General features: G+C 72.8%; 56 protein-coding genes and 1 riboswitch (1 of these 57 running past the window's edge). Of the genes, 27 read left to right on the top strand and 29 right to left on the bottom strand.

The window, feature by feature from the left end; genetic code table 11:
• The 4 genes from ACTT8P_RS17315 to ACTT8P_RS17300 form a co-directional block, all read right to left on the bottom strand.
• Positions 1-635, bottom strand: partial view of an acyl-CoA dehydrogenase family protein gene (locus ACTT8P_RS17315; protein WP_442832544.1) — the 5' portion only. 448 nt of this gene lie to the left of the window's left edge; 635 of the gene's 1,083 nt are visible here — the first part of the coding sequence; the start codon lies at positions 633-635; its stop codon lies off the left edge, out of view.
• Entirely contained in the window at positions 632-1,813 is a 1,182-nt protein-coding gene (locus ACTT8P_RS17310; protein ID WP_442832543.1) for an acyl-CoA dehydrogenase family protein, read from the bottom strand. The genes ACTT8P_RS17315 and ACTT8P_RS17310 overlap by 4 nt, the downstream gene beginning before the upstream one ends.
• Complete coding sequence (locus ACTT8P_RS17305; RefSeq protein ID WP_442832542.1) at positions 1,810-2,781, bottom strand: NADPH:quinone oxidoreductase family protein; 972 nt, start codon at positions 2,779-2,781, stop codon at positions 1,810-1,812. The genes ACTT8P_RS17310 and ACTT8P_RS17305 overlap by 4 nt, the downstream gene beginning before the upstream one ends.
• A gap of 84 nt (positions 2,782-2,865) precedes the next feature.
• Entirely contained in the window at positions 2,866-3,441 is a 576-nt protein-coding gene (locus ACTT8P_RS17300) for a helix-turn-helix domain-containing protein (RefSeq protein ID WP_442832541.1), read from the bottom strand.
• Between the two features lie 87 nt (positions 3,442-3,528).
• Here ACTT8P_RS17300 and ACTT8P_RS17295 point away from each other — a divergent pair, with 87 nt between their 5' ends.
• The 5 genes from ACTT8P_RS17295 to ACTT8P_RS17275 all read left to right on the top strand — a co-directional run bounded on the left by ACTT8P_RS17295 (position 3,529) and on the right by ACTT8P_RS17275 (position 8,327).
• Positions 3,529-4,482 (top strand): NAD(P)/FAD-dependent oxidoreductase, encoded by a 954-nt coding sequence (locus tag ACTT8P_RS17295; RefSeq protein WP_442832540.1) that lies wholly within the window; start codon positions 3,529-3,531, stop codon positions 4,480-4,482.
• A 116-nt stretch (positions 4,483-4,598) separates the two neighbouring features.
• Positions 4,599-6,137, top strand: coding sequence for an ATP-dependent DNA ligase (locus tag ACTT8P_RS17290; RefSeq protein WP_442832539.1), 1,539 nt, complete (start codon positions 4,599-4,601; stop codon positions 6,135-6,137).
• Positions 6,134-6,595: an NUDIX domain-containing protein gene (locus tag ACTT8P_RS17285; RefSeq protein ID WP_442832538.1), complete on the top strand. Its 462-nt coding sequence runs from the start codon at positions 6,134-6,136 to the stop codon at positions 6,593-6,595. Before ACTT8P_RS17290 ends, ACTT8P_RS17285 begins: the two co-directional genes overlap by 4 nt.
• Positions 6,596-6,675: 80 nt before the next feature.
• Positions 6,676-8,061, top strand: a complete 1,386-nt coding sequence (locus tag ACTT8P_RS17280; protein WP_442832537.1) for an NADP-dependent succinic semialdehyde dehydrogenase — start codon at positions 6,676-6,678, stop codon at positions 8,059-8,061.
• Between the two features lie 26 nt (positions 8,062-8,087).
• A complete protein-coding gene (locus ACTT8P_RS17275; protein ID WP_215168286.1) occupies positions 8,088-8,327 on the top strand; it encodes a DUF6213 family protein in 240 nt (79 codons plus the stop codon).
• Here the strand turns inward: ACTT8P_RS17275 and ACTT8P_RS17270 are convergent.
• Positions 8,315-9,001 carry a transcriptional regulator gene (locus ACTT8P_RS17270; RefSeq protein WP_442832536.1) on the bottom strand — a complete coding sequence of 229 codons (687 nt, stop codon included), beginning with the start codon at positions 8,999-9,001 and terminating at the stop codon, positions 8,315-8,317. The genes ACTT8P_RS17275 and ACTT8P_RS17270 overlap by 13 nt on opposite strands.
• A 91-nt stretch (positions 9,002-9,092) precedes the next feature.
• On the opposite strand from ACTT8P_RS17270, the gene ACTT8P_RS17265 reads away from it, so the two are divergent.
• The 6 genes from ACTT8P_RS17265 (at position 9,093) to ACTT8P_RS17240 (ending at position 14,569) form a co-directional block, all read left to right on the top strand.
• Positions 9,093-10,280, top strand: a complete 1,188-nt coding sequence (locus ACTT8P_RS17265) for a type III polyketide synthase (RefSeq protein ID WP_442832535.1) — start codon at positions 9,093-9,095, stop codon at positions 10,278-10,280.
• On the top strand, positions 10,277-11,494 hold the full coding sequence (locus ACTT8P_RS17260; RefSeq protein ID WP_442832534.1) for a cytochrome P450: 1,218 nt from the start codon (positions 10,277-10,279) through the stop codon (positions 11,492-11,494). The genes ACTT8P_RS17265 and ACTT8P_RS17260 overlap by 4 nt, the downstream gene beginning before the upstream one ends.
• Positions 11,495-11,501: 7 nt before the next feature.
• Positions 11,502-12,023 carry a cupin domain-containing protein gene (locus ACTT8P_RS17255; protein WP_442832533.1) on the top strand — a complete coding sequence of 174 codons (522 nt, stop codon included), beginning with the start codon at positions 11,502-11,504 and terminating at the stop codon, positions 12,021-12,023.
• Positions 12,024-12,111: 88 nt separating this feature from the next.
• Positions 12,112-12,810 carry a VanZ family protein gene (locus tag ACTT8P_RS17250; protein ID WP_442832532.1) on the top strand — a complete coding sequence of 233 codons (699 nt, stop codon included), beginning with the start codon at positions 12,112-12,114 and terminating at the stop codon, positions 12,808-12,810.
• A 9-nt stretch (positions 12,811-12,819) separates the two neighbouring features.
• On the top strand, positions 12,820-13,494 hold the full coding sequence (locus tag ACTT8P_RS17245; protein ID WP_442832531.1) for a response regulator transcription factor: 675 nt from the start codon (positions 12,820-12,822) through the stop codon (positions 13,492-13,494).
• Positions 13,487-14,569: a sensor histidine kinase gene (locus ACTT8P_RS17240; RefSeq protein ID WP_442832530.1), complete on the top strand. Its 1,083-nt coding sequence runs from the start codon at positions 13,487-13,489 to the stop codon at positions 14,567-14,569. The genes ACTT8P_RS17245 and ACTT8P_RS17240 overlap by 8 nt, the downstream gene beginning before the upstream one ends.
• Before the next feature lie 49 nt (positions 14,570-14,618).
• Here the strand turns inward: ACTT8P_RS17240 and ACTT8P_RS17235 are convergent, their stop codons facing one another.
• Positions 14,619-15,845, bottom strand: coding sequence for an acyl-CoA dehydrogenase family protein (locus ACTT8P_RS17235; protein ID WP_442832529.1), 1,227 nt, complete (start codon positions 15,843-15,845; stop codon positions 14,619-14,621).
• A gap of 168 nt (positions 15,846-16,013) precedes the next feature.
• On the opposite strand from ACTT8P_RS17235, the gene ACTT8P_RS17230 reads away from it, so the two are divergent.
• Positions 16,014-16,655, top strand: coding sequence for a TetR family transcriptional regulator (locus tag ACTT8P_RS17230; RefSeq protein WP_442832528.1), 642 nt, complete (start codon positions 16,014-16,016; stop codon positions 16,653-16,655).
• A 284-nt stretch (positions 16,656-16,939) separates the two neighbouring features.
• On the opposite strand, the gene def is transcribed toward ACTT8P_RS17230, so the two are convergent.
• Positions 16,940-17,479, bottom strand: coding sequence for a peptide deformylase (gene def, locus ACTT8P_RS17225; RefSeq protein WP_442832527.1), 540 nt, complete (start codon positions 17,477-17,479; stop codon positions 16,940-16,942).
• 151 nt (positions 17,480-17,630) lie between these two features.
• Between def and ACTT8P_RS17220 the strand changes: the two genes are divergently transcribed.
• From ACTT8P_RS17220 to ACTT8P_RS17200, 5 genes are all read left to right on the top strand, one after another.
• Positions 17,631-18,869 carry a MurT ligase domain-containing protein gene (locus tag ACTT8P_RS17220; protein ID WP_361170067.1) on the top strand — a complete coding sequence of 413 codons (1,239 nt, stop codon included), beginning with the start codon at positions 17,631-17,633 and terminating at the stop codon, positions 18,867-18,869.
• Positions 18,870-18,895: 26 nt separating this feature from the next.
• Positions 18,896-19,624: a type 1 glutamine amidotransferase gene (locus tag ACTT8P_RS17215; protein WP_442832526.1), complete on the top strand. Its 729-nt coding sequence runs from the start codon at positions 18,896-18,898 to the stop codon at positions 19,622-19,624.
• A gap of 179 nt (positions 19,625-19,803) precedes the next feature.
• The gene (locus ACTT8P_RS17210) at positions 19,804-20,829 is read left to right on the top strand and encodes a 6-phosphofructokinase (RefSeq protein ID WP_442832525.1); all 1,026 of its coding nucleotides are present in this window, start codon (positions 19,804-19,806) and stop codon (positions 20,827-20,829) included.
• A 178-nt stretch (positions 20,830-21,007) separates the two neighbouring features.
• Positions 21,008-21,961, top strand: coding sequence for a cytochrome c oxidase assembly protein (locus ACTT8P_RS17205; RefSeq protein ID WP_442832524.1), 954 nt, complete (start codon positions 21,008-21,010; stop codon positions 21,959-21,961).
• A 101-nt stretch (positions 21,962-22,062) separates the two neighbouring features.
• The gene (locus tag ACTT8P_RS17200) at positions 22,063-22,233 is read left to right on the top strand and encodes a hypothetical protein (RefSeq protein WP_361170079.1); all 171 of its coding nucleotides are present in this window, start codon (positions 22,063-22,065) and stop codon (positions 22,231-22,233) included.
• A gap of 3 nt (positions 22,234-22,236) precedes the next feature.
• Here ACTT8P_RS17200 and ACTT8P_RS17195 read toward each other — a convergent pair whose 3' ends face one another.
• Genes ACTT8P_RS17195 through ACTT8P_RS17180 form a run of 4 tightly spaced genes read right to left on the bottom strand, consistent with a single transcriptional unit; the run spans position 22,237 to position 26,290 of the window.
• Positions 22,237-23,442 carry a sensor histidine kinase gene (locus ACTT8P_RS17195; protein ID WP_361170082.1) on the bottom strand — a complete coding sequence of 402 codons (1,206 nt, stop codon included), beginning with the start codon at positions 23,440-23,442 and terminating at the stop codon, positions 22,237-22,239.
• On the bottom strand, positions 23,439-25,172 hold the full coding sequence (locus ACTT8P_RS17190) for a sodium/solute symporter (RefSeq protein ID WP_442832523.1): 1,734 nt from the start codon (positions 25,170-25,172) through the stop codon (positions 23,439-23,441). The genes ACTT8P_RS17195 and ACTT8P_RS17190 overlap by 4 nt, the downstream gene beginning before the upstream one ends.
• 5 nt (positions 25,173-25,177) lie before the next feature.
• Positions 25,178-25,537, bottom strand: coding sequence for a hypothetical protein (locus tag ACTT8P_RS17185; protein ID WP_442832522.1), 360 nt, complete (start codon positions 25,535-25,537; stop codon positions 25,178-25,180).
• A gap of 3 nt (positions 25,538-25,540) precedes the next feature.
• Entirely contained in the window at positions 25,541-26,290 is a 750-nt protein-coding gene (locus tag ACTT8P_RS17180; protein WP_442832521.1) for a LytR/AlgR family response regulator transcription factor, read from the bottom strand.
• Positions 26,291-26,367: 77 nt separating this feature from the next.
• Here ACTT8P_RS17180 and ACTT8P_RS17175 point away from each other — a divergent pair, with 77 nt between their 5' ends.
• The 3 genes from ACTT8P_RS17175 to rocD all read left to right on the top strand — a co-directional run bounded on the left by ACTT8P_RS17175 (position 26,368) and on the right by rocD (position 29,051).
• A complete protein-coding gene (locus tag ACTT8P_RS17175) occupies positions 26,368-26,895 on the top strand; it encodes an Lrp/AsnC family transcriptional regulator (protein ID WP_442832520.1) in 528 nt (175 codons plus the stop codon).
• A gap of 126 nt (positions 26,896-27,021) precedes the next feature.
• Positions 27,022-27,834, top strand: a complete 813-nt coding sequence (gene ddaH, locus ACTT8P_RS17170; RefSeq protein ID WP_442832519.1) for a dimethylargininase — start codon at positions 27,022-27,024, stop codon at positions 27,832-27,834.
• Entirely contained in the window at positions 27,831-29,051 is a 1,221-nt protein-coding gene (gene rocD, locus ACTT8P_RS17165; protein ID WP_442832518.1) for an ornithine--oxo-acid transaminase, read from the top strand. Before ddaH ends, rocD begins: the two co-directional genes overlap by 4 nt.
• On the opposite strand, the gene ACTT8P_RS17160 is transcribed toward rocD, so the two are convergent.
• Positions 29,048-29,494: an RpiB/LacA/LacB family sugar-phosphate isomerase gene (locus tag ACTT8P_RS17160; RefSeq protein WP_442832517.1), complete on the bottom strand. Its 447-nt coding sequence runs from the start codon at positions 29,492-29,494 to the stop codon at positions 29,048-29,050. The genes rocD and ACTT8P_RS17160 overlap by 4 nt on opposite strands.
• Positions 29,495-29,612: 118 nt before the next feature.
• Here ACTT8P_RS17160 and ACTT8P_RS17155 point away from each other — a divergent pair, with 118 nt between their 5' ends.
• Both ACTT8P_RS17155 and ACTT8P_RS17150 read left to right on the top strand, forming a co-directional pair.
• Positions 29,613-31,133 carry an MFS transporter gene (locus tag ACTT8P_RS17155; protein ID WP_442832516.1) on the top strand — a complete coding sequence of 507 codons (1,521 nt, stop codon included), beginning with the start codon at positions 29,613-29,615 and terminating at the stop codon, positions 31,131-31,133.
• Positions 31,134-31,419: 286 nt separating this feature from the next.
• Positions 31,420-32,706, top strand: coding sequence for a cation:proton antiporter domain-containing protein (locus ACTT8P_RS17150; RefSeq protein WP_442832515.1), 1,287 nt, complete (start codon positions 31,420-31,422; stop codon positions 32,704-32,706).
• Positions 32,707-32,818: 112 nt separating this feature from the next.
• On the opposite strand, the gene ACTT8P_RS17145 is transcribed toward ACTT8P_RS17150, so the two are convergent.
• Positions 32,819-33,475 (bottom strand): TetR family transcriptional regulator, encoded by a 657-nt coding sequence (locus ACTT8P_RS17145; protein ID WP_442832514.1) that lies wholly within the window; start codon positions 33,473-33,475, stop codon positions 32,819-32,821.
• A gap of 59 nt (positions 33,476-33,534) precedes the next feature.
• On the opposite strand from ACTT8P_RS17145, the gene ACTT8P_RS17140 reads away from it, so the two are divergent.
• Both ACTT8P_RS17140 and ACTT8P_RS17135 read left to right on the top strand, forming a co-directional pair.
• On the top strand, positions 33,535-34,443 hold the full coding sequence (locus ACTT8P_RS17140; protein WP_442832513.1) for an SDR family NAD(P)-dependent oxidoreductase: 909 nt from the start codon (positions 33,535-33,537) through the stop codon (positions 34,441-34,443).
• 130 nt (positions 34,444-34,573) lie between these two features.
• Positions 34,574-35,539: a YihY/virulence factor BrkB family protein gene (locus tag ACTT8P_RS17135; protein WP_442832512.1), complete on the top strand. Its 966-nt coding sequence runs from the start codon at positions 34,574-34,576 to the stop codon at positions 35,537-35,539.
• Between the two features lie 67 nt (positions 35,540-35,606).
• On the opposite strand, the gene ACTT8P_RS17130 is transcribed toward ACTT8P_RS17135, so the two are convergent.
• The 9 genes from ACTT8P_RS17130 to ACTT8P_RS17090 form a co-directional block, all read right to left on the bottom strand.
• The gene (locus tag ACTT8P_RS17130) at positions 35,607-37,508 is read right to left on the bottom strand and encodes an ABC transporter ATP-binding protein (protein WP_442832511.1); all 1,902 of its coding nucleotides are present in this window, start codon (positions 37,506-37,508) and stop codon (positions 35,607-35,609) included.
• Positions 37,509-37,607: 99 nt separating this feature from the next.
• Complete coding sequence (locus ACTT8P_RS17125; RefSeq protein ID WP_442832510.1) at positions 37,608-38,873, bottom strand: beta-ketoacyl-[acyl-carrier-protein] synthase family protein; 1,266 nt, start codon at positions 38,871-38,873, stop codon at positions 37,608-37,610.
• Entirely contained in the window at positions 38,870-39,127 is a 258-nt protein-coding gene (locus ACTT8P_RS17120; protein ID WP_442832509.1) for an acyl carrier protein, read from the bottom strand. The genes ACTT8P_RS17125 and ACTT8P_RS17120 overlap by 4 nt, the downstream gene beginning before the upstream one ends.
• Before the next feature lie 151 nt (positions 39,128-39,278).
• Complete coding sequence (locus tag ACTT8P_RS17115) at positions 39,279-40,397, bottom strand: 2-oxo acid dehydrogenase subunit E2 (protein WP_442832508.1); 1,119 nt, start codon at positions 40,395-40,397, stop codon at positions 39,279-39,281.
• Positions 40,394-41,407: an alpha-ketoacid dehydrogenase subunit beta gene (locus ACTT8P_RS17110; RefSeq protein WP_442832507.1), complete on the bottom strand. Its 1,014-nt coding sequence runs from the start codon at positions 41,405-41,407 to the stop codon at positions 40,394-40,396. The genes ACTT8P_RS17115 and ACTT8P_RS17110 overlap by 4 nt, the downstream gene beginning before the upstream one ends.
• Entirely contained in the window at positions 41,404-42,384 is a 981-nt protein-coding gene (locus ACTT8P_RS17105) for a thiamine pyrophosphate-dependent dehydrogenase E1 component subunit alpha (RefSeq protein WP_442832506.1), read from the bottom strand. Before ACTT8P_RS17105 ends, ACTT8P_RS17110 begins: the two co-directional genes overlap by 4 nt.
• Before the next feature lie 10 nt (positions 42,385-42,394).
• Complete coding sequence (locus ACTT8P_RS17100) at positions 42,395-43,366, bottom strand: ketoacyl-ACP synthase III (protein ID WP_442832505.1); 972 nt, start codon at positions 43,364-43,366, stop codon at positions 42,395-42,397.
• Positions 43,366-43,638, bottom strand: a complete 273-nt coding sequence (locus ACTT8P_RS17095; protein ID WP_361170136.1) for an acyl carrier protein — start codon at positions 43,636-43,638, stop codon at positions 43,366-43,368. The genes ACTT8P_RS17100 and ACTT8P_RS17095 overlap by 1 nt, the downstream gene beginning before the upstream one ends.
• A 60-nt stretch (positions 43,639-43,698) precedes the next feature.
• Positions 43,699-44,817, bottom strand: a complete 1,119-nt coding sequence (locus tag ACTT8P_RS17090; RefSeq protein ID WP_442832504.1) for a thioester reductase domain-containing protein — start codon at positions 44,815-44,817, stop codon at positions 43,699-43,701.
• A 276-nt stretch (positions 44,818-45,093) separates the two neighbouring features.
• Here ACTT8P_RS17090 and ACTT8P_RS17085 point away from each other — a divergent pair, with 276 nt between their 5' ends.
• Entirely contained in the window at positions 45,094-45,816 is a 723-nt protein-coding gene (locus ACTT8P_RS17085; protein WP_442832503.1) for a lysophospholipid acyltransferase family protein, read from the top strand.
• A 62-nt stretch (positions 45,817-45,878) separates the two neighbouring features.
• Entirely contained in the window at positions 45,879-46,916 is a 1,038-nt protein-coding gene (locus tag ACTT8P_RS17080; RefSeq protein ID WP_442832502.1) for an NAD-dependent epimerase/dehydratase family protein, read from the top strand.
• Positions 46,917-46,961: 45 nt separating this feature from the next.
• Here the strand turns inward: ACTT8P_RS17080 and ACTT8P_RS17075 are convergent, their stop codons facing one another.
• From ACTT8P_RS17075 to ACTT8P_RS17045, 7 genes are all read right to left on the bottom strand, one after another.
• The gene (locus ACTT8P_RS17075; RefSeq protein WP_442832501.1) at positions 46,962-48,569 is read right to left on the bottom strand and encodes an alpha/beta hydrolase; all 1,608 of its coding nucleotides are present in this window, start codon (positions 48,567-48,569) and stop codon (positions 46,962-46,964) included.
• 135 nt (positions 48,570-48,704) lie between these two features.
• Positions 48,705-49,481 (bottom strand): urease accessory protein UreD, encoded by a 777-nt coding sequence (locus ACTT8P_RS17070; RefSeq protein ID WP_442832500.1) that lies wholly within the window; start codon positions 49,479-49,481, stop codon positions 48,705-48,707.
• Positions 49,469-50,149, bottom strand: a complete 681-nt coding sequence (ureG, locus tag ACTT8P_RS17065) for an urease accessory protein UreG (protein ID WP_442832499.1) — start codon at positions 50,147-50,149, stop codon at positions 49,469-49,471. Before ureG ends, ACTT8P_RS17070 begins: the two co-directional genes overlap by 13 nt.
• 74 nt (positions 50,150-50,223) lie before the next feature.
• Positions 50,224-50,898, bottom strand: coding sequence for an urease accessory protein UreF (locus ACTT8P_RS17060; RefSeq protein ID WP_442832498.1), 675 nt, complete (start codon positions 50,896-50,898; stop codon positions 50,224-50,226).
• Between the two features lie 120 nt (positions 50,899-51,018).
• Entirely contained in the window at positions 51,019-52,740 is a 1,722-nt protein-coding gene (locus ACTT8P_RS17055) for an urease subunit alpha (protein ID WP_442832497.1), read from the bottom strand.
• Positions 52,733-53,044 carry an urease subunit beta gene (locus ACTT8P_RS17050; protein WP_361170162.1) on the bottom strand — a complete coding sequence of 104 codons (312 nt, stop codon included), beginning with the start codon at positions 53,042-53,044 and terminating at the stop codon, positions 52,733-52,735. The genes ACTT8P_RS17055 and ACTT8P_RS17050 overlap by 8 nt, the downstream gene beginning before the upstream one ends.
• A gap of 13 nt (positions 53,045-53,057) precedes the next feature.
• Positions 53,058-53,360: an urease subunit gamma gene (locus tag ACTT8P_RS17045; RefSeq protein WP_442832496.1), complete on the bottom strand. Its 303-nt coding sequence runs from the start codon at positions 53,358-53,360 to the stop codon at positions 53,058-53,060.
• A gap of 634 nt (positions 53,361-53,994) precedes the next feature.
• A riboswitch (cyclic di-AMP (ydaO/yuaA leader) is annotated at positions 53,995-54,131 on the top strand.
• Positions 54,132-54,134: 3 nt separating this feature from the next.
• On the opposite strand from ACTT8P_RS17045, the gene ACTT8P_RS17040 reads away from it, so the two are divergent.
• Positions 54,135-54,608, top strand: a complete 474-nt coding sequence (locus tag ACTT8P_RS17040; RefSeq protein ID WP_442832495.1) for a C40 family peptidase — start codon at positions 54,135-54,137, stop codon at positions 54,606-54,608.
• The last annotated feature ends 267 nt before the right edge of the window (positions 54,609-54,875 follow it).

Below are 54,875 nucleotides of genomic sequence, written 5' to 3'. Positions count from 1 at the left end.
GCGGGTCGCGCGTCGCCCAGCCGCTCGCCCGGCGCTCCGTCGAACGAGACGTCGGCCACCGGCCGGGTCAGGTCCAGGGAGGTGCGCGGGGTGACGGCCGCGTCGGCGGCGCGCACCGCGTACAGGCCGCCGTCGTCGGCGGGGACCAGCAGGACGTCGGCGACGGCGGCGTCCGCGATGCCGGTCAGCGTGCCGTGCAGGGCGCCGTCTTCCAGGCGTACGGCGGGGAAGGCGGCGTCGGGGCCGGTGTGCAGGCCGACCGCGAGGGCGGCGATCCGGCGGCCGGTGGCCAGCTCGGCCAGCCACTCCCCGGCGGCGCAGCCGAGCAGCGCCTCGGTGGCGACGACGGCGCTGGTCAGGTACGGAACGGGGGCGACGGCCCGGCCCAGTTCCTCCAGCACGACGGCCGCCTCGCGGTGGCCGGCGCCCTGGCCGCCGTACTCCTCGGGGATCAGCAGTCCGGCCAGGCCCATGGACTCGGTGAGGGCCTTCCAGGCGGTCAGGTCGTGCGGGGTGTCCGTCTCGGTGCGGGCGATGACGCCGGCCGGGTCGCAGTGGTCGGTGAGCAGGTCCCGGACGGCGGCGCGCAGCGCCTCCTCTTCCTCCGAGTACAGCAGGTCGCGCTGCGCGTTCATCGGGCCAGGTCCTTCCAGGCGACGTCCTTGTCGGTGCGCGGTTCGGCGGGCAGGCCGAGGACGCGTTCGGCGACGATGTTCAGCAGGATCTCGCTGGTGCCGCCCTCGATGCTGTTGCCCTTGGAGCGCAGGTAGCGGTAGCCGGCGTCGCGGCCGGTGAAGTCCACCAGTTCCGGGCGGCGCATGGTCCAGTCGTCGTAGAGCAGGCCCTCTGCGCCGCGCAGTTCCACCTCCAGGCCGCTGATCTCCTGGTTGAGGCGGGCGAAGGCGAGTTTCATGCCGGCGCCCTCGGGGCCGGGGTGGCCGACGGCGAGCTGCTGGCCGAGGCGTTCGCCGGTGAGCCGGGCGACCTCGGCCTCGACCCACAGGGTGAGCAGGCGCTGGTGCAGGTCGTGGGTGCGCAGTTCGGGGCGGTCCCGCCAGGTCCTCGCGACCGGGCCGATCATGCCGCCCTCGCGGGGCAGGCGGCGGCCGCCGATGGCGACGCGTTCGTTGTTGAGGGTGGTCTGCGCGACCCGCCAGCCGTCACCGATCTCACCGAGGCGCCGGGTGTCGGGGATGCGGACGCCGGTGAGGAAGACCTCGTTGAACTCGGCCTCGCCGGTGATCTGCCGCAGTGGCCGGACCTCGACACCCGGGTCGGTCATGTCGCAGACGAAGTAGGTGATGCCCCGGTGTTTGGGGACGTCGGGGTCGGTGCGGGCGATGAGGATGGCCCAGCGGGCGAGGTGCGCGCTGGAGGTCCACACCTTCTGCCCGTCGACCACCCAGCTCTCGCCGTCCCGCACCGCGCGGGTGCCGAGCGCGGCGAGGTCGGAGCCGGCGCCGGGCTCGCTGAACAGCTGGCACCACACCTCCTCGCCGGTCCACAGCGGCCGCAGGAAGCGCTGCTTCTGCTCGTCGGCACCGTACTTGAGGATGGTCGGGGCGGCCATGCCGAGGCCGATGCCGATCCGCCGGGGGTCGTTGTCGGGGGCGTCCGCGGCGGCCAGTTCGGCGTCGACGACGGGCTGCAGGGTGCGGGGCGCGCCGAGGCCGCCGAGACCCTCGGGGAAGTGCACCCAGGCCAGGCCCGCGTCGAAGCGGGCCCGCAGGAAGTCGAGACGGTCGGTGGTGGCGGGCGGGTGCGCGGCCAGCAACTCGGCGGTACGGCGGCGCAGTTCCTCGGCGTCGGTCATGCGGCGGCTTCCTTCTCCAGGACGACGGCCACCCGGCCGGTCGTCACACCGTCGGCGACCCGCTGCACGGCCCCGGCCGCGCCGTCGAGCGGCACCCGGTCGCTGACCAGGGGCTTGACCGCGCCACGGGCGGCCAGCTCGGTGAGCCGCTCGTGGCATTCCAGGACCAGTCGCGGGTTCTTGGTGTTGTACAGGCCCCAGTGCAGGCCGAGGATCGCGTAGTTCTTCACCAGGGCGTGGTTGAGGGCGGCGCTCGGGATGTCCCCGCTGGCGAAGCCGACGATCACGATCCGGCCCTCGAAGGCGACCACCTTGGTGGACTGCTTGAAGGCGGCGCCGCCCACCGGGTCGTAGATCACGTCCGCGCCGCGTCCGCCGGTGGCCTCCTTGACGGCGGCGATCACGTCCTCGCTCTTGCGGTCGATCACCGTGTCGCAGCCCAGCTCCCGGGCGACGGCGGCCTTCTCGGCGCCGCCGACGACACCGATGACCGTGGCCCCGGCGGCCTTGCCGAGCTGTACGGCCGCGCTGCCGACACCGCCCGCGGCGGCGTGCACCAGCAGGGTCTCGCCGGCCTGGAGGGCGGCCCGGCGGTGCAGGCCGAACCAGCCGGTCTGGTAGCCGATGTGCAGGGCGGCGGCCTCGGCGTCGTCCAGGGCGTCCGGCGCGGGCAGCAGGGCTGCGGCGTCCGCGACGGTGTACTCGGCGAACCCGCCGTGCGGCAGCGCGGGATTGGCCAGCACCCGGCGGCCGTCCTCGGTCTCGGCGCACACCTCCACACCCGGCGTGAACGGCAGCGGCGGCCTGATCTGGTACTGGCCCCGGCACAGCAGCGCGTCCGGGAAGTTGACGTTCGCCGCGCGGACCCGCAGCAGCACCTGGCCGTCGCCCGGCGTCGGCGGCGGGACCTCCGCCAGGCGCATCACCTCGCCCGGCTCGCCGTTCTCGTGCACCTGCCATGCCTGCATGCGGGCCTCCACCGACTGCGTCGTCCGTCCGGGGTCCACCGCATACTAAGCGGTCGCTTGCCGATCAGGGAACCGTCCCGGGCGTCACGATCGGGTGGAGGACCTCGCCCGTACGTGCACCCGCTCGCCCTGCGGCCCGAAGAGGCTGAGGAACTCCACCGGCTCCTCCCCCGCCGCCCCGAACCAGTGCGGCACTCTCGTGTCGAACTCGACGGCCTCGCCCGCACCGACCACCAGATCGTGCTCCCCCAGCAGCACCCGCAACCGTCCGGACAGCACGTAGAGCCACTCGTACCCCTCGTGGGTGCGCCGGTCGGGTTCCTCCTGCCGGGGCGGCACCAGCACCTTGAACGCCTGGAGGCCGCCGGGCTGGCGGGTGAGCGGCCAGTAGGTGCGGCCATGCCGCTGGATCGGCTTGGCCCGTACCCGCGGGTCGCCGACCGGCGGCGCGCCGACCAGTTCGTCCAGCGGCACCTGGTGGGCCTGGGCGATCGGCAGCAGCAGTTCGAGGCTGGGCTTGCGCAGCCCGGACTCCAGGCGGGAGAGGGTGCTCAGCGAGATGCCGGTCGCCTCGGCGAGCGCGGCGAGGGTGACCTCTCGGTCCTTGCGGAGCTGCCGCAGCCGGGGGCCGACACCGGCGAGTACGTCGTCCTTCGTCATGGCTTTATTGCAGAACCGGCAAATGTGTTTGTCAATCCCGCACCGTTTGGGCGACGGTCGGCCGTGGAGGTGGTCACGGTGACCGAAATGAGTGACGAGATGAGCGAGCAGTACGACGTGGTCGTGATCGGCGGCGGCTCCGCCGGGCTGTCGGCCGGGCTGGTGCTGGGCCGGGCCCGGCGGCGGGCCCTGGTCGTGGACGCCGGACAGCCGCGCAACGCGCCGGCCGCGCACATGCAGGGCTATCTGTCCCGGGACGGCATGCCGCCCGCCGAGTTCCTGGCGATCGGCCGCGAGGAGGTCGCGTCCTACGGTGTCGAGCTGGTCCGGGACCGGGCGGTCCGCGTCGCCCGGGGCGAGGACTTCGCCGTGGAGCTGGCCGGCGGGCGGACCGTGCGGGCCAGGCGGCTGGTCGTCACCACCGGGCTGAAGGACGAGCTGCCCGAGATCCCCGGGGTCGCGGAGCGGTTCGGCCGGGACGTGCTGCACTGTCCGTTCTGCCACGGCTGGGAGGTGCGGGACGAGCGGTTCGGGGTGCTGGCGAGCAGCGCGATGAGCGTGCACCAGGCGCTCATGGTCAGCGGCTGGTCCGACGACGTGACGCTGTTCCTGCACACCGTCGACGAGTCCGAACTGTCCGACCAGGACCTGCGCCGGCTGGCCGCGGCCGGGGTGAAGGTGGTGCCCGGGGAGGTCGCCGGGCTGGTGGTCGAGGACGACCGGGTCAGCGGCGTACGCCTGGTGGACGGGGCGGTGCACGAGCGGTCGGTGGTGTTCGTCGCCCCGCGTGCCGTGCCGCGGACCGGTCTGCTGGAGCAGCTCGGCGCCGAGCTGACCGAGACCCCGTTCGGCGCGTATCCCGTGGTGGACCCGACCGGTCTGACCAGCGTGCCGGGGGTGTACGCCGCGGGCAACACGATGGGTTTCGGCGAGCAGGTGGTGCACGCGGTGAGCGGCGGCTACCGGGCGGCGGCCGCGATCGTCGGCGACCTGATCATGTCGGATCTGGACGCCTCGCTGGACACCTCGCCGCTGGGCTGAGCCCGCGGGAGAGGACCGTGCCGGGTGCGTCTTGTCGGACCTGGACGCCTCACTCAACGCCTCCCCGCCGAACCGAGCACGTGTGAGAGCGCCGTTCCCGGTGCACCATGAAGGGCATGCTGCTTGCCCGGCTGGCCCGTGTGTCCCAGGAGGTCGCCGCCACCTCGGCGCGGTCCCGCAAGACGGCCCTGCTCGCCGAGTTGTTCCGGGAGACGGAGGCGGCCGACGTACCGGTCGTCATCCCCTATCTCGCGGGACGGCTGCCGCAGGGCCGGATCGGCGTCGGCTGGAAGGTGCTGGGCCGGCCGGTCGAGCCGGCCGCCGGACCGACGCTCACCGTGCGCGAGGTGGACGCCCGGCTGACCCGGCTCGCCGCCGTGTCCGGCGCCGGGTCGGGGGCCGAGCGGACCCGGCTGGTCGGGGAGCTGATGGGCGCGGCCACCGCGGACGAACAGCGCTTCCTGCTCGGGCTGCTCACCGGCGAGGTCCGGCAGGGCGCGCTGGACGCGGTCGCCGTGGAGGGGCTGGCGCAGGCCACCGGGGCGGCACCGGCGGACGTGCGGCGGGCGGTGATGCTGGCGGGGTCGCTCCAGACGGTGGCCGAGGCGCTGCTCGCCGACGGGCCGGGAGCGCTCGGCCGGTTCCGGCTCACCGTGGGCCGTCCGGTGCTGCCGATGCTGGCGCACAGCGCCTCCTCGGTGGCCGAGGCGACCGGGAAGCTCGGCGCCTGCGCGGTGGAGGAGAAACTCGACGGCATCCGGGTCCAGGTGCACCGCGACGGCGACGACGTACGGGTGTACACCCGCACCCTGGACGACATCACCGGCCGGCTGCCCGAGGTGACGGCGGCCGCGCTGGAGCTGCCCGGCGAGCGGTTCGTGCTGGACGGCGAGGTCATCTCCCTCGGTCCCGACGGGCGCCCCCGGTCCTTCCAGGAGACCGCCGGGCGGGTCGGCTCGCGCACGGACGTCGCCACGGCGGCGCGGGCGGTGCCCGTCTCGCCGGTCTTCTTCGACGCCCTGCTGGTCGACGGCCGCGACCTGCTCGACCTGCCGCTGACCGAGCGGCACGCGGAGCTGGCCCGGCTGGTGCCGGAGCCGATGCGGGTACGGCGGACGCTGATGGCTGAGGGAGAGGACGCGCGGGCGGCGGAGGACTTCCTCGCCGAGACCCTGGCGCGCGGTCACGAGGGGGTCGTGGTCAAGGGCCTGGCCGCCGGGTACAGCGCCGGGCGGCGCGGCGCCTCCTGGCTGAAGGTGAAGCCCGTACACACCCTGGACCTGGTGGTGCTGGCCGCCGAGTGGGGCCACGGCCGGCGCACCGGGAAGCTCTCCAACCTGCATCTGGGCGCCCGCGCGGAGGACGGTTCGTTCGTCATGCTCGGCAAGACCTTCAAGGGCATGACGGACGCGATGCTCACCTGGCAGACCGGGCACCTCACCGCACTCGCCGTCGAGGAGCACCGCTGGGGTGTGACGGTCCGCCCCGACCTGGTCGTCGAGATCGCCTACGACGGTCTCCAGCGCTCCACCCGCTATCCGGCCGGTGTCACCCTCCGCTTCGCCCGCGTGGTCCGCTACCGCGAGGACAAGCGCCCCGCGGACGCCGACACCCTCGAAACCCTGTTCGCCGCGCATCCCGAGGTGGCGCGGTGAAGCGCAGTGCCGGTCTGCTGCTGTACCGAGTGAGCGCCGAGGGCTTGGAGGTTCTCCTCGGCCACATGGGCGGCCCGTTCTTCGCCCGGCGCGACCAGGGCGCCTGGACGGTCCCCAAGGGTGAGTACGAGGAGGGGGAGGCCGCCTGGGACGCGGCCCGCCGCGAGTTCCAGGAGGAGCTGGGGCTGCCGCCGCCGGAGGGGGCCGGCGCCGTACCGCTCGGCGAGGTCCGGCAGTCCGGCGGCAAGCTGGTCACCGTGTGGGCGGTGGCGGCCGACCTCGATCCGGCGACGGTCGTGCCCGGCACGTTCCGGATGGAGTGGCCGCCGCGGTCGGGACGGGAACAGGAGTTCCCGGAGCTGGACCGGGTGGCCTGGTTCCCGCTGGACCGGGCGCGCGAGGTGATCGTCACGGCCCAGGCCGCGTTTCTCGACCGCCTGGCGGAGCACTCGGCCTGACGAGAGGCCCTTCGCGTCGCGGCGCCCGGTGCGCCGCGCGAAGGTCGAGAAGCGCAACCCCGCTGCCAGGGAGGTCGGCCATGCCCATCGCGACGGTGAACCCCGCGACCGGCGAGACGCTCAGGACGTACGAGGCGATGGGCGAGGAGGAGATCGAGCGCCGGCTCCAGCTCGCCGAGGCCACCTTCCGGACGTACCGGACCACGACGTTCGAGGAACGGGCCCGGCTGCTGCGGCGGGCCGCCGAGCTGCTGGAGGCCGACCAGGACGAGATCGGCCGGGTGATCACCACCGAGATGGGCAAGCCGGTCGGGCAGGCCCGCGCGGAGGCGGCGAAGTGCGCCAAGGCGATGCGCTGGTACGCCGACCGCGCGGCCGCGCTGCTGGCCGACGAGGAGCCCGCCGAGACGGACGTGAAGGACTCCGGGGCGTCCCGGGCGCTGGTGCGCTACCGGCCGCTCGGCCCGGTGCTGGCGGTGATGCCGTGGAACTTCCCGCTGTGGCAGGTGATCCGGTTCGCCGCGCCCGCGCTGATGGCGGGCAACGTCGGCCTGCTCAAACACGCCTCGAACGTGCCGCAGACGGCGCTCTACCTCGAAGACCTGTTCCACCGCGCGGGCTTCACCGAGGGCTGTTTCCAGACCCTGCTGATCGGCTCGGCGGCCGTCGACGACATCCTGCGCGACGAGCGGGTCAAGGCCGCCACCCTGACCGGCAGCGAGCCGGCCGGCCGCGCGGTCGCCGCCACCGCCGGGGAGATGATCAAGAAGACGGTGCTGGAGCTGGGCGGCAGCGACCCGTTCATCGTGATGCCGTCCGCCGACGTCGACCGGGCCGCCGAGGTCGCGGTGACCGCGCGGGCGCAGAACGCCGGGCAGTCCTGCATCGCCGCCAAGCGGTTCATCGTGCACGCCGAGGTGTACGACGCCTTCGCGGAGCGGTTCGTGGCGGGCATGAAGGCGCTCAGGGTGGGCGACCCGATGGCCGAGGACACCGACGTCGGCCCGCTCTCCAGCGAACAGGGCGTCACCGACCTGGCCGAGCTGGTCGAGGACGCGGTACGCGGCGGCGCGCGGGTGCTGTGCGGCGGCGAGCGCCCCGCCGGGCCCGGCTGGTACTACCCGCCGACCGTGCTGGCCGGCGTCGACCGGGAGATGCGGGTCCACCGCGAGGAGACCTTCGGCCCGGTCGCCACGCTGTACCGCGCGGCCGACCTGGACGAGGCGGTACTGATCGCCAACGACACCGACTTCGGTCTCAGTTCGAACGTGTGGACCCGCGACGGCGCCGAGGTCGACCGGTTCGTCCGGGACCTGGAGGCGGGTGGCGTCTACGTCAACGGGATGACGGCCTCGCATCCGGCGTTCCCGTTCGGCGGGGTCAAGCGGTCGGGCTACGGGCGTGAGCTGTCCGGGCACGGAATCCGGGAGTTCTGCAACATCACCACCGTATGGCACGGAGCGTGAGCCATCCGCGACTACGATCCTTCTCTGTGACCCGCGAAGTGACTCTGCCCCTGATCGTCGACGACCGCGGCACCCTTCAGGTGGCCGCGGCCGACGTGAGCAAGCTGCTGCGCACGATGGGCGGACGGTGGCTGCGTCTGGTGGAGACCGGGGAGAGCGGCCGCCTCGACGAGGACACGGTGGCGGCGCTCACCATCGAGCTGGCCAAGCTGGCCGACCGGATCGACGTGGCCTGCATCGCGCACAGCAGCGGTCAGTCCTCCTGATCGCCCCGGGGGTGCTCCAGCTCCCACAGGCTGTGCCAGAACCGCGCCTCGTACGCCTGCAGCAGCCGCCCGTAGCGGTGCACGAGGTCCTCGCTCAGGTGGCCGCCGTCCAGTCCGGCCCGGACCGCCGCCGTCGCCTTCTGCTCCAGGGCCGGATCGGGCGCGGCGAAGAAGTCGAAGAAGGCGCACGCCTCGTCGCCGAAGCCGTAGTGCCGGCGCAGCGCGTCGGCGACGGTCGCGCAGTAGCCGCCCCAGGCGGAGAAGTTGGCGTGCACGGCGAGCACCGTCTCGGCGGGTGAGCCGTTCAGCGCGAGCCAGGCCACGTACGCGGGGTAGGACTGGCAGCCGGGCAGCGGTTCGTGGGACACCGACCGGCTCTCCCCCACACCGCAGGCCGCGGCGAACGCCTCCAGCTTCCGCGCGGCGAGCGCCTCGCCCTCCGCGAGCGCCGTGAAGTAGGCCGCCACGTCCGGGGTGTCGTCCGCGCGGTGCGCGAGGTACTCGAAGGCCCGCCGGTCGGCGGCGATCACCCAGCGCTGTTCCAGCGCCAGCGCGGCGAGCGTGTCCCGGCTCACCGCGCCCCGCGCCAGCAGCGGCACGAACCGGTTGGCCGCCGGGTCGGGGGCCAGCTTTCCGGTGGTCGTCTCCAGCAGGTGCCGTGCCGTCCGGGCCATCGGTTCCTCCCTCTCCTGATGCCGCGCCGCTCTCCCAGGGTCCCCGAGACGGAGTAACCCCGCGAGAGATCGGCGTCCCGCCGGGTGATCGTTGGATGAACACCCCTGGAGGTCTACCCCGAGAGGTAACGCCCCTGGAGGTGGACCAGTTTCTGACCGGGGGGCGCAAGGGCCTTCCGGGAGGCGAAAGCAGGCACGGTTCATGGCGACTTTGTGCAGACCCTCGGTGTCCGTCCCAGAGCACGTGATCACGATGGAGGAGACGCTTGAGCTGGCGCGGGAGCGCCACGCCGACCACCCCCAACTGCCGCTGGCCCTCCGGCTGATCGAGAACACCGGCGTGCGCACCCGGCACATCGTGCAACCCATCGAGGAGACCCTGAAGCACCCCGGTTTCGAGGACCGCAACAAGCTCTACGAGGCCGAGGCCAAGGCGCGGGTCCCGGCGGTGATCCAGCGGGCCCTGGACGACGCGGAGGTGCTGCCCACCGACATCGACGTGATCATCTACGTCTCGTGCACGGGCTTCATGATGCCCTCGCTGACCGCGTGGCTGATCAACGAGATGGGCTTCGACAGCACCACCCGGCAGATACCCATCGCCCAGCTGGGCTGTGCGGCCGGCGGCGCGGCGATCAACCGGGCGCACGACTTCTGCACGGCCTACCCGCAGGCCAACGCGCTCATCGTGGCCTGCGAGTTCTGCTCGCTGTGCTACCAGCCCACCGACATCGGCATCGGCTCGCTGCTCTCCAACGGCCTGTTCGGCGACGGCATCGCCGCCGCGGTGGTCCGCGGCCAGGGCGGCACCGGCGTGGCGCTGGAGCGCAACGGCTCGTACCTGATCCCGAAGACCGAAGAGTGGATCATGTACGACGTGAAGGCCACCGGCTTCCACTTCCTGCTGGACAAGCGGGTGCCGGCCACCATGGAACCGCTGGCGCCGGCGCTGGTGCAACTGGCCCGCACCCACGGCTGGGACGCCACCGACCTGGACTTCTACATCGTGCACGCGGGCGGTCCGCGCATCCTGGACGACCTGAGCAAGTTCCTCCAGGTCGAGCCGCACGCGTTCCGCTTCAGCCGGGCCACGCTGACCGAGTACGGCAACATCGCCAGCGCCGTCGTCCTGGACGCACTGCGCCGGCTCTTCGACGAGGGCGGTGCCACCGACCGGGCCCGCGGACTGCTGGCGGGCTTCGGGCCCGGCATCACCGCGGAGATGTCGCTGGGCCGCTGGCAGACCGCGGACGAGACCCAGGGCGTGAGACGAACGTGAGCGAAGAGACGATCCCCCGGACCGCCCCGCCGGTGCGGAACTGGCCGGTCGTGGACCTGCCCGGCACCGACTTCGACCCGGTGCTGCGGGAGCTGATGGCCGAGGGGCCCCTGACCCGGATCTCGCTGCCCAACGGCGAGGGCTGGGCCTGGCTGGTGACCCGCTACGACGACGTGCGGATGGTCACCAACGATCCCCGGTTCGGCCGCGCGGCGGTGATGGACCGGCAGCAGGTCACCCGGCTCGCCCCGCACTTCATCCCGGCCCGCGGCGCGGTCGGTTTCCTCGACCCGCCGGACCACACCCGGCTGCGCCGCTCGGTGGCGGCGGCGTTCACCGCGCGGGGCGTGGAGCGGGTGCGCGAGCGGTCCCGCGCGATGCTGGACGAGCTGATCGACGCGATGCTGGCGCAGGGGCCGCCCGCCGATCTCACCGAGGCGGTGCTCAGCCCCTTCCCGATCGCGGTGATCTGCGAGCTGATGGGCGTGCCGGCGGCCGACCGGCACGGCATGCACACCTGGACCCAGCTGATCCTGTCCTCCTCGCACGGCGCCGACGTCAGTGAGCGGGCCAAGCAGGAGATGGGCGCCTACTTCGCCGACCTGATCGCACTGCGGGAGAACAGCGCCGGCGAGGACGTGGCGTCGCTGCTGGGCGCGGCCGTCGGCCGGGAGGAGATCACCCTCCAGGAGGCGGTGGGTCTCGCGGTGCTGCTCCAGATCGGCGGCGAGGCGGTCACCAACAACAGCGGGCAGCTGTTCTTCACCCTGCTCACCCGGCCCGAGCTGGCCGAGCGGCTGCGCGCGGAGCCGGACCTCCGGCCCCGGGGCATCGACGAGCTGCTGCGCTGGATTCCCCATCGCAACGCGGTCGGGCTGTCCCGGATCGCCCTGGAGGACGTGGAGATCCGGGGGGTGCGGATCCGGGCGGGCGACGCGATCTACGTCTCCTATCTGGCCGCCAACCGCGACCCGGAGGTCTTCCCCGACCCGGACGCCGTCGACCTGGCCCGCAATCCGAACCCGCATGTCTCCTTCGGCTTCGGCCCGCACTACTGCCCCGGCGGCATGCTGGCCCGGCTGGAGTCGGAACTGCTGGTCGACGCCCTGCTGGACCGGGTGCCTGGGCTGCGCCTGGCGGTGCGGCCCGAGGAGGTGCCGTTCAAGAAGGGCGCGCTGATCCGCGGGCCCGAGGCCCTGCCGGTCACCTGGTGAGCGGCCGATGACGGCGACCGAGGGGCTGCTGGTGCCGCCGGGGCACGGCCGGGTGGTCGAGGCCCCGGCCCAGCACGTGACGTTCAAGGTGACGGGTTCGCATTCGCGGATGGCCTCCACCTTCGAGGTGATCGTGCCGCCGGGCTTCGACGTCGGCGCCCATGTGCACACCCGCAGCGAGGAACTGTTCTACGTCCTCGAAGGGGAGCTGGACGTGCTCGCCTTCGAGCCGCGCGTCCGCACGCCCGACAACTGGCGGCGCTGGGAGTCGAGCCGGGGCAGCCGGGTGGTCCGCGCCACCCCGGGCACGGTCATCGTGGTGCCGCCCGGCTGTCCGCACGCGTTCGCCAATCCGACGGACACCCCGGCGAAGATGTTCTTCCAGGCCAGCCCGCCGCCGGATCACGAGCGGTACTTCGAGGAGCTGCTGGAGATCCTCCAGGACGGCGGCCCGCCGGACCACGCCGCCATCGAGGCGCTGCGGGCCAAGTACGACATCGAGCAGCTGACGCCGCTGCGGCACCGCTGACGGGGTGAGCCCGCCCGCCCGGCGGTTGTCGCGGGCGTATGGAGAACCGGATACGCCGTGGCAACGGCCGTCCGGCTGCCATGAGGGCATGGACAACGACACGTTTCCGCCGGCCCCGCCGCGCCGCCTGCGCGCGGCCGTGCCGCTCTGCCTGGCGGTCCTCGCCGCGGCGGGCGCCGCGTACGTGGTGCGGCGGCCGCTCAGGATGGCCGCTCCGACCTGCGCGGCCGGGCGGTGGCACGGCTGCTTCGACACGTTCAACGGCGTGGTGCTCATGACGTTGGCCGCGCTGCCGCTCTCCGTGCTGGTGGTGTGGGCGCTGGCCGGTCGCCGCCGGGTCCGGGGCGTCCCCGCGGCCTGGCGGACGTCGCTGGCGGAGGTCGGCATGGTGCACGGCACGCTGCCGTTCCTGTGGATGACGATGATGCCGGGCGGCGCGGCCGGCACGGCCCCGGCCCGGGTGAGCCTGGTGCCGTTGCGGGACCTGGTCACGATGGGTCCGTACGGCATCGCCGGCAACCTGCTGGTCTTCGCGGCACTGGGGTGCTTCGCGCCGCTGCGGTGGCCGGCGCTCGCGTCCGTGCCGCGGGTGCTGGCCCTCGGGGCGGGCTGCTCGGTACTGGTCGAGACCGCGCAGTACGTACTGCGCCTGGACCGGGTGTCCTCCGTGGACGACGTGCTGGTCAACGCGGCCGGCGCGGTGCTGGCGGGGCTGGTGTCGCGGCGCTGGTGGCGCACCGGGTCGCCGGCGGCTTCGCATACGCCGGCGATACGCGCGTCCGCCTAGGCTCCTGACATGCGTGTGCTGATCGTGGAGGACGAGCCCTATCTGGCCGAGGCCGTCCGGGACGGTCTGCGCCTGGCGGCGATCGCCGCCGACATCGCCGGCGACGGGGACACCGCTCTGGAACTGCTCGGTGTCCACTCCTACGACCTGGCGGTCCTCGACCGCGACATCCCCGGCCCGTCCGGTGACGAGGTCGCCCGGCGCATCGTCGCCTCCGGCAGCGGCATCCCGATCCTCATGCTCACCGCCGCCGACCGGATCGACGACAAGGCGTCCGGGTTCGGGCTCGGCGCCGACGACTACCTCACCAAGCCGTTCGAGCTGCGGGAGCTGGTGCTGCGGCTGCGGGCGCTGGACCGCAGACGCGCGCACGCCCGGCCGCCGGTCCGGGAGCTGGCGGGGCTCAGGGTCGACCCGTTCCGCCGGGAGGTCTTCCGCGACGGCCGCTATGTGGCGCTGACCCGCAAGCAGTTCGCCGTGCTGGAGGTGCTCGTCGCCGCCGAGGGCGGGGTGGTGAGCGCGGAGGAGCTGCTGGAGCGGGCCTGGGACGAGAACGCCGACCCGCTCACCAACGCCGTCCGCATCACCGTGTCCGCGCTGCGCAAACGGCTCGGCGAGCCGTGGGTGATCGCCACCGTGCCGGGGGTCGGCTACCGGATCGACACCGGCGGCGGGCATGGGTAGCCGCCGCGGGCTCCGTGCCCGGCTGAAGCTGACCCTCAGTTATGCCGGGTTCCTGCTGGTGGCCGGTGCGCTGCTGCTGGCCGTGGTGTGGCTGTACCTGCTGCGCTATGTGCCGGACAACTCGCGGGGCCTGCTGGGGGTCTCACCCAACCGCTATCTGCTCGTCCACACCTTCGCGCCCGCCGCGGCCGTGGCGATGGCCGGTCTGCTGGTGTTCGGCCTGGTCGGGGGCTGGCTGCTGGCCGGCCGGATGCTCTCACCGCTCACCCGGATCACGGCGGCGGCACGGCTGGCCGGGAACGGGACGCTGTCCCACCGGATCCGCATGACGGGCCGCCGGGACGAGTTCCGGGAACTCTCCGACGCCTTCGACTCGATGCTCGAACAGCTGGAGTCGCACGTCGCCGAGCAGCGCAGGTTCGCCGCCAACGCCTCGCACGAACTGCGCACCCCGCTGGCGATCTCACGGACGCTGCTGGACGTCGCCCGCAAGGACCCGACCCGGGACCGGCACGACCTCATCGAACGCCTGCACGCCGTCAACACCCGGGCCATCGGCCTCACCGAGGCCCTGCTGCTGCTCAGCCGCGGCGACGGCGGGGCCTTCCCCCGGGAGCGCGTCGACCTCTCCCTGCTGGCCGAGGAGGCCGCCGAGACGCTGCTGCCGCTCGCCGAACAGCGCCGGATCACGCTCGACGTCACCGGCACGGCGGCCCGGACCGACGGCTCGGCGGAGCTGTTGCTGCGGATGGTGACCAACCTCGTCCAGAACGCCGTCGTGCACAACCTGCCCGAAGGCGGCGGCACGGTCGCGGTCCGCACCGGGGCGGACGGCGGCACCAGCGTGCTGCGGGTCGAGAACACCGGCCCCCGGCTGGCGCCGGAGCTGATCCCGACCCTCACCGAACCCTTCCGGCGCGGCACGGACCGGGTACGCACCGACGAACACGCCGGCGTGGGCCTCGGTCTCGCCATCGCGCACAGCGTGGTCCGCGCCCACACCGGCACCGTCGACCTGACCGCCCGCCCGTCCGGCGGACTCGTCGTCACGGTGCGGCTGCCCGGTGCGGCGTAGGCGGCGCCCGGCGCCCCGGCCGGGCGAAGGAGGCGTCGCCCGCCGGCCGCTACCGGATCGGCATCCCTGACAGTGTCCGTGCGATCACCAGTCGCTGGATCTCGCTGGTGCCCTCGAAGATCGTGTAGATCGCGGAGTCGCGGTGCATGCGCTCCACCGGGTACTCGCGGGTGTACCCGTTGCCGCCCAGGATCTGCACCGCCTGGGCAGTCACCTTCTTGGCGGTCTCGCTCGCGAACAGCTTGGACATGGAGCCCTCGGCGGCCGTGAACGGCTTGCCGTTGATGGCCATCCAGGACGCCCGCCACACCAGCAGCCGGGCCGCGTCGATGGAGGTGCGCATGTCGGCGAGCTGGAAGGCGACGCCCTGGTTGTCGATGATCGGGCGGCCGAACTGCTCGCGGGTCTTCGCGTACTCCAGCGCCTCCTCGTAGGCGGCGCGGGCGGTGCCGACCGCCATCGCGCCGACGGCCGGGCGGGACGCCTCGAAGGTGGCCATCGCCGCGTTCTTCACGCGCTCGCCGCCCTTCTTGGCCTTCTCCCGGGCGCGGGCCAGGCGGGCGTCCAGCTTCTCCTTGCCGCCGAGCAGGCAGGAGCCGGGGACGCGGACATTGTCCAGGACGACCTCGGCGGTGTGCGAGGCGCGGATGCCGTGCTTCTTGAACTTCTGCCCCTGGGACAGACCGGGCGTGCCCGGCGGGACGATGAAGGAGGCGTGGCCCTTGGAGCCGAGGTCGGGGTCGACGACCGCGACCACCACGTGGACGTTGGCGATGCCGCCGTTGGTCGCCCAGGTCTTGGCGCCGTTGAGCACCCACTCGTCCTTGGCCTGGTCGTAGACCGCGCGGGTGCGCATCGAGGACACGTCGGAGCCGGCGTCCGGTTCGGAGGAGCAGAAGGCGGCGACCTTCACATCGTTGACGTCGCCGTACATCTGCGGGATCCAGGTGCCGATCTGCTCCTCGGTGCCGTTGGCGAGGACGCCGACGGCGGCCAGGCCGGTGCCGACGATCGACAGGGCGATGCCCGCGTCGCCCCAGAACAGCTCCTCCATCGTCATCGGGATGCCGAGGCCGGTGGCGTCGAAGTACTGCTGGGCGTAGAAGTCGAGGGAGTAGATGCCGACCTTGGCGGCCTCCTGGATGACCGGCCAGGGAGTCTCCTCACGCTCGTCCCATTCGGCGGCGGCGGGACGGATCACGTCGGCGGCGAAGCCGTGCAGCCAGTCCCGCACCTCCTTCTGTTCGTCGTTGAGCTCCATGGTGAACTCGGCCATGACCCCTCCAGTGACGCACCCAGGTGTTACTAACGGTAACGCCAGTGTGTTACTCATGGGTAGGAAAAGTCAACTCCCCGCCCCCGTCGGCAGCCCGTTCGATCATCGAAGGGCGGTGAGTGCTACTTTGCGCAGGCGTCACCGAATCGGCACAGGTGGGGAGAGCACATGGAGACCAGGCAGCGGACCGATCAGCAGCGGTCCGCCGACCGGCGACGGCGCGAACTGCTGGAGGCCGCCGACCGGGTGGTGCTGCGCGACGGGCCGCATGCCTCGATGAACGCCATCGCCGCCGAGGCGGGCATCACCAAGCCGATCCTCTACCGGCACTTCGGCGACAAGGGCGGCCTCTACGCCGCCCTCGCCCAGCGCCACACCGACGCGCTGCTCGCCTCGCTGCGGGCCGCCCTGGACGCCCCGGCGGAGCGGCGGGCCCGCGTCGCGGCCACCCTGGACACCTACCTGGCGGCCATCGAGGCCCGTCCGCAGGTCTACCGCTTCCTGATGCACCCGGCGGACAGCCCGCAGGGCGAGGGCGGCTTCGACGTCGGCAAGCACTCGGCGCCGCTGCTGCGCCGCATGGGCGAGGAACTGGCCCAGGTGATCGAGGAACGCCTCGACCTGGGACCGGGCAGCCAGCAGCTGGCCCGGGTGTGGGGGCACGGGATCGTCGGGATGATGCACGCCGCCGGCGACTGGTGGCTCGGCGAACGCCCCTGCTCCCGCCAGGAGTTGGTGAGCAGTCTGGCCGACCTGCTGTGGGGCCGGCTGGCGGCGGCGGACGACCGGACCGGCGGCCCCGGCTTCTGACCGCCCGGGTCACCGGCCGCTCCGGTTTCCGACCGTCCCGGCTTCTGACCGCCCCGGTCGCCGACTGTCCCGGTCGCCGGCCGCTCCGGTTTCCGACCATCCCGGTTGCCGACCGTCCCGGTCGTCGGCCGTCCCGACCACCAGCCGCTCCGGTTTCCGACCATCCCGGTTGCCGACCGTCCCGGTCGCCGACCGTCCCGACCACCAGCCGCTCCGGTTTCCGACCATCCCGGTTGCCGACCGTCCCGGTCGTCGGCCGTCCCGGTCGTCGGCCGCTCCGTCTTCTAACTGCTCCAGGCGGCCCTGGCGGCCTGCCGGTCCAGCCGGCGGCGCCGCCATCCCGTGAGGTGGTCGACGTACAGACCGCCCCGCAGGTGGTCGCACTCGTGCTGGAGGCAGCGGGCGAAGAACCCGGTGCCGTGCACGGTGACCGGCTCCCCGGCCGCGGTGAAACCCTCGACGACGGCGTGGTCGTGGCGCTCGGTCCCGGCCTCCAGGCCCGGCAGCGACAGACAGCCCTCGGGTCCGCGCAGCACCACCCCGTCGGCCGCCACCAGCCGGGGGTTGACCACATGGCCCAGGTGCCGGACGTCCTCGTCGTCCGGGCAGTCGTACACGAAGACGCTGAGCGGCTCGCCGATCTGGTTGGCGGCCAGGCCCACGCCGCGGGCGGCGTACATGGTGGCGAACAAATCCTCGACGAGTCCCGCCAGTTCGGGGCCGAAGTCGGTGACCTCGCGGCACGGCTCGCGCAGTACCGTGTCTCCGAGCAGGGTCAGGGGCCGGACGCGCCCGCGGGCGCCCGGGATCGGGCCGTGTCGCATGGCCGCAAGGGTACGGGCCCCGAACACCCCCTCCGCGCGGGCCGCGGTTCGGGAGTGCGAACGGATCTCGATAGGCTGAGGTCCACACCACGTGGCCGTCAGGCTTCCCAGGCTTCAGGCGCGGCGCGTACGCAAGGAGGATCGAGAACTGATGGCAGGCAACTCGGACCCGCTCACGCCGCGGGCCAAGCTGGCCGTGACCGCGGGCAAGGCGGTAGCGGCGGCTTCCCGCGCCGCGGGTCGCGGCAGCGGTTCGGTGATCGGCGGCAAGGTCGCGCTCCGGCTCGACCCCGACCTCCTCGCCCGGCTCGCCCAGCACCTGGACGTGACCCTGGTCTCGGCGACCAACGGCAAGACCACCACCACCCGGCTGATCGCCGAGGCGCTCAAGGCGGCCGGCCCGGTCGTCTCCAACGCGCTCGGCGCCAACATGCCGGCCGGCATCACCTCCGCGCTGGCGGGCGGCTCCGACGCCCGGTACGGCGTCATCGAGGTCGACGAGAAGTACCTCGCGGGCGTCGCCCGGGACACCGACCCCAAGTGCATCGCCCTGCTCAACCTCTCCCGCGACCAGCTCGACCGCGCCGCCGAGACCCGGATGCTCGCCGAGGCGTGGCGGGAGGGCCTGGCCGGCTCCAAGTCGGTCGTGGTCGCCAACTGCGACGACCCGCTGGTGGTCTGGGCCGCCTCCTCCTCGCCCAACGTGGTCTGGGTGGCCGCCGGGCAGATGTGGAAGGACGACGCCTGGTCCTGCCCGTCCTGCGGCGGGGTGATGCAGCGCCCCGGCGACGACTGGTTCTGCGGCGAGTGCGGCTTCCGCCGGCCCACCCCGAGCTGGGCGCTCTCCGGCGACCACGTCATCGACCCGCACGGCTCGGCCTGGCCGATCCACCTCCAGCTGCCCGGCCGCGCCAACAAGGCCAACGCCGCCTCCTCCGCCGCCGTCGCCGCCGTCTTCGGGGTGCCGCCGCAGGTCGCCCTGGAGCGGATGTACCAGGTGCAGGCGGTGGCCGGCCGCTACGACGTGGTCCAGTTCCAGGGCCGCGACCTGCGCCTGCTGCTGGCCAAGAACCCGGCCGGCTGGCTGGAGACCTTCTCCCTGATCGACCCGCCGCCGACCCCGGTGATCCTCTCGGTCAACGCGCGCGGCGCCGACGGCACCGACACCTCCTGGCTGTGGGACGTGGACTACACCCGGCTGACCGGCCACCCGATCTGTGTGATCGGCGACCGCAAGCTGGACCTCGCGGTCCGCCTGGAGGTGGCCAACCAGCAGTTCCAGGTGTGCGAGAACCTCGACCAGGCGGTGCAGCAGTGCCCGCCCGGCCGGATCGAGGTCATCGCCAACTACACCGCGTTCCAGGACCTGCGCCGCCGCGTCGGCAACTGACCACGACACCTGTAGGGGACTTGAGAGTGAGCGACAACCAGCTGCGGGTCGTGTGGATCTACCCCGACCTGCTCAGCACCTACGGCGACCAGGGCAACGTGCTCGTCGTGGAGCGCCGGGCGCGGCAGCGCGGCCTGGACGTGGCCCGGGTCGACGTGCGCAGCGACCAGCCGATCCCGACCTCCGGCGACATCTACCTGATCGGCGGCGGCGAGGACCGGCCGCAGCGGCTCGCGGCCGAGCGGCTGCGCCGGGACGGCGGGCTGCACCGGGCGGTGGAGAACGGCGCGATCGTCTTCTCGGTCTGCGCCGGCTACCAGATCCTCGGCCACGAGTTCGTCAACGACCTGGGCCAGCGCGAGCCCGGCCTCGGCCTGCTCGACGTGGTCTCGGTGCGCGGCGAGGGCGCCCGGTGCGTCGGCGACGTGCTCGGCGACATCGACCCGCGCCTCGGCCTGCCCCCGCTGACCGGTTTCGAGAACCACCAGGGCGTCACCCACCTGGGCCCCACCGCCCGCCCGCTCGCCCAGGTCCGCTTCGGCAACGGCAACGGCACCGGGGACGGCACCGAGGGCGCGTACAACGACACGGTCTTCGGTACGTACATGCACGGCCCGGTGCTGGCCCGCAACCCGCTCATCGCGGACCTGCTGCTGAAGCTGGCGCTGGACGTTAACGCGCTGCCGCCGACCGACGACCGCTGGTACGAGGCGCTGCGCGACGAGCGCATCGCGGCCGCCCAGCAGCCCGCCTGACGGCCTCTGAAAACGGGCCCCGCGAGGCCCGTCTGATGGACCATACGCACAGGTGAGCGGGCTCGTCCAGCAGGCGGACGCCTGGTGCGGGCCCGCCCCCCGATGCCGCTAGGGTGGCGGGGATCGAGCCGGACAGGGCGGTCCGGTCCCGTGCCCCCATCGAGAAGGTAATTCGGGCTATGCGCATTGGTGTCCTCACCTCCGGCGGCGACTGCCCCGGCCTGAACGCCGTCATCCGGTCCGTCGTGCACCGTGCCGTCGCCGACCACGGCGACGAGGTCATCGGTTTCCGGGACGGCTGGAAGGGCCTCCTGGAGTGCGACTACCTCAAGCTCGACCTCGACGCCGTGGGCGGCATCCTGGCCCGCGGCGGCACCATCCTCGGCTCCTCCCGGGTCCGCCCCGAGCAACTGCGGGACGGTGTGGAGCGGGCCCGGGGCCATGTCCAGGAACTGGGTCTGGACGCGATCATCCCGATCGGCGGCGAGGGCACCCTGAAGGCGGCCCGGCTGCTGTCCGACAACGGCCTGCCGATAGTCGGCGTCCCCAAGACCATCGACAACGACATCGCTGTCACCGACGTGACGTTCGGCTTCGACACCGCCGTGACGGTCGCGACGGAGGCCCTCGACCGGCTGAAGACCACCGCCGAGTCGCACCAGCGGGTGCTGATCGTCGAGGTCATGGGCCGGCACACCGGCTGGATCGCGCTGCACTCCGGGATGGCGGCCGGCGCGCACGCCGTCGTCGTCCCCGAACGGCCCTTCGACATCGAGGAGCTGGCCGCGAAGGTCGGCGAGCGGTTCTCGGCGGGCAAGCGGTTCGCGATCGTGGTCGCGGCGGAGGGGGCGAAGCCGACGCCGGGGACGATGTCCTTCGACGAGGGCGGCAAGGACGTCTACGGGCACGAGCGGTTCGCGGGCATCGCCCGGCAGCTCTCGATCGAGCTGGAGGAACGGCTCGGCAAGGAGGCGCGGCCGGTGATCCTCGGGCATGTGCAGCGGGGCGGGACGCCCACGGCGTACGACCGGGTGCTGGCCACGCGGTTCGGGTGGCATGCGGTGGAGGCGGCGCATCGCGGGGAGTTCGGGATGATGACGGCGCTGCGGGGGACGGAGATCGAGATGGTCTCCCTGGCGGAGGCCGTGGAGACGTTGAAGACGGTGCCCGGAGATCGGTACGCGGAAGCGGAGTGTGTCCTGTAGTACGCCGGGTGCGGGTTGGGTGGGGCTGGTCGCGCCCACGCGGCGGAGCCGCATATCGATACAGCCCCGCGCCCCTGAAGGTCGGCTGTCGTGCCCCCGGTCGCAGGAGTGGCCGGGGGCGGTTCTAGTCTTGGGGGCGGACAGACAGCGTTCAACCAGTACGAAATGGGAGCCGGCGATGGATCACAGCGGGCACGGCATGACCATGGATCTGCCGCCGTTCACGCTGGGGCGGGGGTTCGGGTGGTCCCTGGATCCCTTCTTCCTCGCCGCCTGTCTGCTGGCGCTCGCGCTGTACGGGTGGGGGCTGGTGCGGCTGACCCGGCGGGGGGACGCCTGGTCCGTGGGACGGACCGTCGCTTTCGTCGCCGGTGTGCTGAGCATCGCGCTGATGATGTGCACCAGGCTGAACGACTACGGCATGGTCATGTTCAGCGTGCACATGGTGCAGCACATGGTCATCAGCATGGTGTCGCCGATCCTGATCCTGCTCGGCGCCCCGGTCACGCTCGCGCTGCGGGCGCTGCCGCCGGCCGCCGTGCGGGGCAGCAAGGGGCCCCGGGAACTGCTCCTGATGCTGCTGCACAGCCGCTACATGAGGGTGGTCACCCACCCCCTGTTCACCATCCCGCTGTTCATCGCCAGCCTGTACGCGCTGTACTTCACCCCGCTGTTCGACCTCCTGATGGGCTCCAAGGTCGGGCACATCGCGATGATGGTGCACTTCCTCGCCGTCGGCGTGGTCTTCTTCTGGCCGATCATGGGCGTGGACCCGGGTCCGCACCGGCCGGGGTACCTGATGCGGATGCTGGAGCTGTTCGCGGGCATGCCGTTCCACGCGTTCTTCGGCATCGCGCTGATGATGGCGTCCTCGCCGATGGTCTCGACGTTCGAGAACCCGCCCGCCTCGCTCGGCATCGACGCGCTCTCCGACCAGAACGCGGCGGGCGGGATCGCCTGGGCGTTCAGCGAGGTGCCGTCCGTGCTGGTGCTGATCGCGCTGCTGTTCCAGTGGTACGCCTCCGACCAGCGGCAGGCCAAGCGCTCCGACCGGGCCGCCGACCGGGACGGCGACAAGGAGCTCGAGGCGTACAACGCCTATCTGGCCTCACTGAACGCACAGGGCAACTGAGCGGTCACGCCGCCGTTCCGTAACAGGGACGGTCGTCCGCGTCGCGCGGCGGCGGAATGGGGGCACCATGGAGGGGAACGAACCATGAGGAGGGTGCCGCGATGCCCGGTTCCACGGACGGTTCCACGAAGACGATGGGGGCGCTGACCATCGGCGGCCTGGTGGCGGTGACGGCCTACACGGTGGCGCTCGGCAGCAACGGCTGGCTGTGGTTCGGCTGGGTGGTGCTGGGGCTGCTCACCCTGGGGATGGTGGCCACCCGCAGTACCTAGCGGTCAGGTGCGGCGCGGCCGGGCGGCCGAGTGGACGCCCGGCTGGTACTTCGGCAGCCGGACGGTGATCTTCATGCCCGCGCCGACGGCCGTCTCGATGACGAGTGCGTGCTCCTCCCCGTACACCTGGCGGAGCCGGTCGTCGACGTTGGACAGGCCGATGCCGCCGGACGGGCTGACCTCGCGGGCGAGGATGGCGCGGAGCAGGGCGGGGTCCATGCCGGCGCCGTCGTCCTCGATGACGACGAGCGCCTCGGCGCCCGCGTCCTGCGCGGTGATCTGGATCCGGCAGGTGCCGGACTTGCCCTCCAGGCCGTGTTTGACGGCGTTCTCCACCAGCGGCTGGAGGCAGAGGAAGGGCAGCGCGACCGGCAGTACCTCGGGGGCGATCTGGAGGGTGACGGCGAGCCGGTCGCCGAAGCGGGCCCGGACCAGCGCCAGGTAGTGGTCGATGGCGTGCAGTTCGTCGGCGAGGGTGGTGAAGTCGCCGTGCCGGCGGAACGAGTAGCGGGTGAAGTCGGCGAACTCCAGCAGCAGTTCGCGGGCGCGTTCGGGGTCGGTGCGGACGAAGGACGCGATCACCGCGAGCGAGTTGAAGATGAAGTGCGGGGAGATCTGCGCCCGTAGCGCCTTGATCTCGGCCTCGATGAGCCGGGTGCGGGAGCGGTCGAGGTCGGCGAGTTCCAGTTGTACGGAGATCCAGCGGGCGACCTCGCCGGCCGCCCGGACCAGGACGGCGGACTCGCGGGGCGCGCAGGCCACCAGCGTGCCGTGCACCCGGTCGTCGACGGTGAGCGGGGTGACCACGGCCCAGCGCACCGCGCAGTCGGGGGTGGCGCAGCTGAGCGGGAACGCCTCGCCGCGGCCGGTCTGGAGCGGGCCGGCCAGCAGTTCCATGATCTCGGTGCGGTGGTGGGCGCCGGCGCCGTCCCAGACCAGGACCTGTTCGGTGTCGGTCAGGCAGAGCGCGTCGGTGCCGAGCAGGGTGCGCAGCTTGCGGGCGGATTTGCGGGCGGTCTCCTCGGTCAGTCCGGCCCGCAGCGGGGGCGCGGCCAGGGAGGCGGTGTGCAGGGTCTGGAAGGTGGCGTGCTCGACGGGGGTGCCCAGGTCGCCGAGGCTCTCGGGGCGGGCGGTGCGCCGGCCCAGCCAGAAGCCGGCCGCGAGCAGCGGCAGCACGGCGACGCAGAGGCCGGCCAGGAATCCGCTCATGACGCCGCCGCCTCCCGGCTCAGGTCCTGGGTGTGCAGTTCCTCCGGCAGGTGGAAGCGGGCCAGGACCGCCGCCGTGCCGGCCGGCACCCGGCCGGGGGTGGCCAGCGAGACCAGGACCATGGTGAGGAAGCCGAGCGGCACCGACCAGAGCGCGGGCCAGGCCAGCAGCGCGTGCAGCGCGCCGGGGCCGGGGAAGCCGGCCATCGTCGCGGCCACGGCGAGCAGCGCGGAGCCGCCGCCGACCAGCATTCCGGCCGCCGCGCCGGGCGGGGTCAGCCGCCGCCACCAGATGCCGAGGACGAGGAGCGGGCAGAAGGACGAGGCGGAGACGGCGAAGGCGAGGCCCACCGCGTCGGCCACCGGCAGTCCGCCCACCAGGACGCTGGCCGCGAGCGGCACGGCCATGGCGAGGAGGGTGCCGAGCCGGAAGTGGCGTACGCCGCGGGTGGGCAGTACGTCCTGGGTGAGGACGCCGGCGACGGCCATGGTCAGGCCGGACGCGGTGGACAGGAACGCGGCGAAGGCGCCGCCCGCCACCAGCGCGCCGAGCAGGTCGCCGCCCACTGACCCGATCATGCGGTCGGGCAGCAGGAGTACGGCGGCGTCGGCGTCGCCGGTGAGGGTGAGTTCGGGGGCGTAGAGGCGGCCGAGGGCGCCGTAGACGGGCGGCAGCAGGTAGAAGGCGCCGATCAGGCCGAGGACGGCGACGGTGGTGCGGCGGGCGGCGACACCGTGCGGGCTGGTGTAGAAGCGGACCACGACGTGCGGCAGGCCCATGGTGCCGAGGAAGGTGGCGAGGATCAGGCCGTAGGTGGCGTACAGCGGGCGTTCGGTGCGGCTCTCGGCGCGGGACGGGGACAGCGCGTCGTCGGCGCCGCGGGCGGTGGCGGCGGGGACCGGGGTGTGCGGGGCGAAGGTGAGGCGGGTGCCGGCGTCGACGCGGTGGGTGCCGGCCGGCAGGGTCAGCGGGGTGCCGGCGTGGCGGCGGCCGTCCACGGTGCCGTCGGCGGTGACGGTGAGCGGGGCGTCGAGCTTCAGGATGAGGGTGTCCTGGACCCGGACGGTGCGCTGTTCGCGGAACGCGGCGGGTTCGTCGAAGGCGCGGCTGGGGGCGCCGTCGGCCTGCCAGGCCAGCAGCAGGAAGAGGGCGGGGACCAGCAGGGCGGTCAGTTTGAGCCAGTACTGGAACGCCTGGACGAAGGTGATGCTGCGCATGCCGCCGGCCGCGACGGTGGCGGTGACGACGACGGCGACGATGACTCCGCCGAGCCAGTCGGGGGCGTCGGTCAGCACGGTCAGGGTCAGTCCGGCGCCCTGGAGCTGGGGCAGCAGGTAGAGCCAGCCGACGCCGACCACGAAGGCGCCCGCGAGCCGCCGGACCGCCTGGGAGGCGAGCCGGGCCTCGGCGAAGTCGGGGAGGGTGTAGGCGCCGGAGCGGCGCAGCGGGGCGGCGACGAAGAGGAGCAGGACGAGGTAGCCGGCGGTGTAGCCGACCGGGTACCAGAGCATGTCGGGGCCCTGCACCAGGACCAGCCCGGCGATGCCGAGGAAGGACGCGGCGGAGAGGTACTCGCCGCTGATGGCGGCGGCGTTGAGGCGGGGGCCCACGGTGCGGGAGGCGACGTAGAAGTCGGAGGTGGTGCGGGAGATGCGCAGGCCGAAGGCGCCGACCAGGACGGTGGCGACGACGACGAGGGCGACGGCGGGGACGGCGTAACTCGACTGCACGGCGTCTAGCGGTCCTCGACCAGGCGGACGAAGTCGCGTTCGTTGCGTTCGGCGCGGCGCACGTACCAGCGGGCCAGCAGGACCAGCGGGGCGTACAGGGCGAAGCCGAGGACCGCCCACTCCAGCCGGCGGGCGTCCGGCAGCGCGGCGAACAGCAGCGGGAGCGGGCCGACGAGCAGCACCAGGACGGCGAAGACGGTGAGGGCGGCGCGCAGTTGGGTGCGCATCAGGGAGCGGACGTAGGTGTGGCCGAGGGTGGTCTGCTCGTCGATCTCGGTGCGCGGGCGGTAGTAGCCCGGGGTCCGCCGGGTGCGGCGGGGCGGGCCGGTGACGGTGACGCGGCGCTCGGCCGGGTCCTGGGGCACGGTTCAGGTCCTCCTCATCAGCAGGTCGCGCAGTTCCCGGGCGTGGCGGCGGCTGACCTGGAGCTCCTCGCCGCCGACCAGGACACTGACCGTGCCGGCGTCCAGCCGGAGTTCGCCGATGTGGCGCAGCGCGACGAGGTGGCGACGGTGGATGCGGACGAAGCCGCGGGAGCGCCAGCGGTCCTCCAGGGTGGACAGCGGGATGCGCACCAGGTGGCTGCCCTGTCCGGTGTGCAGACGGGCGTAGTCGCCGCGGGCCTCGACGTGGGTGATGTCGTCGACGGCGACGAAGCGGGTGACGCCGCCGAGTTCGACGGTGATGTGGCCGGAGTCGGGTTCGTGGACCGGGATGCGCGGCAGGGTGCCGGACAGGTCGGCGGCGCGGCGAACGGCCTCGGCGAGGCGTTCGCGGCGGACGGGTTTGAGGACGTAGTCGACGGCCTTGAGGTCGAACGCCTGCACGGCGAAGTCCTCGTGTGCGGTGACGAACACGACCAGCGGGGGCCGGGCGAAGCCGGTGAGCAGCCGGGCCAGGTCCAGGCCGTCCAGGCCGGGCATCTGGATGTCGAGGAAGACGACGTCCAGGGCGTCCGGCCCGTCGGGGCCCGACTCCAGGGCGCGGTTGACGCGGCGCAGCGCCTCGGTGGCGTCGCCGGCGCCCTGGACGGTCGCGATCCGCGGGTCGGCGCCCAGCAGGTACACCAGCTCTTCCAGCGAGGGCCGTTCGTCGTCGACGGCGAGGGCGCGCAGCATGGACGTGGAGTCTAGGGGCGATCCGTACCGGTGAACACGGGCCCGACGTGGACGTATGCGATGGATACAGTGCCCGCATGAACAGCAGGCCGACCTCCTTCGACGAGCTGGACCGGAAGATCGTGACCGCGCTGATGGCCAACGCCCGGTCGTCCTTCGCCGAGATCGGCGCGGAGATCGGGCTGTCCGCGACGGCGGTCAAGCGCCGGGTGGACCGGCTGCGCGAGACCGGTGTGATCACCGGGTTCACGGCCACCGTGCGGCCGTCCGCGCTGGGCTGGCGGACGGAGGCGTACGTGGAGGTGTACTGCGAGGGGGCGGCGCCGCCGCGGCGGCTGGCGGAGGTGGTGCGCAACCATCCGGAGATCACCGCGGCGATGACGGTGACCGGGGGCGCGGACGCGTTGCTGCATGTGCGGGCGCGGGACGTGGAGCACTTCGAGGAGGTGCTGGAGCGGATCAGGGTGGAACCGTTCATCCGGAAGACGATCAGTGTGCTGGTGCTGTCGCACCTGATCCCGGAGAGTCCGGAGGCCGGGGCCAGCCATCCGGTGCCGGAGCCGGTCGTGGAGCCGGTCGCGGGGCGCGCAGCGGAACTGCGCTGAACGGCTGGACGACGCATGATTGCTGCGCGAACACGCAGCTTTCGTTGCTTGTCGGGCGTCTCGGTCTTTTCTTACCGTGGTGACACATCCCGTCACACCCGGTGAGCGAAGCGGAGGAGCACCGCCGTGCCCGAATCCCGTGTGCCGCGCAGGCGGCGTTTCCTGGTCTGCGAGCCCCGGCACTTCGCGGTGCGGTACGCGATCAATCCGTGGATGCGCACCGACCGGCCGGTGGACGTGCTGCGCGCCCTGGACCAGTGGCAGGCGCTGGTCGACGCGTACCGCCGCCGCGGCCACACCGTCGACCTGATCGCGCCGGTGCCCGGCCTGCCCGACATGGTGTTCGCGGCGAACGCGGCGGTGGTGGTCGGCGGCCGGGTGCTCGGCTCCCGCTTCCTGGCGCCCGAGCGGCGCGCCGAGTCGCTGCCGTACGAGGCGTGGTTCAAGGCGCAGGGTTACGACGTGCGGCATCCGGAGTCGGTGTGCGAGGGCGAGGGCGATCTGACGCCGGCCGGGCGGTGGATCCTGGCCGGCACGGGGTTCCGTACGGCGCCCGAGGCGCACCGGGAGGCGCAGGAGTTCTTCGGGGTGCCGGTGATCTCGCTGACGCTGGTGGACCCGTACTTCTACCACCTGGACACGGCGCTGTTCGTCCTCGACGAGGAGAACGTGGCGTACTACCCGGGGGCGTTCAGTCCGGGCAGCCGGGAGGTGCTCGCCCGGCTCTACCCGGACGCGGTGCTCGCGACCCGCGAGGACGCGCTGGCGTTCGGCCTCAACTCCGTGTCCGACGGACGGCATGTGTTCCTCTCGCCGGGGGCGACCGCCCTCGCCGGCCGGCTCGCCGAGCGCGGCCATGTCCCTGTCCCCGTCGACCTGTCCGAGTTCCACAAGGCGGGCGGCGGCATCAAGTGCGTCACTCAGGAGATCCGCTCATGACCACGACCGCGCACCCCCGTACGTCCGCCGAGCTGATCCGCGCGGAACAGCCGGTGCTCGCGCACAACTACCATCCGCTGCCGGTGGTCGTCGCCCGCGCCGAGGGCGTCTGGATGGAGGACGTCGAGGGCCGCCGCTACCTTGACCTGCTGGCCGGCTACTCGGCGCTGAACTTCGGCCACCGCCACCCGGCGCTGGTCGCGGCCGCGCACCGCCAGCTGGACCGGCTCACCCTCACCTCGCGCGCCTTCCACAACGACCGGCTCGCCCTGTTCGCCGAGCGGCTGGCCGCGCTGACCGGCATGGACATGGTGCTGCCGATGAACACCGGCGCGGAGGCGGTGGAGAGCGGCATCAAGGTGGCCCGCAAGTGGGCCTACGAGGTGAAGGGCGTGCCGGCCGACAAGGCGACCATCGTGGTCGCGGCGGACAACTTCCACGGCCGTACGACGACGATCGTCAGCTTCTCCACGGACGAGACGGCGCGGGCCGGGTTCGGGCCGTTCACGCCCGGGTTCCGGATCGTGCCGTACAACGACCTGGCGGCGCTTCGGGCGGCGGTCGACGAGACGACGGCGGCGGTGCTGATCGAGCCGGTCCAGGGCGAGGCGGGGGTGCTGATCCCGGACGACGGCTATCTGGCCGGGGTGCGGGAGGTGACCCGGCGGGCGGGTTGCCTCTTCGTCGCCGACGAGATCCAGTCGGGGCTGGGCCGCACCGGGCACACGCTGGCCGTGCGGCACGAGGCGGTGGTCCCGGACCTGGTGCTGCTCGGCAAGGCGCTGGGCGGCGGGATCGTGCCGGTGTCGGCGGTGGCGGGGCGGCGGGAGGTGCTCGGGGTGCTGCGTCCCGGCGAGCACGGTTCGACCTTCGGCGGCAATCCGCTGGCCGCGGCGGTCGGCACGGCGGTGGTGGAACTGCTGGAGACGGGCGAGTACCAGCGCCGGGCGGCCGAGCTGGGCGCAGTGCTGCGGGACGGGCTGGCGGCGCTGGTCGGGCGGGGCGTGGTGGACTTCCGCGCGCGGGGGCTGTGGGCGGGCGTCGACGTGGATCCGGCACTGGGCACCGGCCGCGAGATCAGCGAGCGGCTGATGCGGGAGGGGGTCCTGGTCAAGGACACCCACGGCTCGACGATCCGGCTGGCACCGCCGCTGACGATCACGGAGGAAGAACTCCGGCAGGCGCTGGGGGCGCTGGAGAAGGTGCTGACAGCCTAGGGCCGGACGTCCATGTTCTCGACGTGTGCGATGCCCGCCCGGTCCTCGGCGTCCTCGCTGGGCTCGGCCGCGAACCAGGCGTCGAGGATCTCCGTCAGCAGCGGGCCCGAGGTCAGCCGCAGGCTGAGGGCCAGGACGTTGGCGTCGTTCCAGCGGCGGGCGCCGTCCGCCGTGTACGCGTCCGCGCACAGGGCCGCGCGCACCCCCGGCACCTTGTTCGCGGCGATCGACGCGCCGGTGCCGGTCCAGCAGCACACCACCGCCTGGTCGGCGCTGCCCGCGGCGACCTCGCGCGCCGCCCGCTCCGAGCACGCCGCCCACTGCGGGTCGGCCCCGGGGCGCAGCGCGCCGTGCGGCAGCACCTCGTGGCCCCGGCCGCGCAACTCCTCCACCAGGAGCCGGGCGACGGGTTCGTCCATGTCCGAGGAAACAGCGATCCGCATGTCCCGCAGCCTACTCGGTGACCCATCCGACACCGACCCGTACGAGTGAGCCCGGCATTTTGTGGCAGGTGCTGTTGGAAAGCATGTGTACAAGCATAAGTTCCGTGTTTGGAGCGGTATGCCCCTGGAAAGGAACGCAGCCACGTCTTCCACCGACAACGGGCCCGTGCCCGATTCAGCGGCGGTCAAGCGTCACCCGGCCCTCTTCCGTGCCATCAGACGCAGGCAGCACCCCCGGCTGCGCCGGTCGGACATCACGGTGACGGACGAGCGGGCGGTCAAGCGGGCGGTGAAGGCCGCCGCGCTCGGCAACGCCATGGAGTGGTTCGACTTCGGCATCTACGCGTATCTGGCCGGCACCATCGGCCGGGTCTTCTTCCCGTCCGGCAGCGACACCGCGCAGTTGCTGTCCTCCTTCGCCACGTTCGCCGTCGCCTTCCTGGTGCGGCCGGTCGGCGGCATGGTGTTCGGGCCGATGGGCGACAAGATCGGCCGCAAGAAGGTCCTCGCGCTGACGATGATCCTGATGGCGATCGGCACCTGCGCGATCGGGCTGCTGCCGACGTACGCCGCGGTCGGTTTCTGGTCGCCGCTGCTGCTGATCCTGTTCCGGCTGCTCCAGGGCTTCTCCACCGGCGGCGAGTACGGCGGCGCGTCCACGTTCATCGCGGAGTACGCCCCCGACAAGCGGCGCGGCTTCTTCGGCAGCTTCCTGGAGCTGGGCACGCTGGCCGGGTACACCGGCGCGGCGTCCTTGGTGACCGCGCTCACCGCGGGGCTCGGCACGGACACGATGGACGCCTGGGGCTGGCGCATCCCGTTCCTGGTCGCCGGACCGCTCGGGGTCGTCGGCCTCTATCTGCGGATGCGGCTGGACGACACCCCCGCCTTCCTGAAGCTGGAGCAGGGGAACGTGCACGTCTCGGACGCGGCGAACGCGGTGGAGACCACCGCCCGGGGCGACCTCGCGAAGATCTTCCGGCAGCACTGGCGGATGCTGGTGCTGTGCGTCGCCCTGGTCGGCGCCTACAACGTCACCGACTACATGCTGCTGTCGTACATGCCGACGTATCTCTCGGACGAGCTGCACTACAGCGAGACGCACGGGCTGCTGATCCTCGTCGTCACCATGGTCGTGCTGATGCTGATCATCAACCAGGTGGGGCGGATCTCCGACCGGTACGGCCGCAAGCCGGTGCTGATGACCGGCATGGTGGGCTTCTTCGTGCTGTCCGCCCCGGCGTTCCTGCTGGTGCGGCAGGGCGGTCTGGTCGCCGTCTCGGCCGGGATGCTGATGCTCGGCCTGTCGCTGGTCTGTCTGCTGGGCACGATGTCGGCGGCGCTGCCGGCGATGTTCCCCACCTCGGTGCGCTACGGCTCCCTGTCGGTCGGCTACAACCTGTCGACGTCGCTGTTCGGCGGCACCACGCCGCTGGTCATCACCGCGCTGATCGGCGCGACCGGCTCGGAGATGATGCCGGCGTACTACGCGATGGCGGCGGCCCTGGTCGGGGTGGTGGCGGTGGCCTGCATGAAGGAGACCGCGCGACAGCCGCTGGAGGGCTCGCCGCCGTCGGTGCAGAGCGAGGCGGAGGCGGCGGCCATCGTGGAGGAGCGGGCTCCCGCGCCGCGATTCTGACGGAGGCCGGCGGATTCGCCGGGTGCGGTGCGGGGCGACGCGCCGACCGGGCCGGGGGATCTTCTCGGCCGACAGCCGGCGGGGACCGGAACCCCGGGAGGGGGCGGCGAGGACCAGGCCGAGGGTCGCGCTATCCGAACGTCCGCATAGCCGTCAACAGCGTCGCCCGGACGTATGCGCGGCCTTTTCCGGCCAATCGCGATGATCTGGGCGCGGCGGCGGAATCCCCTTTCCTGGGACCCCCTGCGCCCTCGCGGACCGCGCCGGACGGACGGAGACGGACCGTATGACAACCGAACAGACCACCTCGCTGCTCGTCGGCCTCGCCCTCATGGTGCTGCTGGCCCGGCTGCTCGGCGCGCTGGCCCGGCGCCTGGGCCAGCCCCCGGTGATCGGCGAGGTCCTGGCCGGCATCCTGCTCGGCCCGACCCTCTTCCACGGGACGCTCTCGGACGCGCTCTTCCCCGACTCCACCCGCCCGCTGCTCAGCGCGCTGGCCGCGGTCGGGGTCGCCGTCTTCATGTTCGTCGTCGGCCTGGACTGGGACGCGGCGCTGATCCGGGGCAGCGGCGCCGTCGCCCCCGCCGTCTCCGTCAGTTCGATCGTGCTGCCCTTCGGCCTGGGCGCGGCCCTCGGCCTCTATCTGCTGGACGACCACGGCACGGGTGACCGGACCGCGTTCATGCTCTTCATGGGCATCTCGATGTCCATCACCGCGTTCCCGGTGCTGGCCCGGATCCTCACCGACCGGGGCATGGTCCGTACGCCGCTGGGCGTGGTGGCGCTGGCCTGCGCCTCGATCGACGACGTCCTCGCCTGGTCGCTGCTGGCCGCCGTCGTCGCGGTCAGCGGCGCCGCGGGCCCCGACCAGTGGCGGATCCTGCTCGCCGTCCCCTACCTGCTCGCCATGCTGTTCGTCCTGCGGCCCGTGCTGCGCCGGCTGGCCGCCCGCGGTACCGGACTCGGCCTCACCCCGACCGTGTTCGCCGGTGTCCTCGTCGGCCTGCTGCTGTCCGCCGCCGCCACCGAGTGGCTGGGCCTGCACTACATCTTCGGCGCGTTCCTGTTCGGTGTGGTCCTGCCGCGCGCCGGCACCCAGCAGCTGAGGCACGAGGTGCACGACCGGCTCGGGCAGATGAGCGGCACCCTGCTGCTGCCGGTGTTCTTCCTGGTCGCCGGCCTTCAGGTGGACCTGTCCGGGGTCGGCGTGGGCGGGCTGGGCGACCTGGCGCTGATCCTGCTGGTGGCCGTGGGCGGGAAGTTCGCCGGCGCGTACGCCGCGGCCCGGCTGAGCCGGATGCCGGTACGGCAGTCCGCCGCGCTGGCCACGCTGATGAACACCCGCGGCCTCACCGAGCTCATCGTCCTGAACGTGGGGCTCCAACTGGGCTTCATCGGGCAGGACCTGTACTCGCTGATGGTGGTCATGGCCGTGGTGACGACCGCGATGGCGGGCCCGTTGCTGACCTGGCTGCTCGGCAGGCGGACCGGTCAGGAGCCGGCCGGCCCGGCCGCCGGCGCCCCCGCGGAACCGGCCGGCAAGGCGCTCGAGGCCGACGGCACCGGCGGGTGAGCGCCCGCCACCACGTTCTTGGTCAGGACCGCGCCCGGCTGTCACGCCGCTTCCCGGCCCTGGTGTCACTCGCCGCCTCTCAAAGGGGCCCCCGGCGGACCGCCGCCGGCCTTCACCGGTCGGTGAAACCCCGCAGGAGGGCGGTGAGCACGCGGCACAGCCGCGGTCCGACCTGCACGACGGCGTGCGCGAGGCGCGGATCGCTCCGGTAGAGCTCCTGGATGTGCGGGCCCGGGGTCGCCATCTGCCACAGGGCGCCCGCCATGCCGGTGGCCGTGGCGATGGTGTCGACGGCCTGCTCCTCGGTCAGCCCGAGCAGCCTGTCCAGGTGCGCGCCGATGCGCTCGACCTCCTCCAGGGTGACGAGCTTGAAGGCGCGCACCGACTCCACCGACACGTTCCGTTCGAGGTTGAGGGGCGCCTGGGCCAGCAGGTCGCAGAAGAGCGGCCGCGCCGTCAGCGTGGTGGCGAACGCCTCGGCGACGGCCTCGGGCGCCCGGTCCGCCGGTGTCGTCCGCAGGCGCTCGCACAGGTCGGCGGACCAGTCCCGCCAGCCCTCGGCGGTGAGCCCGAGGAAGATCTGCTCGCGGGTCTCGAAGTAGCGCAGCAGCGCCGACTTGTGCATGCCGACGGCGGCGGCGATGTCGGTGAGCGTGATCTCGCGGATGCCCCGCTGCGCACCGAGCGCGCGGGCCGCTTCGAGGATCGCGGCCTCGCGCTGCCGCTTGGCCCGCGGGCTGCGGGCGCGCTGGAATCCGGACGCGGTCATGCGGCCATCGTAAGGCAATGGCGTTGCGCTAATAACGCAACGATGTTTTACTAACTGCCATGGAACAACGTCAGCAGTACGAAGGCAGGCCGCCCCAGGGGCAGGTCTGGTTCGTCACCGGGTCCTCGCGCGGCCTCGGCCGGGCCCTGGTCACCGCCGCGCTCGACGCGGGGCACCTGGTCGTGGCCACGGCGCGGCGCCCGGAGCAGCTCGGCGACCTGGTGCGGCGGTACGGCGAGCGGGTCCTGCCGGTCGCCCTGGACGTCACCGACGCCGCGGGCGCGCGGGCCGCCGTGGCGGCGGCGGCCGACCGGTTCGGACGGATCGACGTCCTGGTCAACAACGCCGGGTACGCGAACGTGTCACCGGTGGAGACCACGGACGACGACGACTTCCGTACCCAGTTCGAGACGAACTTCTGGGGCGTCTACCACGTCACCAGGGCGGCCCTCCCGGTGCTGCGCGCCCAGCGCGGCGGGACGGTCGTGCAGGTCTCCTCGGTCGGCGGCCGGGTGGGCGGGTCGCCCGGCATCGCCTCGTACCAGGCGGCCAAGTTCGCCGTCGACGGCTTCAGCCGGGTGCTGGCGGTGGAGACCGCGCCGTTCGGGGTACGGGTCATGGTCGTCGAGCCCAGCGGTTTCGCCACCGACTGGGCCGGGGCGTCTATGACGGTGCGGCCGGTGCCCGCCGCGTACGAGGAGACGGTCGGCCTGATGAACCGCCGGATGCGGCAGAGCGACGCCGGGGCCGCCGGTGATCCGCGACGGGCCGCGGAGATCGTGGTCGAGGCGGCCGGGCGAAAGGTGCCGCCGTCCCATCTGCTGCTGGGCGTCAACGCGGTGGACATGGCGACGGCGTACTCCCGGCGGCAGCTCGCGCAGGCCGCCGCCTGGGCGAACGTCAGCCGCTCGGCCGACTTCGCCGAGCCCTACCCGGCGCCGTTCCCGCCCGACGAGGCAGCGGCGTAGGCCGGTCCGGCCCGGGCCCCGGCCCGCGGTCCGGGGCCCGGGATGACCGGGCCGAACGCGGGCAGTCGGGACGGACCGGAACACGTCACGCGGCCGCCCGCAGGGTCCGCCGCGAGAAGGGGTGGGCGCCGTGGGCACGGCCGTACACGTCCCGCAGACCAGGGACATGCGGGGGGAGGAATTGTCGGGCGACGAAGCGTTCACCGCGCTGCGGCACTACGGCGGCCTGCGGCTGCTGACCGATTCCTTCGCGCGCTTCCGCTACGCGGACGGCTTCACCAACGCGCGGGCGCTCGCCTTCCAGGTGGTGCTCGGACTGGTGCCGTTCACGGTCGCCCTGGTGGGCCTCGCGACCGGCGCGCACACCGAGACGGTGGGCCGCGTCGTCGAACTGACCCTGGGCCGGATCGTGCCGGGCGCCAGCGGCGACGTCGTCGCGGACGCCTTCGAGCGGACCCGGCTCAGCGCCCACGGCGGCGCGTGGAGCACGCTCGCCCTCTGGCTGGGGCTGGGCTTCGCGCTGCTGAACCTCGCCTCGGCCATGGGCCAGATCGAACGCGGCGCCAACCGCATCTACGGCATCGAACGCGACCGGCCGCTCCCCCGCAAGTACGCCCGCGCGCTCGCCCTCGCGGTCACCGCCGGGATGCCGATGGTGCTCGGGTTCGTCGTCCTGGTGGCGGGCGAGGCGGTGGGGGACGCGGTGGTGCGGGCCACCGGCCGGACGGGCGGCGTGCCGGGCTGGTGGAGCGTGCTGGAGGTGCCGGCCGGACTGGCGCTGGCCTGGATCGCCTCCGCGGTGATCTTCCGCTGGTCGCCCCGCCGGGTGCAGCCCGGCTACACCTGGCTGGCCCTTGGCTCCGCCCTCCAGATCCTCCTGTGGGTGACGGCGACCTGGCTGCTGGCGCTGTACGTCGAGGAGAGCGGTTCCTTCGGCGCCCTGTACGGGCCGCTGACCGCGTTCGTCGCCCTGCTGCTGTGGGCCAACCTCACCGCGGTGGCCCTGTTCTTCGGCATCGCGTTCGCCGCCCAGTTGGAGGCGGCCCGCGCGGGCCTCGCCGCCCCGGTCCACCCGGACCCGGGGCCGGGCGACTGACCGGCGTCCGCCGCCGGTCCCGGACCGGACGGTCCGGGGCCGGCGGCGGCAGGCTACGCACTCGTGGCTACGGCCTCGTGGCGGCGGACCGGTCCGGCGCGGGCGCGGGCGGGCCGGCCGGGCCCGGCAGTCCGGGGAGGCCGTCCGCCGGGGAGGCCGGCCCCGGGGCCGGCTCGTCGCTCTCCGCGAGGAAACCGCCGGACTGGTGCTGCCACAGCTTGGCGTAGGCGCCGTCCGCGGCGAGCAGTTCCTGGTGGCTGCCCTGCTCGATCACCCGGCCGCGGTCCAGGACGACGAGCCGGTCCATGCCCGCGACCGTGCTCAGCCGGTGGGCGACGACAAGGGCCGTACGTCCCTCCATCAGCCGCCACAGGGCGTCCTGGACCAGGATCTCGCTCTCCGAGTCCAGCGCGCTGGTCGCCTCGTCGAGCAGCAGGACCGGGGCGTCGCGCAGGATGGCGCGGGCGAGGGCGACCCGCTGGCGCTGGCCGCCGGAGAGTTTCACGCCCCGCTCCCCCACCAGGGTGGCGAAGCCGTCGGGGAGCTGGTCGGCGAACTCCGTGACGTGCGCGGCCTGTGCCGCCGCCCGGATCTCCGCGTCGGTGGCGCCGGGCCGGGCGAAGGCGATGTTGTCGCGCAGGCTGCGGTGGAACATGGCGGGTTCCTGGGGCACGTAGGCGATCAGTGAGCGCAGGTCGGTCTGGCGCAGCGCGCTGATGTCCTGGCCGCCGATCAGGATGCGTCCGCCGTCGAGGTCGGACATCCGCAGCAGCAGCCGGGTGAGGGTGGTCTTGCCGCCGCCGGATCTGCCGACCAGGCCGATCCGCGCCCCGCCGGGCACGTCCAGGTCCAGGCCCTCGAAGATCGGCTTCGCACCGGCGTGCGCGAAGGTCACCGCCTCGAAGCGGATGCCGGTGCCGCGCGGCGCGAGCGGTTCGGGGGCCGCCGCGTCGAGCACCGTGGGCGGGTCCAGGAGCAGTTCGGTGAACTGCGCGGCCTCGGTCATGGAGTTCTCCAGCCGCCGGTAGATCTGGTTGAACTCGAACATGATCTGGGTGGCGTTGGAGTAGTAGGTGAAGGCGACCACGATCCCCTCCACCCCGAGGTCCGGGCCGCCGAGGGCGATGGCGACGAACAGGCCCAGCACGTTGGTCAGCACGGACATCGGGGCGACCAGGACGTCGACGCGCAGATTGCCGTAGTCCCACGACTTGAGGGTCAGGCGCCGGGAGTCCGCGACCCGGCGGCGGTGTTCGTCGGCCTCCCGGCGCTCCGCCGCGAAGGCCCGGATGGTCTCCATGTTGGTCAGGCTGTCGGCGACGTGCCCGGAGACCCGGGCGATCGCCGCCTCCCGGTCGTTGACGAGCGCCTGCCGGCGCCGGATCAGCGGCGTCGCGGCCACCACGGTCAGCCCGATCATCACCAGCAGGCCGACGACGAGCATGGGTTCGTAGCGCCAGAGCACCACGGCGCCGAACAGCAGGGGGACGAGGCTGCCCACGATCCGGTACGTCAGCGTGTCGACGAAGTCCTCGAAGCGCTTGCCGAAGCTGAGCACCCGTTTGGTCAGGGACCCGGCGAAGTTGTCGTGGAAGAACGCCGCGTCCTTGGCGAGGAGTTCATCCATACCGGTGACGTACAGGTGTTCCATGCCGAGGGCGTCCACCCGGTTGAGACAGTGCTGCCCGATCCGCCACACGGCCTCGGCGAGCAGCAGTGTCACGCCGAAACCCAGCACGTACGGCAGTGCCGACGCGAGGGTGAGACCGTGGTCGCCGGCCGCCTGCCCGGCCAGTTTGGCGATGAGCAGGGGCGCGACGTAGCGGATGCCGATGTTGCCGACGGCGGGCAGCAGCAGGGCGGGCAGGGTCAGCCGGCGCAGTCGCAGCAGTTCCCTGCCGTAGTGGCGCAGTGCCAGCAGCACCGCGCTCCTGCCCGGCGTCGGTGCGCGCGTATCTGTTGTTCCCATCACACTCCCGAGAGTCGGAACTCGGAAGTTTCCCGGTGGGAGCGGCCGCCAGTCCAGGCATTTACGGCGGACCAGCCAGAACCGGACAGCGCGTTGACGCTAGGTCCGGCCGGTGTGCTCCCGGGCCGGTTCGGTGGGACAGCTTCGGAAGGCGAGTACGGCGTTGTGGCCGCCGAATCCAAAGGAATGGCTCAGCGCCAGGTCGATGGTCTGGGACCGGCTGGTGCCGGCGACGGCGTTGATCTCGGCGTCTCCTTCCTGGTGTTCGAGGTTGGCCACCGGAGGCACCCGGCCGTGGGCCACGGACAGCGCGGTGATCGCCGCCTCGACCGCTCCGGCGGCGCCCAGCAGATGACCGAGGGTGCCCTTGACGGAGGTCACGGAGGGCCGCTGGGGGAAGAGGCGGCGGATCAGGCGGGCTTCGGCGGCGTCGTTCAGCGGGGTGCTGGTGCCGTGCGCGTTGACGTGCTGGACGTCCGCGGGGCGGGCGCCGGCGTCGTCGAGGGCGCGCTGTACGGCGAGGGCTGCGCCCTTGCCCTCGGGGTCCGGCGCCACGGCGTGGTGCGCGTCGGACGAGGCGCCGTAGCCGGCCAGCAGGGCGTAGCCGGGGCGGCCGCGGGCCTTGGCGGCGGCCGCCGATTCCAGGACCAGCGCCGCCGCGCCCTCCGCCATGACGAAGCCGTCCCGAGCGGTGTCGAAGGGCCGGGAGGCGGCCCCCGGGGCGTCGCCGCGCCGGGACAGGGCGCCCATCCGGTCGAACCCGGTGACCCACAGCGGCTGTACGACCGCGTCGGAGGCCCCGGCGACGGCGATGTCGCAGGCTCCGGAGCGCAGCAGTTGCAGGGCGGTTCCGATGGCGGTGGCGCCGGACGCGCAGGCGGTGACCGTGCACAGCGCCGGGCCCCGGGCGCGGAGGTGGATGGTGAGTTGTCCGGTGGCCATGTTGGGCAGGAACATCGGCAGCAGCAGCGGGGAGACCCGGGCCGTACCGCTGTCGAGCAGTTTGCGGTGCTGTTCCAGCATGGTGCCGGTGCCGCCCGCCGAGCTGCCGAAGACCACCGCGACGCGGTCGCCGTCCCAGTCGGCCGGGTCCAGTCCGGCGTCCGCGACCGCTTCCAGGGCGGCGCAGAGGGCGAACTGGGTGAACCGGTCGTACTGCCAGGGGCGCGAGCCGGGAACGTGACCGCGCGGGGAGAAGTCGGGTACGAGACAGCCGAAGTCGACCGGGAGTCCTTTGAGTTCGGGGATGTGCCGGGCGGTGGGGCGGCCCGCGCACACCCCCTCCCAGCTGGCCTCGCGGCCGGTGCCCGCGGGGGTGACCAGGCCGATTCCGGTGACGGCGACATCGGGCCGGGCGCCGCTCATTCCTTGACGGCCTGGGCGATGAGGTCGGCCACGCCGGCCAGCGTGAGGTCCGGATCCGCTTCGCCGTCCTCCAGCTCGATGCCGAGTTCCTCGGTGAGGACGACGAAGAGCTCCACCACGGCGAGCGAGTCGAGGTCCAGTTGCTCGAAGGTCGCGGTGGGGACGATGGCCTCGCGCGGCACTTCGAACTTGTCGTCGAGGACCGAGGCGAGCAGATCGTAGGCGCGGCTGTGGGGGGTCGTGTCGGTGGTCATGCCAGTGGTGTCCTTTCCGGCGGGCGATACCCCGTGGTGGGTCGATACCTGTGGTGGGTCAATACCCGTGGTGGGTCGATACCCCGTGGTGGGTCGCCGCGGTGGTGGGTCGGGCCGGGTGAGGGGGGCGGCTGTCCGGGTGGGTCCGGCGTCAGCCGAGCTTGGCCGGTGCCTCCAGTTCCTCCTTCAGGTCCCTGAGGAAGGCCATCGCGTCCCCGCCGTTGACCACCCGGTGGTCGTAGACCAGACCGAGGTGGACGAACCGGCGGGCGCGCGGCGTGCCCGCCGCGTCCAGTACCACCTGGTCGTCGACGGCGCCGACGGAGACCACGCAGGTCTGGCCGGGGAAGACGATGGGGGTGGCCAGGATCAGGCCCTCGGTGGTGTGGGGGGCGACCATGATGTTGGCGCCGGTCAGTTCGGCGGCCTGGAACGTGCCGCGGAACGCCTTGCTCCGGAAGCCGGTCAGGAGGTCGGCGATCCGGTCGCTGTCCAGTTGGGCGGCGTCGTGCACCACCGGGGTGTACAGGCCCCGGCCCGCGTCCATGGTGACGCCCACGTGGGCCCGTTCGGCCTCGCGCACCGCGCCCTCGTCGGTGAGCGCGGCGAACATGAGGGGGTGTGCGGCGAGCCGGCGTGCCACCGCCTTGACCAGCAGCACGGGCAGGGAGACGAAACTTCCCGTCCGCTCGGACAGCCGCCGGGCCACTTCCTCCGCAGGGCCGGCGTCGACCTTGGCGTAGGCGGCGGCGGCCGGGACGGTACGCATCGACTCGGTCACCACCGCCCCCACCGCCCGCTGCCGCTTGGACAGTTGGCGCTCCGGGGCGGCGGGCGCCGGAGCGGCTCGCCGCACCAGGCCCTCGACGTCGGCCGTACGGATCACCGTGCGGCCGAGAGCGCGCAGCTCGGCGTCGGACAGACCGTGCCGGTCGGCGAGCGCACGGGCCGCCTTGGTGATGTTCAACTCCGCCTCGGACGACGGTGGCTGCGCCGCCGGGGTGACCGATGTGGTGCGATACGAGTCGCGCTCCTCGGCCGACTCGAAGAGGTAGGCGATCACCTGTCCCGGTGTGCAGTCCTGGCCGCTGTCGACCAGCACGTGCAGGATTCCGGGGCCGGTGCTCTCGATCTCCTCACTGGCCTTGGACGTCTCCACGACCGCCAGCGGCTGCTCGCCCTTGATGCGGCTGCCGTCGGAGACGAGCCACTCGACCAGGGTGTAGCTGGAGTCGTTGGTGTTGAGCGTGGGCAGTTCGATGCCGATCACTTCGTTGCCTCCATGACCGCGCGGTGGATGGTGGACGACTGGGGCAGCACCTCGTGCTCCAGGTGCGTCGCGGTCGGTACGATGCTCGGCTCGGCGCTCAGCAGCAGCACCGGGCGCGCCAGCCGGCCCCACAACTGCTCGTGGAGTCGCTGCGCGACCAGCTCGCCCCAGGTCCCGTCGGCCGTGCCGTCCTCCACGACACAGATCCGCTCGGCCCGGGACAGCACCGGGAGCAGCGCCTTGCTGTCGAAGGGGTAGAGCTGGGAGGGCACCAGCAGTTCGCAGGTGATCTCCTCTTCGAGGAGCAGCGTGCGCAGGGCGGTGACGGCCCGCTCGGTGAGCCCGCCCGGGGCCAGGACGATCCAGTCCGGGGCGCCGCAGTCCGGCGCGAACACCCGGGCGGTCTCGCCGGGGTCGGCGAGCGTCTCGTAGCGGAAGAGGTCGTCCACGACCCCGCCCTCGTACATCGGGCGGGTGTAGAGCACCTTGTCCTCGAAGAGCACCCCGGGCTCCGCACGGTCGAGCATCGCGGTCAGCACGCGGTGGCTGTCGTGGAACGGGGAGACTTCCCGGACCTGGAGGTCGGGGATGCCGAGGAAGTGCTTCTGGAGGCTCTGGCTGTGGGTCGGGCCGTACCCCCGGTTGCCGCCGGTGGGGCAGCGCACGACCATGCTCATCGGCACCCGGCGGCCGTACATCGACACCGATTTTGCGGCGAAGTTCAGCAGCGGGTCGAAGGCCAGCGCGGCGAAGTCGGAGAACATCATCTCGACCACGGACCGGTTGCCGGCCAGCGCCAGGCCCGCGCCCACGCCCGCGATGCCGCCCTCGCTGAGCGGCGAGGAGAGCACCTGCCGCGGGTAGCGGTCGGAGAGCCCTCGGGTCACCTTGAACGCGCCGCCGTAGGGGTCGGCGACGTCCTCGCCGATCACATAGGTGTTCGGATCGTTGCCGAGGAGGGCGTGCAGGGCCCGGTTGAGGTTCTCGGCCACTCGCTCACGGCGGGTCATCGCGCCTCCCAGCGGGACGCCGGCCGCGCCCCGACCTCGCGCACCACGGCGGCGACGGCCTGGGCCTGCGCGTGGTCGGCGGCGGCGAACTGTTCGGGGTGGTGCTGTCGGTAGCGGCGGTACCAGTCGTGTGCCGCCGCCCGGTCCCGGATCTCGGCCGGGCGGGTGTCGTCCCCCTTGCTGTGCGGGCCCACCCGGTGGGTGACGCACTCCACCACGCAGGGCTGGTGCCGGTCGCGGACCCGGTCGACCACGGGCGCGAGGGCGGCGCGCACTTCCCGGACGTCCACGGAGTCGACGCGCAGGTGGCCGATGCCGAAGGCGGCGGCCCGGGCCGCGATGGTGCCGGACAGCTGCCGCTCGGTCGGGGTCGACTGCGCGATGCCGTTGTGCTCCACCACGACGAGTACGGGGACCTGCCACAGCTGGGCCATGTTGAGCGCCTCGTACACCGCGCCCTCGCCCCAGGTGCCGTCGCCGATGTGGACCACCGCGATCCGGCCCGGCTCGGCCCGCTTGAGGTGCAGGCCGACGCCCACGGCCACAGGCAGGCTCTGGCCCTGTACGCCGGTGGACAGATAGCGGTCGCGGTAGATGTGCTGGCTGCCGCCGACTCCGTGGCAGACGGCGCCCGCCCGCCCCATGATCTCGGCCAGCAGGCCGTGCGGGTCGCGGAAGCGGGCCAGGTAGTGGCCGTGCCCGCGATGGTTGCTGAAGACGTAGTCGCCGTCGTCCAGCAGGGGGTAGAGCGCGACGGGCACGTACTCCTGGCCGAGACAGGTGTGCGTGGTGCCGTGCAGCCGGCCCTGGGAGAACAGGTCGAGCAGGGCCAGCTCGAAGTGGCGGATCAGCAGGAGGGTGTCGAGGTCGGGGTCGGACAGCCGGGACAACGGACGGTCCACGACACCGGCTTGGGGTCCGGGATCGAGTCCGGTGCCGGGTGCCAGGCCGACCGCGGACCGGGACGGGGCGTTCATGAGTTGCTCCTCAAGGAAGTTCGACCACCTGGGCGCACCAGGTCAGTCCGGCGCCGAAGCCCAGCAGCAGCGCCTTGTCGCCGGGCTGCGCCGTGCCCGTGGCGAGCAGTCGCTCCAGGGCCAGCGGAATCGACGCCGAACTGGTGTTGCCGTCGCTGACGATGCTGCGGGCGACCGCCACCCGCGGGGGCAGCCGCAGCCTGCGGACCATCAGGTCGATCAGCCGCCCGTTGCACTGGTGCGGCACGAAGGCGGCGACGTCGTCCCAGGTGAGCTCGGCCGCGTCGAGCGCGGCCCGGGCCACTTGCGGCATCCGTGAACCGAACCAGCGCACCACCCGGGTGCCGTCCATGTGCAGGTACGGGGGGTGCTGGGCGCCGGGTTCGGGCGGGGTGCCGGTCATCCAGGGTGCGCCGGGGCCGTGGGTTCCCCAGACGGCCGGGCTGATCCCGCCGCGCTCCGCGGCGCTGACCACCGCGGCCCCAGCGGCGTCGCCGAAGATCATGACGGTCTCGCAGTCGGTGGGATCGGTGATGTCGCTCAGCCGCTCGGCGGCGACGACCAGCACCTGCCGCGCCTGTCCGGCCGCGATCAGTCCCGAGGCCAGCGCCAGCCCGTAACTGAAGCCGGCGCAGCCGCCGTCGAGGTCGAACCCGCCGGCCCGGGTGGCACCGATGCGGTGGGCGAGACTCGCGGCCCGGCAGGCTTCCTGGCCGAGACTGCTGGCGGAGGAGAACAGGACGCAGTCCACGGCGTCCGGAGCCAGGCCCGCGTGGGCCAGGGCCTTGTCCGCCGCCTGCGCGGCCATCTCGACGAAGGTGTCGTCGGGGCCGGCTTTCAGCCGGGTGCGGATTCCGGTGATCTGCTCGATCCAGCCCGCTTCGCGGCCGAACCTGGTGTCGAGTTCGGCGCTGCTGAGCAGCCCGGCGGGGCGATGGACACCGATGCCCGTCAGTCGCCCCGCGCTCCGGGTCGGTTCCATCAGCGGGCTCCGTCCGCCGTGGCGACGGCCGCCTGCTGGTTGACGTAGTCGAGAGTCCGCCGGACGGTGCGCAGGTCGTGCACCGCCTCGTCCGGGATGGGAACGCCGTAGCGCTCCTGGATCTGCTCGGCCAGCTCGATGACGGCCATCGAGTCGAATCCCAAGGAGGTGAACGGTGCGTCGGCGGGCTGCTCCGCGACCGCCTTGGCCGCGTCGGCGCCGGCGATCTCGGCCACCATCGCCACCAAGTCTTCCAGGGTGAAAAGGGACATGCGGAACTCCAGCGTGAGAGGTGGAGGGAGGTGCGCGAACGAAAAGGGACTACGGGCAGGTCACCGGGCGGGCAGCGCGCCCACCGCGTCGCGGCTCAGGAAGTCGAGCAGCCTGCGGAAGTAGGCGGAGTCCAGCACCGGCGGGGTGCGGGGCGCGGGCACCGCGACGAGGGGGTCGCCGGCGTCCTGCTGCTGGGCCGGCATCATCTGCCGGAGCGTCTCGCCGGCCAGCCGCAGGGTGCTGCGCGGGACCTCGTCCCCCAGGTCGCGAAGCCGCTCCAGCCAGGTGTCGAACGCGACGATCGGAAGGTCGGCACCCGCGTCCGCGAAGCCCTGGAAGTACGCCGTGAAGGGCAGCGGGCGCGGATCGACCACATGGAACACCTGTCCTTCGGCCCGGCGGCTCAGGGACAGGTCGACGATGGCGCGGCTGGTGAAGTCGACGGTGCCGACCGGCAGCAGGCCGGGGTGGTCGGGGGCGCAGCCGGCCCGCAGGCTCGCCCTCGTCAGGTGGACGAACCAGTCCGACCTGCCCACCAGGCCGGTCCGCGAGTCCGCCAGGATCACCCCGGGCCGGTGCACCATCGTCGGCAGGCCGCGGTCCGCGGCCTGCGCGACCAGCCGCTCCGCGACCCGCTTGGTGGCGCAGTAGCCGGAGACCTCGCCGGTGCCGGCGCCCTCGGCCGCCGTGAGCACGCCCATCGTCGAGACGTGATGCACGGGAATGCGGCGGGACCGGGTGGCCAGGCGCAGGATTTCCTGGGTCCCGGTCACATTGCAGCCGCGCAGAATCTGGTAACCCGCCAGGAGATTGACCCACGCGCCGCAGTGGTAAATGACGTCGACGTCCCGCGCCAGAGCCGAGAACTCCTCCTCGGTCAGCCCGAATCGGGGCTTCGCCAGGCTGCCGAGCACGACCTCGACCCGGGACATGTGGTGGGCCGGCACGCCCCGGTCGCGTAACTGGGCGGCGAGCCGCTCCTCGGCCTGGCCGGCCGACTCCGCCCGCACCAGGCAGTGGATCCGGGCCTCGGTCGCGTCCAGCAGGTCGGTGAGCAGGAAACCACCCAGAAAACCCGTGGCTCCGGTCAGCAGAATTCTTCTGGGCGGCCCTTCGGGGACATCGGCCAAGGACGACGCGTCGATCTCCGCCGGAAGTCGCACGTCGGAATCCTGCATGGAACAACTGGCCATTCCTACACCGCATTTCGCCACAGAGAAGATCCGGTCCTGCTCTGAATCCTCCCCACACCTCACGCGCTTTACTAGGGGCATCACTCCCCAGTGGGACTGAGGGGTCGCATCGGCGACGCCAGAAACACGGCGCACACGGCGCACCCCAGACTCCTCTTCAGAAGATCCCACAATTACGCCGTCCGCCGGCGGACGGCGGGTCGCCACCGGTGCGGGGTACCTGACAGACTGTCAGTCGTCGCGCAGAGTAGGAGCTGAGCCGTGTTCTACCACCTGCTCAAATACGTACTGCTGGGACCACTGCTGAGACTCGTCTTCCGGCCCCGGATCGAGGGCCTGGACCAGGTGCCGGCGTCGGGGGCGGCCATCGTGGCCGGCAACCACCTGTCGTTCTCGGACCACTTCCTGATGCCCGCCGTGCTCAGGCGCCGGATCACCTTCCTCGCCAAGGCCGAGTACTTCGCCGGCCCCGGTCTGAAGGGCCGGCTGACCGCGGCCTTCTTCCGCAGCGCCGGGCAGATCCCGGTGGACCGATCCGGAAAGGAGGCGGGCCGGGCCGCGGTCCGCGAGGGGCTCGGCGTGCTGGGCCGCGACGAACTGCTCGGCATCTATCCCGAGGGCACCCGCTCGCACGACGGACGGCTCTACAAAGGCAAGGTCGGCGTCGCGGTGATGGCGCTGACCGCGGGGGTGCCGGTGGTGCCGTGCGCCATGATCGGCACGTTCGAGGCGCAGCCGCCGGGCCGACGGCTCCCCCGCGTCCGCCCGATCACCATCCGCTTCGGCGCGCCCCTGGACTTCTCCCGCTACGCCGGTATGGAGCACGAGAAGACGGTGCTGCGGGCCGTCACCGACGAGATCATGTACGCGATCATGGCGCTGTCCGGCCAGGAGTACGTCGACCGGTACGCCGCCGAGGTCAAGGCCGAGGCGGAGCAGGCGGGCGCGCGGGGGCGGCGGTTTCCCCGGATGCCGCTCGGTTAGCCGCGCTCTGCCCTCGGCAGACGGGCCTGACGGGGCGGGCCCGGTCCGCCTACGGTCCCCGTATGAGACGAGCTGTGGTGATCGGGGCGACGGGACAGATCGGGCGGCCGGTGGTGGGTGCGCTGGCCCGGGACGGCTGGGAGGTGACCGCCGTCTCGCGCGGCGGCGGACGGGACGCCGGCTGGCCGGACGGCGTACGCGTGGTGCGGGCCGACCGGGAGGACGACGGCGCGCTGGCCGCGGCGGTCGGCGACGGCTGCGACGTGCTGGTGGACACGGTGGCGTTCGGCCCGGCGCACGCACGGCAGCTGACCGCGCTCGCCGGGCGGATCGGCTCGGCGGTGGTGGTCTCCAGCGTGTCGGTGTACGAGGACGACAAGGGCCGCGGCTTCGACACCCAGGAGGAGCCCGGCGGCTTCCCCGAGTATCCGGTGCCGCTCACCGAGGAGCAGCACACCGTCCGCCCGGGGGACGCCGGCTACAGCACCCGCAAGGTGGCGCTGGAGCGCGAACTGCTCGCCGCCGGCGACCGGTTGCCGGCGACGCTGGTGCGGGCGGGCGCGGTGCACGGGCCGTACTGCCGCACGCCGCGCGAGCTGTACTTCGTCAAGCGCAACCTGGACGGGCGGCGCCGCCGCGTCCTGGCGTACGGGGGCGCGAGCCGGTTCCATCCGGCGGGGGTGCGCAACATCGCCGAGCTGATCCGGCTGGCCGCCGCCCGGCCGGGCAGCCGGGTGCTCAACGCGGTGGACCCGGACGCGCCGACGGTGGCCGAGATCGCCGCGGCGATCGACGCCGTGATGGGCGTGGAGGTGGCGGACGTCCTGGTGGACGGCGGGCCGCCCGCGCCCCGGGTGGGCGACACACCCTGGTCGGTGCCGGCGCCGGTGGTGTGCGGCATGGCGGCGGCGGAACGGGAGCTGGGCTACCGGCCGGTGACCCGGTACGCCGAGACGCTGCCGGAGACCATCGCCTTCATCACGCAGCGGCTGGCCGCGGAGCCGGACTGGCGGGCGGCGTACCCGAAGATGGTCCAGGCGTACGGGGACCTGTTCGACTACGCGGCGGAGGACGCCTGGCTGGCGGGGCGGGGAGCATGAGAAAGGGGCGGCCGGTGCGCACCGGCCGCCCCTGCCCCGGACGGGTTACGGCTTCGGCGTGGCGTGCGGGGCGCAGGTCACGTCCCGGGCATCCACCTTTCCGGTGAGCAGATAGGTGTCGACGCGGTCGTTGACACACGGATTGGTCAGCCCGGTGACACCGTGCGACCCGGCGTCCCGCTCGGTGATCAGCCGCGAGCCCTTGAACCGCTGGTGCAGTTCGACGGCGCCCTCGTACGGCGTGGCCGCGTCCCGCTCCGACTGGACGATCAGCACCGGCGGCAGACCCTTGCCGGTCTTCACGTTCACCGGCGTGTGCTGCTTGGCCGGCCAGGTGGCGCAGGGCAGGTTCATCCAGGCGTTGGACCAGGTCAGGAACGGATAGTCACGGTGCAGCCGGGTGTTGTCCCGGTCCCACGTCTGCCAGTCGGTGGGCCACTGGGCGTCGGCGCACTCGACGGCCGTGTAGACGGCGTTGCCGTTCTCCGCGGAGGCGTTGCCCGCGGTGTCGCTCAGGTCCGGGGCGGCGGCGTCGACCAGGGCCTGGGTGTCGCCGCCGACGTACGCGCTGAACACCGAGGCGACGGACGCCCACGCGGAGTCGTAGTACGGGGCGCTCTGGAAGAAGGAGAGCAGTTCGGCCGGGCCGACCACCCCGCCGATCGGGTCCGCCTTGGCGGTGGCGCGCAGCTTCAGCCACTGGGCCTGCACCTCGGCGCGGGTGTCGCCGAGGTGGTAGGTGGCGTCGTTCTTCGCGACCCAGTCCTGCCAGTCGTTCCAGCGGGTCTCGAAGGCGACGTCCTGGTCCAGGTTGGCCTGGTACCAGATCTTCTCCCGGGACGGGTTGACGACGCTGTCGACGACCATCCGGCGCACATGGCCGGGGAAGAGGGTGCCGTAGACGGCGCCCAGGTAGGTGCCGTAGGAGACGCCGAGGTAGTTGAGCTTCTTCTCGCCGAGCGCGGCGCGGATCACGTCCATGTCTCGCGCGGTGTTCGGGGTGGTCATGTGCGGCAGCATGGTGCCGCTGCGCTCGGCGCAGCCCTCGGCGTACTCGCGGGCCAGCTTGCGCTGGGCGCGCTTGTCGGCCTCGGAGTCGGGCACCGGGTCCATCTTGGGTGCCTTGACGAACTCCTGCGGGTCGACGCAGGAGATCGGGGTCGACTTGCCGACACCGCGCGGGTCGAAGCCCACGAAGTCGTACGCCTCGGCGGTCTTCGCCCAGATCGGGTTCTTGGCGGTCACCCGGGCCGGGAAGCGCAGACCGGAGCCGCCGGGGCCGCCGGGGTTGTAGATGAGCGCGCCCTGGCGCTGCGCCTTCGTACCGGTGTTGCCGATGCGGTCGACGGCGAGCTTGATCTGCTTGCCGTACGGCTTGGCGTAGTCGAGCGGGACGGTGACGTAACCGCACTGGATCGGCGTGGCCAGGCCCCAGTCGGCGGGGCAGTCCTGCCAGTCGATCCCGGCCTTGGCGGCGCGGGCCGCGGCGACGGCGGCGCCGTACGCCTGGAGGTCCTGGGTGTTCCCGTGCCGGGCGGCCGTACTGGCGTTCGCCGCGGGCGCGCTGACGGCGCCGGCCGCCAGGGTCGCGGAGACCAGCACCCCGGCGGCGCCGAGCGCGACCGTGCTCCGCTTCAGTCGTGTCGTCCTCAAGTGGACCCTCCCCGTACATCTTTGCGATGGGTACCGGGATCCTCTCGGCTGTGGGTTCGCTGAGGACAGGGGCGACCCGACTTCTTTGCCAATCCGATAAACGGGTTGACGCGTTCGGTCGTCGGAGCGTCCGCGTCAGCCCTGGTCGAAGGAGTCCAGCGCCGCGTCCAGCGACCGGCGCAGGAGCAGCGCGTCGGGCGCCACGGCGGTGACGAGGACGGCGGGCCCGGCGAGCGGCAGCACGGCCGTACCCTCCCCGGACATCCTCGCCGGCGGCATCCGCCGGGCGAACTCAGGCCGTACGACGACGAGCTGGCCGACGGCCCGATGCCCGGCCAGCACCGCCGGGCCGTCCCAGCCGCCGGGCGCGCCGGGTCCGCAGGCCAGTTCCTGGTCGAGTACGCACCGCCCGGCGATCCGTACCGTGAGCCGGCTGGTGAGCCGCCCCGGTTCCTCGCCGGCCCGGCCGAGCACCTGTTCCTCGCGCAGCACCAGCCGGGCGTCCGCGCCGAGGTCGGCCCGGGTGCTGACGTACAGCTCACTGCCGCGGGCGGAGATCAGCTGTTCGGGCAGCCAGTGCAGTTCGCCGCCGTCGGCGACGGTGAGCCGGACCTCGTAGTGCGCCTCGTCCTTGGTCTGGCCGGGCAGCGCGATGGTGGCCGCCGCCGATCCGACCCGCAGCCGGGCGCCCGCGCCGACGTCCGCCTCGACGGTGAGGCGGTCCCCGCCCAGCGGTCCGCTCATCGCGCCGACCAGCGTGACCCGCGCCTCGGCCCCGCTGCCCCGGGTGCGGCGCGGCGCGAGCGGGCCCGCGCCGTCGAGCACCGGCAGCGCGGTGCCGCCGCGGCCGTCCCGGCGGGCGTGGACGCGTGCCGTGGCCCGCAGGCCGGCCGTCCCCCTCACGCGGTCCACGCGGTGAGCTTCGCGCGGACCCAGGCGGCGACGTCCGCCACGCCCGGGTCGGCCCTGAGCGACTGGAGGACGACGGGCAGTTCGCCGCGCTGCGCCTTGGCGTCGGCGGACATCCGGGCCAGGTCGGAGCCGACGTACGGGGCGAGGTCGGTCTTGTTGACGACCAGCAGGTCGGCGGTGGTCACGCCGGGGCCGCCCTTGCGCGGGATGTCGTCGCCGCCGGCCACGTCGATCACGAAGATCTGCGCGTCGACCAGACCCTTGGAGAAGGTGGCGGTGAGGTTGTCCCCGCCGGACTCGACGAGGATCAGGTCCAGCGGGCCGACCTCGTCCTCCAGGTCCTCGACGGCTTCCAGGTTGGCGGAGATGTCGTCCCGGATCGCGGTGTGCGGGCAGGCCCCGGTCTCCACCGCGCTGATCCGCTCGGGCGGCAGCACGGCCTCGCGCAGCAGGAACTCGGCGTCCTCGCGGGTGTAGATGTCGTTGGTGACGACCGCGAGGGACAGTTCGTCGCGCAGCGCCCGGCAGAGCGCGGCGACGGTGGCGGTCTTCCCGGACCCGACCGGCCCGCCGAGCCCGATCCGCAGCGCCCGACGGGTGCCGTCGGGGCGGCGGGCGTCGGCGCTGACGGCGGCGGGACCGTGGGGGTGGGAGTGATCGAGGTGCATGACGGCTCCTTTTCCGGCGAGGGCGGCCGTTCCGGCCGAAGGCGGACGTTGAGAGGGGACGTTGGGAGGGGACGTCAAGAGGCGAACAACCGCACGGGCCAGGCGGCATGCGCCTGCGCCGCGATCTCCAGCAGCGGCGCCGAGGCGGCGGGCAGCGCGTCGGGCCCGGCGTCCACCGTCTGCCGGGCCGCCTCGACGGCCCGGTCGGCCACCCGGTCCAGCTCCGGCGCCAACCGCGCCAGCGCCCCGGTCGCGTCGAACGGGTCCAGGCTGAGCAGCCGCACCGCCGCCGTCGCGGGGCCGCTGACGCTCTCGTACGCCGAGCAGTACGCCGCGTCCAGCGGCCCGAGCCCCGCCGACCGGGCCGCGAGACCGAGCACGACCGGCTGGTGCGCGCCCTTGGGGAAGGCGCCGGCCAGGGCGTCGAGTTCGGCGGACGGCCAGGTCGCGCGGGCGGCCCGCATCAGCTGCCGGCCGAGCTTGCGCGCCACGATCCGCAGCGCGGGGGACGGTGTCCGGGCGTCCGCGGCGGCGTCGAGGGACATCGGGTCCACGCCGAGGGCCGCCGCCGCGGCGAGCGCGGCCGACACCAGCCCCGTCGTGTGCAGCCGGCCCCGGCAGAAGCCTTCGAGGTCCCCGGCCCCGGTGATCCGCCCGGCGCGGACGGCCGCCTCCGCGCCCCCGGAGTGCGCGTGTCCGCCGGCGGGGAAGCGGCCGTCGGCCAGGACCAGGAGTGCCGCCCTAGACATCAGAGGTCCCGGACATCGGAAGCGCCGGCATCACAAGGACCGGCATCGCAAGCACTGGCATCGCAAGCGCTGGCATCGCAAGCACTGGCATCGCAAGCACTGGCATCGCAAGCGCTGGCATCAGAAGAGGAAGTATCGCTGGGCCATGGGCAGTTCCGCCGCCGGTTCGGCCTCGACCAGTTCGCCGTCGATGTGCACGGCGAAGCTGTCGGGGTCGATGCGTACGTCCGGCCGCGCGGCGTTCTCCCGCAGGTCGGCCTTGGTGACGCCGCGCGTCGACTCGATCGGCACGAACTCCTTGCCGAGCCCGAGCCGCTGCGCCAGCCCGTCCTCCAGCGCGGCGGGCGCGACGAAGTTGACCGAGTTGGCCGCCGGGGCCCGGCCGATCGCCCCGTACATCGGCCGGGGCAGCACCGGCTGCGGGGTCGGGATGGAGGCGTTGGCGTCGCCCATCTGCGCGTAAGCGATCTGGCCGCCCTTGAGGACGAGCAGCGGTTTGACGCCGAAGAACTCCGGTTCCCACAGCACCAGGTCGGCCAGCTTGCCGGTCTCCACGGAGCCGATCTCGCGGGCCATGCCCTGGGCGAGCGCCGGGTTGATGGTGTATTTGGCGACATAGCGACGCACTCGGTGGTTGTCCGCGCGGCCGTCGCCGGGCAGCGCGCCGCGCCGCCGCTTCATGACGTGGGCGGTCTGCCAGGTCCGCAGGATCACCTCGCCGACCCGGCCCATCGCCTGCGAGTCGGAGGAGATGATCGAGATGGCGCCCAGGTCGTGCAGGACGTCCTCGGCGCCGATGGTGGACGGCCGGATGCGGGACTCGGCGAAGGCGAGGTCCTCGGGGACGGCCGGGTTGAGGTGGTGGCAGACCATCAGCATGTCGAGGTGTTCCTCGGCGGTGTTGACGGTGTAGGGCCGGGTGGGGTTGGTGGAGCTGGGCAGCACGTGCGGCTGGGAGACGACCGTCATGATGTCCGGGGCGTGCCCGCCGCCGGCGCCCTCGGTGTGGTACGCGTGGATGCCGCGGCCGGCGATCGCGGCGAGGGTGTCGCCGACGAAACCGGCCTCGTTGAGGGTGTCGGTGTGGATGGCGACCTGGACGCCGGTCGCGTCGGCGACGGTGAGCGCGGCGTCGATGGCGGCGGGGGTCGCGCCCCAGTCCTCGTGGATCTTCAGGGCCACCGCGCCGCCCCGGATCTGCGAGTGCATCGCCTCGTGCGAGACGGTGTTGCCCTTGCCCAGCAGGCCGATGTTGAGCGGGTACGCCTCCATCGCGGCGAACATCCGGGCCAGGTGCCAGGCGCCGGGCGTGACGGTGGTGGCCTTGGAGCCCTCGGCCGGTCCGGTGCCGCCGCCGACCAGGGTGGTGACGCCGGAGGCCAGTGCCTCGTCGGCCACCTGCGGGCAGATGAAGTGCACATGGGCGTCGACCGCGCCGGCGGTCAGTATCCGTCCGTTGCCCGCGATGATTTCGGTCTCCGGGCCGATCACCAGGTCGGGGTGGACGCCGTCCATGGTGTCCGGGTTGCCGGCCTTGCCGACGCCGGTGATCCGGCCGTCGCGGATGCCGACGTCGGCTTTGACGACGCCCCAGTGGTCGACGATCACCACGCCGGTGATGACGGTGTCGGGGGTGCCCTCGGCGCGGGTGGCGCGGGACTGGCCCATCGACTCGCGGATGACCTTGCCGCCGCCGAACACGGCCTCCTCACCGGCGCGTCCGGGACCGCCGGAACGGTCCTCCTCGATCTCGATCAGCAGGTCGGTGTCGGCGAGCCGGACCCGGTCCCCGGTGGTGGGGCCGAACAGGTCGGCGTAGGCGGCGCGGGAGATCTCAGGCATCGAGGGCACCTCCGGTCTCGCCGCGCAGTCCGGGCACGATCCGGGCGCCGGCCACGGGGACCAGTTCGACCTCGACGGGGATGCCGGGCTCGAAGCGTACGGCCGTGCCGGCGGCGATGTTGAGCCGCTTGCCGCGGGCGGCGGCCCGGTCGAAGTCGAGGCCGGGGTTGGCTTCGGCGAAGTGGTAGTGCGAGCCGACCTGGACGGGGCGGTCGGCGGCGTTCAGGACGGTCAGCCGGGTGGTCTCGCGGCCCTCGTTGTAGACGATCGGCCCGTCGGCGAACAGGATCTCTCCAGGAATCACGGCGCGGCTCCCCTCAGCCGATCGGGTCATGGACGGTGACGAGCTTGGTGCCGTCCGGGAAGGTCGCCTCGACCTGCACGTCGTGCAGCATCTCCGGGATGCCCGCCATGACGTCGTCCCGGGTCAGCAGCCCCCGGCCGGACGACATCAACTCGGCGACGGTGCGGCCGTCCCGGGCGCCCTCCAGGATGTGCGACGTGATGAGGGCGACGGCCTCGGGATGGTTCAGCTTCAGGCCGCGCGCCCGGCGCTTCTCGGCGACGTCCGCCGCCACGTGGATCAGCAGCCGCTCTTGCTCGTGCGGGGTCAGTCGCACGTCCCACCTCACAGTCCTCGCTCCGGACCGTGCGGGTCCGGTTGCCGCAGCCACGGGGCAACGTCGCAGGTGGCCGAAGCGGCAGGCTAGTTGCACCGGGTTTCGGTCACGTTAACCCGGTCAAGATCATTTCTCGTTGCCCGAGGCTACTTCTTGGACGTCCCTTTGCCTGCCCGTGAACCGGCGCCACGCCGCCGTCCGCCGGCGGTTGACACCCCGTCCCGCCGCGTGGCGCGGGTACCTCCGCGGCTGTGGCGCGACTGTCTCCGCCGACACCGAAACGGACCGAACGGCGTACCCCCTATCGGCGTAGGAACACGTCCTTTTCCCAGCCCGTCCGGCTTGCGCAACGCGCCTGGTCCGACGTGCGATGGAGCACTCCGCCGCTGGTCGGAGAGTCACCGGGCGCGGCGGCACTGGGCCGAACGGAGGGCCGTCCACCCGAACGGATGAGTGGTGAGTAACAACACAAACCACCCGTTCCGTTGGGATATTCCCTCCCGGGTGCGTCAAGATCCCTGACTGACGACAAGACCCCGCCGCAGCGGCGGGGCGATCCGGGCGGACGCCGAGTCCTGCCGCCGCCCGGATGACCGGTCGACAGGAGTGGATCGGCAGGAGTGGAGGACCCGAGCACGACGGGTCGCCGGGCCGGTCACGCCATGACCGGAGCCGAGCAGCCCTTGGGGTGAAGCCGCACTCGTGCGGCCGGGCAACTTCGCCAGCCCGAATCCGACAGGTCATCCTTCACAGGCGGCTGACGAAGGGTTGCGCATGACTGCGCTCAATCGTGTCCCGTCGCTCATGGTCCGGGCCTCTGCGGCCTCGGCCCTCACCATCGCCGCCGTGGGCGGCTCGATCGTGGTCCCCGGCGTCGCCTCCGAAGCCGCCGCGGCGCCCCATGCGACCAAGGCGCTGAAGATCGCGGCCTCCAAGAAGGGCGCCCCGTACCGGTACGGGGCCACCGGGCCGTCCCGTTTCGACTGCTCCGGGCTGACGCTCTACTCGTTCAAGAAGGCCGGCAAGAAGCTGCCCCGTACGGCGGCCCAGCAGTACAACCGCACCCGGCACATCGGCGCCGCCAGCCGCAAGGCAGGCGACCTGGTGTTCTTCCACTCGGGCCGGAACGTCTACCACGTCGGCATCTACGCCGGGAAGGGCAGGATCTGGCACGCCCCGAAGACCGGGGACGTGGTGCGGCTCCAGAAGATCTGGACCAAGAGCGTCTGGTACGGCCGGGTGAAGTGAGCCGCCCGAGGGGGTGACCCGCCGACCCTGACGGGCGGTCATCCCCTCGGGCCACGTCCCCGTCCCCGCACCACCCGCGCCGGGACCCCGCCGCGAAGACGGGTCGACCTGCTCCTCCGGGGCCTGTCGCCGCCCAGGACCTCCTGTCGTCTCCCAGGGCCTGCGCCCACCGGGTCCTGCCGCCCACCGGGTCCTGCCGCCGTCCAGGTCCTGCCGCCGACCGGAGCCGGTCGCCGTACGGCCCCGGGCCGCCGTGCGGCCGGCAGC

The organism is Streptomyces sp. JW3 (genome assembly GCF_052216785.1).
Classification (GTDB): domain Bacteria; phylum Actinomycetota; class Actinomycetes; order Streptomycetales; family Streptomycetaceae; genus Streptomyces.
The sequence above is the reverse complement of the archived record's forward strand: the minus strand, read 5'-3'. Positions and strand labels throughout refer to the sequence as shown.

Bases quoted from the DNA above. Each gene is read 5' to 3' on its own strand.
- ACTT8P_RS17270 (WP_442832536.1), bottom strand. From the start codon at position 9,001: ATGGCCCGGACGGCACGGCACCTGCTGGAGACGACCACCGGAAAGCTG.
- ACTT8P_RS17060 (WP_442832498.1), bottom strand. From the start codon at position 50,898: ATGTCTAGGGCGGCACTCCTGGTCCTGGCCGACGGCCGCTTCCCCGCC.
- ACTT8P_RS17235 (WP_442832529.1), bottom strand. From the start codon at position 15,845: ATGGCCGAGTTCACCATGGAGCTCAACGACGAACAGAAGGAGGTGCGG.
- ACTT8P_RS17095 (WP_361170136.1), bottom strand. From the start codon at position 43,638: ATGTCCCTTTTCACCCTGGAAGACTTGGTGGCGATGGTGGCCGAGATC.
- ACTT8P_RS17250 (WP_442832532.1), top strand. From the start codon at position 12,112: ATGGACAACGACACGTTTCCGCCGGCCCCGCCGCGCCGCCTGCGCGCG.
- ACTT8P_RS17080 (WP_442832502.1), top strand. From the start codon at position 45,879: ATGAGACGAGCTGTGGTGATCGGGGCGACGGGACAGATCGGGCGGCCG.
- ACTT8P_RS17055 (WP_442832497.1), bottom strand. From the start codon at position 52,740: ATGCCTGAGATCTCCCGCGCCGCCTACGCCGACCTGTTCGGCCCCACC.
- ACTT8P_RS17145 (WP_442832514.1), bottom strand. From the start codon at position 33,475: ATGACCGCGTCCGGATTCCAGCGCGCCCGCAGCCCGCGGGCCAAGCGG.
- def (WP_442832527.1), bottom strand. From the start codon at position 17,479: ATGCGACACGGCCCGATCCCGGGCGCCCGCGGGCGCGTCCGGCCCCTG.
- ACTT8P_RS17110 (WP_442832507.1), bottom strand. From the start codon at position 41,407: ATGACCCGCCGTGAGCGAGTGGCCGAGAACCTCAACCGGGCCCTGCAC.
- ACTT8P_RS17090 (WP_442832504.1), bottom strand. From the start codon at position 44,817: ATGCAGGATTCCGACGTGCGACTTCCGGCGGAGATCGACGCGTCGTCC.
- ACTT8P_RS17040 (WP_442832495.1), top strand. From the start codon at position 54,135: ATGACTGCGCTCAATCGTGTCCCGTCGCTCATGGTCCGGGCCTCTGCG.
- ACTT8P_RS17120 (WP_442832509.1), bottom strand. From the start codon at position 39,127: ATGACCACCGACACGACCCCCCACAGCCGCGCCTACGATCTGCTCGCC.
- ACTT8P_RS17255 (WP_442832533.1), top strand. From the start codon at position 11,502: ATGACGGCGACCGAGGGGCTGCTGGTGCCGCCGGGGCACGGCCGGGTG.
- ACTT8P_RS17130 (WP_442832511.1), bottom strand. From the start codon at position 37,508: ATGGGAACAACAGATACGCGCGCACCGACGCCGGGCAGGAGCGCGGTG.
- ACTT8P_RS17220 (WP_361170067.1), top strand. From the start codon at position 17,631: ATGGCAGGCAACTCGGACCCGCTCACGCCGCGGGCCAAGCTGGCCGTG.
- ACTT8P_RS17140 (WP_442832513.1), top strand. From the start codon at position 33,535: ATGGAACAACGTCAGCAGTACGAAGGCAGGCCGCCCCAGGGGCAGGTC.
- ACTT8P_RS17295 (WP_442832540.1), top strand. From the start codon at position 3,529: ATGAGTGACGAGATGAGCGAGCAGTACGACGTGGTCGTGATCGGCGGC.
- ACTT8P_RS17195 (WP_361170082.1), bottom strand. From the start codon at position 23,442: ATGAGCGGATTCCTGGCCGGCCTCTGCGTCGCCGTGCTGCCGCTGCTC.
- ACTT8P_RS17245 (WP_442832531.1), top strand. From the start codon at position 12,820: ATGCGTGTGCTGATCGTGGAGGACGAGCCCTATCTGGCCGAGGCCGTC.
- ACTT8P_RS17150 (WP_442832515.1), top strand. From the start codon at position 31,420: ATGACAACCGAACAGACCACCTCGCTGCTCGTCGGCCTCGCCCTCATG.
- ACTT8P_RS17205 (WP_442832524.1), top strand. From the start codon at position 21,008: ATGGATCACAGCGGGCACGGCATGACCATGGATCTGCCGCCGTTCACG.
- ACTT8P_RS17175 (WP_442832520.1), top strand. From the start codon at position 26,368: ATGAACAGCAGGCCGACCTCCTTCGACGAGCTGGACCGGAAGATCGTG.
- ACTT8P_RS17105 (WP_442832506.1), bottom strand. From the start codon at position 42,384: ATGAACGCCCCGTCCCGGTCCGCGGTCGGCCTGGCACCCGGCACCGGA.
- ACTT8P_RS17100 (WP_442832505.1), bottom strand. From the start codon at position 43,366: ATGGAACCGACCCGGAGCGCGGGGCGACTGACGGGCATCGGTGTCCAT.
- ACTT8P_RS17300 (WP_442832541.1), bottom strand. From the start codon at position 3,441: ATGACGAAGGACGACGTACTCGCCGGTGTCGGCCCCCGGCTGCGGCAG.
- ACTT8P_RS17125 (WP_442832510.1), bottom strand. From the start codon at position 38,873: ATGAGCGGCGCCCGGCCCGATGTCGCCGTCACCGGAATCGGCCTGGTC.
- ACTT8P_RS17290 (WP_442832539.1), top strand. From the start codon at position 4,599: ATGCTGCTTGCCCGGCTGGCCCGTGTGTCCCAGGAGGTCGCCGCCACC.
- ACTT8P_RS17210 (WP_442832525.1), top strand. From the start codon at position 19,804: ATGCGCATTGGTGTCCTCACCTCCGGCGGCGACTGCCCCGGCCTGAAC.
- ACTT8P_RS17155 (WP_442832516.1), top strand. From the start codon at position 29,613: ATGCCCCTGGAAAGGAACGCAGCCACGTCTTCCACCGACAACGGGCCC.
- ureG (WP_442832499.1), bottom strand. From the start codon at position 50,149: ATGCACCTCGATCACTCCCACCCCCACGGTCCCGCCGCCGTCAGCGCC.
- ACTT8P_RS17200 (WP_361170079.1), top strand. From the start codon at position 22,063: ATGCCCGGTTCCACGGACGGTTCCACGAAGACGATGGGGGCGCTGACC.
- ACTT8P_RS17230 (WP_442832528.1), top strand. From the start codon at position 16,014: ATGGAGACCAGGCAGCGGACCGATCAGCAGCGGTCCGCCGACCGGCGA.
- rocD (WP_442832518.1), top strand. From the start codon at position 27,831: ATGACCACGACCGCGCACCCCCGTACGTCCGCCGAGCTGATCCGCGCG.
- ACTT8P_RS17280 (WP_442832537.1), top strand. From the start codon at position 6,676: ATGCCCATCGCGACGGTGAACCCCGCGACCGGCGAGACGCTCAGGACG.
- ACTT8P_RS17180 (WP_442832521.1), bottom strand. From the start codon at position 26,290: ATGCTGCGCGCCCTCGCCGTCGACGACGAACGGCCCTCGCTGGAAGAG.
- ACTT8P_RS17310 (WP_442832543.1), bottom strand. From the start codon at position 1,813: ATGACCGACGCCGAGGAACTGCGCCGCCGTACCGCCGAGTTGCTGGCC.
- ACTT8P_RS17305 (WP_442832542.1), bottom strand. From the start codon at position 2,781: ATGCAGGCATGGCAGGTGCACGAGAACGGCGAGCCGGGCGAGGTGATG.
- ACTT8P_RS17160 (WP_442832517.1), bottom strand. From the start codon at position 29,494: ATGCGGATCGCTGTTTCCTCGGACATGGACGAACCCGTCGCCCGGCTC.
- ACTT8P_RS17240 (WP_442832530.1), top strand. From the start codon at position 13,487: ATGGGTAGCCGCCGCGGGCTCCGTGCCCGGCTGAAGCTGACCCTCAGT.